This window comes from Streptomyces sp. LARHCF249, assembly GCF_052871255.1.
The window spans coordinates 113,669-155,856 of the sequence record NZ_JBIXJQ010000007.1; the positions used below are offsets into that span (position 1 = coordinate 113,669).

The window sequence follows — 42,188 nt, forward strand, 5'->3', positions numbered from 1 at the left end:
TACGTGACCCGGCTCTCGCGCACCTCCATCGCCGAGAACGTCAGGGCCGACTACGTGCGCACCGCGGTCGCCAAGGGCCTGCCCCGCCGCCGGGTCATCACCCGCCACCTGCTGCGCAACTCGCTGATCCCGGTGGTCACCTTCATCGGCACCGACATCGGCGCGCTGATGGGCGGCGCCATCGTCACGGAGCGGATCTTCAACATCCACGGTGTCGGATACCAGCTCTACCAGGGGATCCTGCGCAACAACGCCCCCACCGTGGTCGGCTTCGTGACCATCCTCGTCATCGTCTTCCTGCTGGCGAACCTGCTCGTCGACCTGCTCTACGCGGTCCTGGACCCGAGGATCCGCTATGCCTGAGCCAGAGCGCCCCGAGCACCCCGACCAACTGGAGCACCCCGAGCGGCTGGAGCTTCCAGAGCGTCCCGAGGCCTACGACCCGCTGCAGCCGGGGAAGCAGGCGATCATCGCGCCGACCGGACAGGGAGGGGCCATGGACCTGGCCCTGGAAGAGGCCGAGAGCCTGGAGAAGCCCCTGGAGCCGACCGGCGGCCCCGGCCCCCGGGAGCGGGCCCGCTCGCTGTGGTCCGACGCCTGGCACCAGCTGCGCCGCAACCCCGTCTTCCTCCTCTCCGCCCTGCTGATCCTCTTCCTCGTGGTCATCGCCATCTGGCCCCAGCTCATCGCGAGCGGCGACCCCCTCAGGTGCGACCTGTCCAAGTCCCAGCAGGGCTCGGCCCCCGGCCACCCCTTCGGCTACGACACCCAGGGCTGCGACGTCTACACCCGTACCGTGTACGGCGCCCGCGCCTCCATCACCGTGGGCGTGTGCGCCACCCTCGGCGCCGCCCTGCTCGGCTCCGCGCTCGGCGGGCTCGCCGGCTTCTTCGGCGGCTGGTGGGACGCGCTGCTCTCACGGGTCGCGGACATCTTCTTCGGCATCCCGGTGATCCTCGGCGGCCTGGTCTTCCTGTCCGTCGTCACCAGCACCACCGTCTGGCCCGTGGTCGGCTTCATCGTGCTGCTCGGCTGGCCGCAGCTCGCCCGCATCGCCCGCGGCTCGGTGATCACCGCCAAACAGAACGACTACGTGCAGGCCGCCCGCGCGCTCGGCGCCGGCAACGGCCGGATGCTGCTGCGGCACGTGGCGCCCAACGCCGTCGCGCCCGTCATCGTCGTCGCCACCATCGCGCTCGGCACCTACATCGCCCTGGAAGCCACCCTGTCCTTCCTCGGCGTCGGCCTGCGCCCGCCCACCGTCTCCTGGGGCATCGACATCTCCAACGCGGCCTCGCAGATCCGCAACGCCCCGCACATGCTGCTCTACCCGGCGGGCGCGCTCAGCCTGACCGTGCTCGCCTTCATCATGCTCGGCGACGCGGTGCGCGACGCCCTCGACCCCAAGCTGCGCTGAGGAGCCCCGCACATGCTGCTCGAAGTCCGCGACCTGCACGTGGAATTCAAGACGCGCGACGGAGTCGCCAAGGCGGTCAACGGCGTCGACTACTCGGTGGACGAGGGCGAGACGCTCGCCGTGCTCGGCGAGTCGGGCTCCGGCAAGTCGGTGACCGCCCAGGCCGTGATGGGCATCCTGGACATGCCGCCGGGCCGGATCGCGGGCGGCGAGATCCTCTTCAAGGGACAGGACCTGCTGAGGATGAAGGAGGAGGACCGGCGGAAGATCCGCGGCGCCGACATGGCGATGATCTTCCAGGACGCCCTCTCCTCCCTCAACCCCGTGCTCAGCGTCGGCGCGCAGCTCGGGGAGATGTACGAGGTCCACCGCGGGATGTCCCGCAAGGACGCCAAGGGCAAGGCCGTCGAGCTGATGGACCGGGTGAAGATCCCGGCCGCCAAGCAGCGCGTGGGCGACTACCCGCACCAGTTCTCCGGCGGCATGCGCCAGCGCATCATGATCGCGATGGCGCTGGCCCTGGAACCCTCGCTGATCATCGCGGACGAGCCGACCACCGCCCTGGACGTCACCGTCCAGGCCCAGGTGATGGACCTGCTGGCCGAGCTCCAGCGCGAGCTCAACATGGGCCTCATCCTGATCACCCACGACCTGGGCGTGGTCGCCGACGTTGCCGACAAGATCGCCGTCATGTACGCGGGCCGGATCGTCGAGGCGGCCCCGGTGCACGAGATCTACAAGGCGCCCGCCCATCCGTACACGCGAGGCTTGCTGGACTCCATCCCGCGCCTGGACCAGAAGGGCCAGGAGCTGTACGCCATCAAGGGCCTGCCCCCGAACCTGCTGGCCATTCCGCCCGGTTGCGCCTTCAACCCGCGCTGCCCGATGGCCCAGGCCGTCTGCCGGGCCGAGGTCCCGCCGCTGGCGCGGGTCGCCGAGGACCGCACCAGCGCCTGCTTCTTCTGGAAGGAGTGCCTCCATGGCTGAGTCCCTTCTGGAAGTGAAGGACCTGGTCAAGCACTACCCGCTGACCCAGGGCATCGTCTTCCGCAAGCAGGTCGGCGCGGTCAAGGCCGTCGACGGGGTCTCCTTCGAGCTGCGCGCGGGCGAAACGCTCGGCATCGTCGGCGAGTCCGGCTGCGGGAAGTCGACCGTGGCCAAGATGCTGGTCAACCTGGAGCGGCCGACGGCCGGCGCGATCTCGTACAAGGGCGAGGACATCACCAAGCTGTCCGGCAGGGCCCTGAAGGCCGTCCGCCGCAACATCCAGATGGTGTTCCAGGACCCGTACACCTCGCTGAACCCCCGTATGACGGTCGGCGACATCATCGGGGAGCCGTACGAAATCCACCCCGAGGTGGCTCCGAAGGGCGACCGGCGCCGCAAGGTCCAGGAACTCCTGGACGTGGTCGGGCTGAACCCGGAGTACATCAACCGCTATCCGCACCAGTTCTCCGGCGGGCAGCGCCAGCGCATCGGCATCGCCCGCGGGCTGGCCCTCCGGCCCGAGATCATCGTCGCCGACGAGCCGGTCTCCGCGCTCGACGTCTCCGTGCAGGCCCAGGTGATCAACCTCCTGGACCGGCTCCAGGCCGAGTTCGACCTGTCGTACGTGTTCATCGCGCACGACCTCTCGATCGTGCGGCACATCTCCGACCGGGTCGGCGTCATGTACCTGGGCCGGATCGTGGAGATCGGCACGGACACCCAGATCTACGAGCACCCGACCCACCCGTACACCCAGGCCCTGCTGTCCGCCGTCCCCGTGCCCGACCCGGAGGCCCGCGCCCGCCGCGAGCGCATCATCCTCTCCGGCGACGTGCCCTCACCGGCCAACCCGCCCTCCGGCTGCCGCTTCCGCACGCGCTGCTGGAAGGCCCAGGACAAGTGCACCGTGGAGGTGCCGCTGCTGGCGGTCCCCGCGGTCTTCCCGTCCGGCCCGGCGGCGCACCCGTCGGCCTGTCACTTCGCGGCGGAGAAGCACGTGGTCCCCTCGCCCCCGGAGGAAGCCGGCCCGTAGTCCCGCCCCTTGAACCTCCCCTCCCTGTCGGCCGACTATTTCCGGCCACCCCGCATATCCCACGCCACGACGGCGGCCTCGGCCCCAACACCATTTACACGCGGGCAACTTGACCGTTTCTGCCCCGAGATCTGGGGCGTGCAGTCTGGACGGCGTGCGGCCGTGCGGGTGCCCACAGCCGGCCGGAGGGGCGTACACCCCTCCGGCCGGCCTCTCGTGTGCCCCTGCACGTGCGCGCCATGCGCCCCTCGTGCTGCCGGAATTCGATCGATGCGCTGGTACGGAAAGTTATGATCCGTAGCGCACGGTGGGTATGAGTCCCGCCGAGCACTAATACGCGTACCGATGTCCGCTCGACGTGGAGGTGAAACGCCGTGGCACTCTCGATCTCGGCCGTGGTGCTGCTGGCGATCGTCGTATTCCTGCTGGTCCGAAGGTCGGGCCTGAAGGCGGGACACGCGGTGGTCTGTGTGCTCCTCGGTTTCTACCTGGCGAGCTCCACCATCGCCCCGACCCTCAGCCAGCTCACTTCGAACGTGGCCAGCATGATCAGTGGCCTCAAGTTCTGAGCCGTGCCTCGTAGGCTAGGCCCATGAACGGTCTTCCCGCCCGTCGGCTGCTCCTCGTGCACGCGCACCCGGACGACGAGTCGATCAACAACGGCGTCACCATGGCCAAGTACGCGGCCGAGGGGGCCCACGTCACCCTGGTGACCTGCACCCTCGGCGAGGAGGGAGAGGTCATCCCGCCCGACCTCGCCCACCTGGCGGCCGACCGCGACGACAGCCTCGGCGCCCACCGGGTCGGCGAGCTCGCCGCCGCCATGGCGGAACTGGGCGTCACCGACCACCGGTTCCTCGGCGGCCCCGGCCGCTACCGGGACTCCGGGATGATGGGCGCCCCGCAGAACCGCCGCCCGGAGGCCTTCTGGGCCGCCGACGTGGACGAGGCCGCCGCCCACCTCGTGGAGGTGATCCGGGAGGTGCGGCCGCAGGTGCTGGTCACCTACGACCCGCACGGCGGCTACGGCCACCCGGACCACATCCAGGCCCACCGGGTCGCCATGCGCGGCGCCGAACTGGCCGCGGAGGGCGCGTACCGGCGCGACCTGGGCGAGCCGCACGCGGTCGGGAAGATCTACTGGAACCGCGTGCCGCGCTCGGTGGTCGAGGAGGGCTTCGCCAAGCTGCGCGCGGTCACCGGTGACGAGGTGCCCTTCCCGGGGCTGGCCTCGCCCGAGGACGTGCCGGGGGTCGTCCCCGACGAGAGGGTCACCGCCGAGATCGAGGCCGCCGAGGAGCTCGTGGCGGCCAAGGCGGCCGCCATGCGGGCCCACGTCACCCAGATCGCCGTGGACGGGCCCTTCTTCGCCCTCTCCAACGACCTGGCGCAGCCGCTGTTCGCCCGGGAGTACTACGAACTCGTCGCGGGCCGGCCGGGCGTACCGGCGGGCGAGCGCGAGCGCGACCTGTTCGCGGGGGTGACGGCGTGACCGGGACGCTGACCCCGGCGCGGATCGCCGGATGCCTGGGCCTGCTGGTGCTGGGCGCGCTGACCGGCCTGGCCGGCTGGCTGGTGGTGGACCTGTGGTTCCCCGGCGGCCTGTTGCTCGCGCTGCTGGCGGCCTTCGGGCTCTTCCTCGGGGGGCGGATCGCGCTCGGCACCGGACTCGGGGTGGGCGGTGCCGCGGTCGGCTGGTTCCTGGCGTACGTGATGCTCGGTGTCCCGCGCCCCGAGGGCGACTTCCTGCTCAGTTCGTCCGGAATCGGCATGTACGTCTACCTTTTGGGTGGAACGGTCTTCGCTGTGATGTGCGCCACGATGCGCGGTCCGCTGGATCGGCCGGTTTCGGCCGCGCGTCCTGCCAAGTGACGTGGTGTCGGACTCCGTAGAGGTGGCCGCTCCCGGTGCCGCGCGGGGGCTCGCGGGCGGCTTCAGGGGGGGTTGGCGGGAGCTATGAGGAACCCCTGATTCCTGGTGGTCAGTTGCGCGAGGGCGGCGGCCAGTATGGTGGACGGGCCGCCGAGCTGCCCGCGCACGGTATGACGGGCGGCGGAGCCAACCGGGAGAACCTGCCTTGAGTCGTGAAACCGACAGTTCGTCCTCCGGGCCCACAGGGCGCGGTGGAGCCGCCTACCCCTCGGGTACACCGCCGTATGGAACCGGCCAGTATCCGTCCACGGCTGTGCCACCTGGGCCTGGCGCGGCGACTGCCCCGGAGGAGAACCCTGTGACCTCGAAGCCGTCCACGCCCGACTCGGACGGGCCCAAGACCGAGACCACCCTGACGACCCGGATCCGGATCAACATCCCGGGTTCGCGGCCGATCCCGCCGGTGGTCGTCCGCAAGGCGATGGGCCCTGCCACCGACGCGGCCGAGGCCGCGTCACCGGCTCCCGCACCGCAGGCGCCCCAGCCGGCGCCGGGGCGGGCGGCCGCGCCGCCGGTCGCACAGCGGCAGCAGCCCGTGCCGACCCGGATCGAGGCCGAGCGGGAGCCCGCCCAGCGGCCCGCGCCCGCAGCCCAGGCCCCGGCCGGGACCGAGGAGCCCGCCAGCAACTGGTTCGCTCCGCGCAAGGCGCCCAGCCCGGCGCCCGCCCCCGCTCCCGCCCCGGCGCCCACGCCGCCGCCCGGGCCCGCCGCGGGACGCGCACCGGCCCCGGCCCCGCACCAGGCCCCGGCCCCGCGTCCCGCCCCGGCTCCCGCGCCCGCGCCCGGTCCGGGGATCACCCCGCCGCCTCCGGCCGGCCCGGGCGCCGGCTACCCGCCGCCCGTGCGCACCCAGGCCGCGCCCGCACCGGACGCGGGCTTCGCGCCGCCGCGCACCCCGCCTCCGCCGGTCGCCGACTACGGCCCGCTCGCGGGCGGCCCCGGGGCGCCCGGCGGCCCCGGCGCCGGGCCGGCCCAGGGCTACCCGGCGTACCCCGGCGGCCGGGACGACACCGGCCCGGTCACCGAGGCGTTCCCCGCCTACGGCAGCCAGGGCGACGGCATCCCGGCCGGCCCCACCGCGGGCCCCGGCTTCGGGAGCGGCCCCGTCGGCGGCCCCGGGGGCGCGGAGGCCCCGCGCTGGCCCGGACCCGAGATGGACCCGTCGCAGGCGCAGGCCCCCACCCCGGTACCGGCGCCCGCGCCCGCCGCCCCGCGCCCCGCGCCCGGGCAGCAGAAGGCCGGCGCCAAGGCCGCGAAGCCCGCCAAGAAGGGCCGCTCCAAGCTGGTCCTGCTCGGCGGCGGCCTCGTGGTGCTGCTCGGCGTGGCCTACGGAGCCGGGCTGCTCCTGAACCACTCCGACGTCCCCAAGGGCACCACCGTCCTCGGAGTCGACATCAGCGGCAGCCGCGACGAGGCCGTGGCCAAGCTCCAGACGGCCTTCGGGACGCGCGCCGCCGCCCCCCTCCAGCTCAGCGTCGGCGGCAAGCAGGTCGAGCTGAAGCCCGAGAAGGCCGGCCTGACCCTGGACAGCCAGACCACCGTCCGCAACGCCGCGGGCAGCGACTACAACCCGGTCACCGTCATCGGCTCCCTCCTCGGCAACGAGCGCAAGGCCGACGCCGTGATGCCGGTCGACGAGGAGAAGCTCCAGGTCGCGCTCCAGGAGCTCGCGGGCACCGCCGGCACGGCCACCGAGGGCACCATCACGTTCGACACCGGCAAGGCCGTGGCCGTCCCCGGTACCCCCGGCACCACCCTCGACGTGGACGCCTCCGCCGCCCAGGTCACCCAGGCCTTCCGCGACATGGTCGCCACCGGCAACGCGGCCGTGGCCGAACTGCCCGTGACCACCAAGGCACCGGTCATCGACCAGGCCGAACTGGACCGCGCCATGAAGGAGTTCGCCGAACCGGCGATGTCCGCCAACGCCACGGTCAAGATCGGCAGCAAGTCCATCGCCTTCGGCGCCAAGTCCCTGCCGAAGATCCTCAGCATGCAGCCCGTCGAAGGCCACCTCGTCGAGAAGTTCGACCTGGACGCCCTCAAGGAGACCTACGGGAACACCTTCGACGGCATCACGATCACCCGCGGCACCGGCGCCAAGACCGCCGTCACCCCGCAGGACGTCGCCGGCGCCCTCGGCAAGGCCCTGCGCGGCAAGACCACGGCCGAACGGACCGTGGTCGTCGACACCAACGCGAGCTGACCCCCACACGGTCCGCAACCCCGGCTCCGCCGCCCCTGGGGCTCCGCCCCAGACACCGCGCCTCAAACGCCGGCGGGGCCGGGTTTGCGGCTGAGCGGCGCTCGAAGGTGCCGCCCGGCGCGCTGCGCAGGCGGCATCAGCCGAAATCCAGCCCCTCCGGCGTTTGAGGAGCGGGGTACGGGGCGGAGCCCCGGGTCTTGAGCCGCGCCGAGCGGAGGGCCCGGGCCGCAGCCCGGCCTAGTTCAGGAGGGCGCGGGCGGCGGCGGCTTCGCCGCGGATGCGGGAGGCCGCCTCGGAGTCGACCGCGTCGACCACGGCGGCGTACGCCTCCAGCTCGGCCGCGCCCGCCTGGAAGGAACCGCGTTCGACCAGCAGCCGCGCCCGCTCGTACCGCAGCGACGCCGGATGCGACGGCAGCAGCAGCGACAGCTCCAGCGCCCACAGCGCCACCCCCGACTGCTCCGGCCGGGACGCGGCCCAGGCCCGGATGTTGTTCAGGATCCGCAGGACGATGTCCAGCGTCCGCGCCGGCTCCCGCGGGCCCTGCGCCAGCTCCGCCGGCCCGGCCCCGAGCGACGCGCCGCCCGCGAACGGGTCGACCACCACGCCCTCCTCCGGGTCCCCGAAGCCCACCACGAAGTGCCCCGGCAGCCCCAGCCCGTACACCGGCGCGCCCGCCCGCCGGGCGACCTCCAGCCAGACGACGGACAACAGGATCGGCAGGCCGCGCCGGCGCCGCAGCACCTCGTGCAGGAGCGAGGACGACAACCGCTCGTAGTCCGCCGGGGTCCCGTGGAAACCGAGCCGGCCGCCCAGCAGCTCCGTCACCGCCGACGCCCAGGCCCGCCCGCCCCGCAGCCCGTAGGGCAGCATCCCGGCCAGCCGGTCCAGCTCGATCTGCGCCCAGTCCACGGCCCGCTCGTCCAGCTCCGGATCCGCCTCCGCCGCCAGCAGCAGGCACATCAGCGCCAGGTCCGGCCGCTCCGACCGCGCCTCCGCCGCGAACTGCTCGCGCCGCTCCGCCGAACTCACGGCGCCGCCCGGTAGTGGTGGTACGTGTGGTGCGTGGCGAAGCCCAGCCCGTCGTACAGGGCCAGCGCCTGCGGGTTGTCCGTCTCCACCTGGAGCCAGGCCGCCGAGGCGCCCTCCGCCAGCGCCCGCCGCGCCAGCGCCGCCATCACCGCGGTCGCCAGCCCCTGCCGCCGGTGCGCGGGATCGACCGTCACCGCGGCGAAACCGGCCCACCGCCCGTCCACCACGCACCGCCCGATGGCCCGGGCACCGGGCAGCGCCGCGAACCACACCGACGGGCCCTCGACCAGCAGCCGCCGGGCCACCTCCGGGTCGCTGACCCTGCCGTAGCGCCCGAGCCACGCCTCGTCCGGGGTGCGGGTCAGACGTACGGCCCCGGCGGCGGGCGCGTCCACGTCCCCGACCGGCGCCAGCGCCCCGGTCCGCACCTCCGCCGACACCTCGGCCGCCCACCCGCGCCGCTCCAGCTCCGCGATCAGCAGCTCCTGGGTGCCGACGGCCCCCGTAGCGGCCTGCACATACGCCGGAAGTCCTCGTTCCGCGTACCAGGAGGTCACTCGAGCGAGTGCATCGTCCAGCGGCATCCCCGGATCGCCGAGCGGCAGCACCGAGTTCGCCCGCCGGGTGAATCCGGCGGCCGCCCGCAGCGTCCACTCGCCCAGCGCCTCGCTCTCCAGCGGCTGCCAGGACCGCGCGGCGACCCTCGAAAGCTCCTCGAAAGAGGCCGCAGGACCCCGCCGGCGAGCCGGTGCGGGAGGCACGATCTTGCCCGCGACCAGCGAGGATTCCGCGATGCGGACGGACTTTCCATTCTTTTGTGTGATCAGCAGCACACCCGCGTCCCAGGATGTGAGAACCCCTACGGTGTCCGTGAACGCGGGGGCCCCGCTCGACCCGCCCTCCACCCGTCGTACAGAGACTCGTTTACCCACGTCAGCAGGGGTGATACGGACCTCCAGCAGTCCACCGGCAGTGATTTCCACAGCTCTGTCCGCCCCTCCTGTTCGGATCGTGCCCGGGAACGGAGATACTAGGTGCGGGCATCGACGACGCCGCGCTCCCGCGCGATATGGAAAGCCCTACCGAGGAGGAACGAGAGCGTGACCTACGTCATCGCGGAGCCTTGTGTCGACGTCAAGGACAAGGCATGCATCGAAGAGTGCCCCGTCGACTGCATCTACGAGGGCCAGCGGTCCTTGTACATCCACCCGGACGAGTGCGTCGACTGTGGTGCCTGTGAGCCGGTCTGCCCGGTCGAGGCCATCTTCTACGAGGACGACACTCCGGAGGAGTGGAAGGACTACTACAAGGCGAACGTCGAGTTCTTCGACGAGCTCGGTTCGCCCGGTGGTGCTTCCAAGCTCGGCCTGATCGAGCGCGACCACCCCTTCATCGCGGCGCTGCCCGCCGACATCAACCCTTCTCACTGAGGGTTCACGGCACACGCGCCACTCGGTCCCGTACGGCCTGCCCGCCGCACGGGACCGAGGTGTTTCCCGACCTTCGCGTCCAGCACCCAGAGAGAGCAGAGACCACCGTGGCCGCAGTATCCGACCGTCTTCCCGCCTTCCCCTGGGACAAGCTGGAGCCGTACAAGAAGACGGCGGCGGCCCACGCGGACGGCATCGTCGACCTGTCGGTCGGCACGCCCGTGGACCCGGTGCCCGAGCTGATCCAGCGCGCCCTGGTCGGCGCCGCGGACTCCCCGGGCTACCCCACGGTGTGGGGCACGGCCGCCCTGCGCGACGCGATCACCGGCTGGCTGCGCGGCCGCCTCGGCGCGAGCGCCGCCGAGCACCGCAACGTCCTGCCGGTCGTCGGCTCCAAGGAGCTGGTGGCCTGGCTGCCGACCCAGCTGGGCCTGGGCGCCGGGGACAAGGTGGCCTACCCCCGGCTCGCCTACCCCACGTACGAGGTCGGCGCGCGGCTGTGCGGCGCCGAGGCCGTCGTCTACGACGAGCCGACGGAGCTCGACCCGGCCGGCGTGAAGCTGCTGTGGCTCAACTCCCCGTCCAACCCCACCGGCAAGGTCCTCTCCAAGGAGGAGCTGATCCGGATCGTGGCCTGGGCGCGCGAGCACGGGATCCTGGTCTTCAGCGACGAGTGCTACCTGGAGCTGGGCTGGGAGGCCGAGCCCGTCTCCGTCCTCCACGACGACGTCTGCGGGGGCTCGTACGAGGGCCTCGTCGCCGTCCACTCGCTCTCCAAGCGGTCCAACCTGGCCGGCTACCGGGCCGCCTTCATCGCCGGTGACGCGGACGTGCTCGGCGAGCTGCTGGAGATCCGCAAGCACGGCGGCATGATGACCCCGGCCCCGGTGCAGGCGGCCGCGGTCGCGGCGCTCGGCGACGACCGCCACGTCGAGGAGCAGCGCGCCCGCTACGCGGCCCGCCGCGCCGCGCTGCGCACGGCCCTGGAGGAGCACGGCTTCCGGGTCGAGCACAGCGAGGCGAGCCTCTACCTGTGGGTGACCCGGGACGAGCCCTGCTGGGACACCGTGGCCTACCTCGCCGACCTGGGCATCCTGGTCGCGCCGGGCGACTTCTACGGGGAGGCGGGCGCGCGGTTCGTGCGGGTGGCCTTCACCGCCACCGACGAGCGGGTCGAGGCCGCGGTCAAGCGCCTGGGCTGATCCGGCGCGCCGACCGCCGCCGGACAGCCCGAAGGGGCCGGGAGTTCGTGCTCCCGGCCCCTTCGGCGTTCCTGCGGCGGGTCAGCCCAGCAGGCCACCGGGCAGGCCGCCCGGGAGACCGCCCGGCAGACCGCCGGGGAGGCCGCCCGGCAGGCCGCCAGGCAGCTCACCGGCCGGCGCGGCAGCCGCCGGCAGCTGCTGCGTGGTCGGCAGGCCGCCGAGCAGGCTGCCCGCCGTGTTGGTCACGTCGGCGGCGGGGGCGGGTGCCGGAAGGGCCTCGACGGCGGTGCTCGCCGTGTCCGTGGCCGCCGCCGTCGTCGCGGCCGCGGTGTCCGGGGCGTCCGCGGCGCTGGCCGTGCCGGCCGCACCGACCACGGGGGCTGCCCCGGCTGCGAGGAGCAGCGCGGTACGGGCGATCCGACGGGTCAGGGGGAGGGACATGTTGCTCCTAAGCGGTAGCGGCTAGGTACGCCGTGTACAACCGCTCGAGGGGCGGGTGGAGTTGCGGAGCCGGTGGGTAAAAGATCGGTAACGCATCGTTTAATCGGCTTCCGCGACAAGCTCATTGGATGCGCGCTCACCAGGCCTTCTGTCCCTCCGGGGCCCCCGCAGCGGCCGCCTCGGCCACCCCCGCAGGAGTGACGTCTCGTACGCGCGGCCGGGTCTCGGCGGACTCCGTTCCGCCCGGCTCAGCGGGCGATGAAGATCCGGACCTCGTCGCCGAGCGAGTTGTGCGGATCGCCGTCGCCGGACTTGCCGGGGCCGCCCTTGTCCTGCCACACGCCCCGGGCCTGCCCGCCGATCCAGCCGCCGCCCCGGTACGAGACCCGGGCGATGCCGAGCTCGTGCGACCGGGCCACCGCCCAGTGCGCCATCGCCCGGCCGCGGCGCTCCTCCGCCGGGCCGCCGTTCGGCTTCAGCCGCAGGTTGATCTCCTGCTCCGGGATCCCGCCCGCACCCGTCCGGCCGGCCGCCGCGCCGCCCGAACCCCCGCCTGCCGTGGCGCCGCCTGCCGTGGCGCCGCCCGTGCCGCCCGCGCTGCCGGCCAGCGCCTCCTTGCCGAAGGCGCGCAACAGCTCCGCCTTCACCTTCTCCGGATCACCCTTCAGCGGGGCCGGGCCCGAGCAGAACAGCACTCCGCCGTCGCCGAAGGCCGCCGTGAGGACCGTCGCGTCCGTCTCGTGCTTCGCGTACGCCTGCGGGTAGCCGCTGCGCTGCACCTTCTGCGCCGCCACCGTCAGCGGCATCCGCGAGTACCCCGGAACCTCGACGAGGCGGTCGTAGAAGATACCGGCCGAGTACACCGGGTCCGTGATCTGCGCCGGGGTGCCCCAGCCCATCGAGGGCCGCTGCTGGAACAGGCCCAGCGAGTCCCGGTCGCCGTGGTCGAGGTTGCGCAGCGCCGACTCCTGCATGGCCGTCGCCAGCGCGATGGTCACTGCACGGTCCGGCAGCCCCTTGGAGATGCCGACGGCGGCTATCGTCGCCGCGTTCGCCGCCTGCTCCGGGGTCATCTCGTACTTCTGCCCGCCGCCGGCGGTCGCGGTGGCCGTGCAGTACGGGGCGCCGGCGCCGCCGTTGGAGTACCGCTGGACGGCGAAATAGCCGATGACCGCGAACAGGACGAGCAGGCCGACGGCCGCGCGGAGCGGCCTGCGGCGACGGGGGCGAGGACCACGGGATTCGGACACGCGGCCCACCGTACTTGAGGCATATGACGAGTCCACCGGCCGGACGCCGAGGCTGCCTCCCGGGTGGGGGCGTTAGGGTCGTTTCATGCCCGAATCCGAGCTGGACCTCACCCTGGACGCAGCCGAGCTGACCGCCCGGCTCGTCGACATCCCCTCCGTGAGCGGCGACGAGAAGGTACTCGCCGACCTCGTGGAACGTGCGCTGCGGGCCCTGCCGCACCTCACCGTGGACCGCTTCGGCAACAACGTCGTCGCCCGCACGCACCTCGGCCGCGCCGAACGCGTCGTGCTCGCCGGCCACCTCGACACCGTGCCGATCGCCGACAACGTCCCCTCGCGCCTCGACGAGAACGGCGTCCTGTGGGGCTGCGGCACGACGGACATGAAGTCCGGTGTCGCCGTGCAGCTGCGCATCGCGGCCACCGTCCCCGAGCCGAACAGGGACCTCACCTTCGTCTTCTACGACCAGGAGGAGGTCGCCGCCCACCTCAACGGCCTGGGCAAGGTCGCCGAGGCGCACCCCGACTGGCTGACCGGCGACTTCGCGGTGCTGCTCGAGCCCTCCGACGCCGAGGTCGAGGGCGGCTGCCAGGGCACCCTGCGGGTGCTGCTGCGCACCTCGGGCGAGCGCGCCCACTCCGCGCGCAGCTGGATGGGGTCCAACGCGATCCACTCGGCGGCGCCGATCCTGGCGCGGCTGGCCGCGTACGAGCCGCGCAAGCCGGTGATCGACGGCCTGGAGTACCACGAGGGCCTCAACGCGGTCCGCATCGAGGGCGGCGTCGCCAACAACGTCATCCCCGACGCCTGCACGGTGACGGTCAACTTCCGCTACGCCCCGGACCGCACCGAGGCCGACGCGATCGCCCACGTCCGGGAGGTCTTCGCGGACTGCGACATCGCCGAGTTCGTGATCGACGACTCTTCGGGCGGCGCCCTCCCCGGCCTCTCGCACCCCGCTGCGGCGGCCTTCATGGAGGCGGTCGGCGGCCGCGCGATGCCCAAGTTCGGCTGGACGGACGTCTCCCGCTTCAGCGCGCTCGGCGTCCCGGCGGTCAACTACGGCCCGGGCGACGCCCTGCTGGCCCACAAGGTCGACGAACGCGTCGAGACGAAGGCGATCCTCCACTGCGAGGAACGACTCCGCGCCTGGCTGACCTCGTGAATTCCGCTTGCCGTCACCTTTGTGCGCCTACCCTGATCCAACGATCAGCAGGAGGGAGCACAGCATGGGCAACCCTGAAGGGTCCGCTCGTCGCCGGCCCGAGGAGCAGCAGCTCGGGCCGGTGCTGAGGAGGCGGAGCCAGGTGCAGGCGGGCAGTACGACGGACCAGCGGCTGCTGGATTCCGCCGGGCCTTCCGAGTGGGTGCACACCGATCCCTGGCGGGTCCTGCGCATCCAGTCCGAGTTCATCGAGGGCTTCGGCACGCTCGCCGAGCTGCCGCCCGCGATCAGCGTGTTCGGATCGGCCCGCACCCTGGCGGGGACGCCGGAGTACGAGGCGGGCGAGCGGATCGGCGGCGCGCTGGTCGACGCCGGGTTCGCGGTGATCACCGGTGGCGGCCCGGGAGCGATGGAGGCGGCCAACAAGGGCGCCCGCGAGGCCAACGGCATCTCGGTCGGCCTGGGCATCGAGCTCCCCTTCGAGCAGGGGCTCAACCAGCACGTCGACCTCGGGCTGAACTTCCGGTACTTCTTCGTCCGCAAGACGATGTTCGTGAAGTACAGCCAGGGCTTCGTGGTGCTGCCGGGCGGCCTCGGCACGCTGGACGAGCTGTTCGAGGCGCTGACCCTGGTCCAGACCCAGAAGATCACCCGCTTCCCGATCGTGCTGTTCGGCACGGAGTACTGGAGCGGCCTGGTCGACTGGCTGCGCAACACGGTGATCGCCCAGGGCAAGGCCTCGGAGAAGGACCTCTACCTCTTCCACATCACGGACGACGTGGACGAGGCGATCTCGCTCGTGACGAAGGAAGTCGGGAAGTAGGTCGGGAAGTAGGACGGAGCCGCTGCGGCCCGGGCCTCCGGGCCCGGGCCGCAGGGGTCTCAGGCCGCAGGGTTCTCAGGCCAGGCCGCGGCGGGCGACCGCCGGGGGGCGGTGGCCCTGGATCGAGCGGACCATGTCGAGGATCTGCTTGGTTTCCGCGACCTCGTGGACCCGGTAGACCTGGGCGCCCAGCCAGGCCGAGACGGCCGTCGTGGCCAGGGTGCCCAACAGGCGCTCCTTGACCGGCTTGTCGAGGGTCTCGCCGACGAAGTCCTTGTTGGACAGGGAGACCAGGACCGGCCATCCCGTCGCCGTCATCTCGTCCAGCCGGCGCGTGGCCTCCAGCGAGTGCCGGGTGTTCTTCCCGAAGTCGTGGCCCGGGTCGATCATGATCGCGTCCCGGCGGACGCCGAGGGCGACGGCGCGTTCGGCGAGGCCGACGGTGACCTCCAGGATGTCGGCCATCACGTCCTCGTACGAGGTCCGGTGCGGCCGGGTGCGCGGCTCGACCCCGCCCGCGTGGGTGCAGACCAGCCCGGCGCCGTGGCGCGCCGCGACCTCGGCCAGCTTGGGGTCCACCCCGCCCCAGGCGTCGTTCAGCACGTCCGCCCCGGCCTCGCACACGGCCTCGCCGACCTCGTGCCGCCAGGTGTCCACGCTGATCACCACGTCCGGGTGGCGGCGCCGGACCTCGGCCACGAAGCCCACCGTGCGCCGCGCCTCCTCGGCCGCGTCCACGTGCTCTCCGGGCCCGGCCTTGACCCCGCCGATGTCGATGATCGCGGCGCCCTCGGCAACGGCCTGCTCGACCCGGTCGAGCGCCGGCTCGTCGCGGAAGGTCGCGCCCTGGTCGTAGAAGGAGTCCGGAGTCCGGTTCACGATGGCCATGATCACCGGCTCGTGGGTGTCGAACTCGCGCCTGCCCAGTCGCAGCATCCTGCTCTTTCCTCCTTCGGCGGCCCATGCGCCTCGCCTGCGACCTTAACCTGGTGGCCGGAGTCTCTCAGGGGAGTTGATCGTGTTCTTCTTCTTGATGATCGCGCTGGTCGTGGTCGTGGCAGCGGTCACCCTGGCGGTGATCGGCGGCGGTTCGGAGGCCGTCCTGCCGGAAGCGGAGCCGGACCGGGTGGCCGACGGGCTGCCGGAGACCCGGCCCGTCGTACGGGCGGACATCGACGCCCTGCGGCTGCCGGTCGCGCCGCGCGGCTACCGGATGGCCGAGGTGGACGACGTACTGGAGCGTCTGGCGGCGGAGCTGGCCGAGCGGGACGCGCGGATCGCGCAGCTGACGGCGGCGGCCAACCCGGCCGCCCCGCTCGCCCCGGCCGCGGAGGACCGGGTCGACCTCACCAAGGACGAACGGTGAGCGGCGCCGGGCTCGCGGCCGGACCGGACGGCGTGCTGCGCTGTCCCTGGGGGCTGTCCACCGAGGACTACGTCGTCTACCACGACACCGAGTGGGGCAAGCCGGTCCACGGGGACGACGCGCTGTACGAGCGGCTGTGCCTGGAGGCCTTCCAGTCCGGGCTGTCCTGGATCACCATCCTGCGCCGGCGCGCGGGGTTCCGTAAGGCCTTCGCGGACTTCGAGATCGCGTCGGTCGCGGAGTTCGGGCCGGCCGACGCCGAGCGGCTGCTGGCGGACGAGGGGATCATCCGCAACCGGGCCAAGATCGAGGCCACCCTGGCCAACGCGAAGGTGCTGGCCGGGTGGCGGCCAGGGGAGCTGGACGGGCTGATCTGGTCCCACGCCCCGAAGAGGCCGGGCCGGGCCCCGAGGAGCACCGCCGACGTGCCGGCGGTCACCGCGGAGTCCACGGCCCTGGCCAAGGCCCTGAAGAAGGCGGGCATCCGCTTCGTCGGGCCGACCACGGCCTACGCCCTGATGCAGGCGTGCGGCCTGGTCAACGACCACCTCGCGGGCTGCGTCTCCCGCGAGGCGTAGGCCGGTCGGCGCGGTCGGCGGGCCGGGTCAGCGGCCCAGGTACTCCGGCGGCTGCTTCGCGAGGAAGGCCTGGACGGCGATGGAGTGGTCCTCGGAGGCCCCGGCGCGGGTCTGGAGGACGTCCTCGCGCTCCAGCGCGTCGGCGAGCGAGTGGGAGGCCCCGTACGCCAGGGACTCCTTCAGCGCCGCGTAGGCGACCGTCGGGCCGGACGCGAGTCGGCGGGCCACGGCCTCGGCCTCGGCGTGCAGCGAGTCCGCGGGGACCAGGCGGTTGGCGATGCCGAGCTCGAACGCCTCCTGGGCCTTGACCGTGCGCGGGAAGAGCAGCAGGTCACCGGCGCGGGAGGCGCCGATCAGGCGCGGCAGGGTCCACGAGACCCCGGAATCGGCGGTCAGCGCCACCCCGGCGAACGAGGTGTTGAAGGACGCGGTGTCGGCGACGACCCGGAAGTCCGCCGCGAGCGCGAAGCCGAAGCCCGCCCCGGCCGCGACGCCGTTCACCCCGGCCACCACCGGCTTCGGCATCTGCGTGAGCGCCTTGACGATCGGGTTGTAGTGCTCCGCGACGGTGCTCATCGTGAGGGAGGATCCGCCCTCGCGGTCCGCGGCCAGGTTCCCGATGTGCTCCTTGAGGTCCTGGCCCACGCAGAAGGCCCGGTTGCCGGCCGCGGTCAGCAGCACGGCCCGTACCGCGGTGTCGGCGGCCGCCGCGAGGGCCGCGTCGCGCAGGGCGACCTTGGCCTCCGTGTTCATGGCGTTCATCGCGTCCGGGCGGTTGATCGTGATGGTCGCGAGTCCGTCGGTCACTTCGTAGAGCACGCTGTCGGCCATGGCAGGGAGTCCCCCTTCGTCGCGGGATGGCTACCGGCCGGTACCGGCCGGTGCAAGGGCCAGCATGGCGGACCGGACGGCACGAGCACATGTGATGTGCGTCAAAGTAAGCCGACGCCGTTCACCGGGAGCGGGGGCGAAGTATCGCAGGCGGATCCCCGAAATGAGTGGTTTTGGCCGAGCGCGTTGCCCAAGCGTTCCCGGCCGATGTTGGTCATCGGGTCCTGACATGCGGGATAATGGCCGGGAAGCAATGTGTTCGATGCCGGGTACTAGGCGCCTGAATGGGGCCGTCGGCTGACGATGAGCTGGTTTCAGGAAGGGGAACGAGCATGGCGGCCATGAAGCCGCGGACGGGCGACGGCCCGCTCGAGGTCACCAAGGAGGGGCGGGGCATCGTCATGCGCGTACCGCTCGAGGGCGGCGGTCGGCTCGTCGTCGAGCTGACCCCGGACGAGGCGGACGCCCTGGGTGACGCCCTGAAGAAGGTCGTCGGCTGACCTTTCGGCACCATCTGCATTCTGCATTCTCTGCGCTGCCCCGATCACTCGCGATGAGCGGTCGGGGCAGCGTTGTGTCCAGGACCCCGACCTTGATCGCCGGAGCCGTGACGTGACGTTCTCCCCGCCCGCCCCGCCCGCCTTCGCGCAGTGCACTCCCCGTCAGAAGGCGGCCCGGATCCTCACGGACGCGCTGGCGCCGGCGAACCTGGTCGTGGCCCTGCTCCTGCTGGTCGGCTGGCACGCCACCGGGTCCTGGTCGGGCCTCGGCTGGGGGCTGCTCGGCGCCCTGTTCTGCGGGCTGGTCCCGGTCGGGATCATCATGCTCGGCGTGCGGCGCGGGGCGCTGACCGACCAGCACATACGGGTACGGCGCCAGCGGATGGTCCCGATGGCGCTGAGCGGGGTCTCCGTCGCCGCCGGGATCACGCTCCTGTACGTGCTCGGCGCCCCGGCGGACGTCTTCGCGCTCGTCGTCGCGATGCTCGTCGGCCTGGCCTCGTCCCTGCTGGTGACCGCCGGCTGGCAGATATCCGTCCACATGTCGGTGGCCGGCGGTACGGTGATGATCCTGCTGCTCGTCTTCGGAGCGCCGGTGCTCCCCGCGGCCCTGCTCGCCGCCGCCCTCGGCTGGTCGCGGCTGGTCCTGAAGGCGCACACACCGGCGCAGGTCATCGCCGGCACGGCACTGGGCGGCGCGGCGGCCCTGACGTTCGCGCTGCTGCGCTGACGGACACACGGACGTGGGACGTACGGGTCGTACGGGCCTGAGCCCGCGGGCTCAGCGGCGCACGGCGCACAGCAGGCCGTCGCCCACCGGGAGCAGCGCGGCCTCCAGGGCGGGGCTCTCCCGGACGCTGCGCAGCAGTTCGCGGACGCGGAGCACCTCCACCGGCTGGGCCGAGGAGTCGACCGTACGGCCGTCGGAGAAGACTCCCTCGAAGCACACCAGCCCGCCGGGGCGCAGCAGGCGCAACGATTCAGCGAGGTACTCGAGGGACTCGGCCGGGTCGCCGTCGCAGAAGACGAGGTCGTACCCGCCGTCGGCGAGCCGGGGGAGTACGTCGAGCGCCCGGCCCGGGATGAAGCGCGCGCGGTTGCCCGCGAAGCCGGCGGCGCGGAAGGCCTGGCGGGCGAAGGCCTGCCGGTCGGCTTCGGGATCCACCGTGGTCAGCACCCCGTCGGGGCGCATTCCGTGGAGCAGGTGGATGCCGGAGACGCCGGTTCCGGTGCCGATCTCGGCGACCGCCTTGGCGTCCGCGGTGGCGGCCAGCAGGCGCAGCGCGGCCCCGGTACCGGGGGAGACCGAGCGCAGGCCCGCTTCCCTGGACCGGTCGCGGGCCCATCGCAGAGCGTCGTCCTCGGCGACAAACGCGTCGGCGAACGCCCAGCTCGTCTGCCGGTTGCCGGTAATGACCCTCTCCTGTCCCCATAGTTGGCGCAACGGTGACTGTATCCGTTGACGTCGGGAACCCGCAGATGGGACTGGGCGTTGAGTGGGGTGTGGGCGGGATAAGAAGGGACGCTGCCGGGCAGATCGCCGGTCCGGGACCGCTCCGGGGCCCACGAGCCATGCAAAGTTACTGCAAAAACGCTTATCCGGAGCTGACGGAGGGGGTGGCTATGGTAGGGACTCCGCTGGACACCACCAGAGCCGACAGGGGAGGTGCGGCTGCGCCTGTGGATCGTGGAGGCGTGTTGAGACGTCTCTTCTGGTCGGCGGGTGAGCCGAAATCCGTGACCGACACCGCTGACCGCTTCCACACCGCAGCCACCGCAACCACCGCGACCTTCGCCGCCGATGCGGGCTCCCAGGCGTGGACCCCTCCTTCATGGGAGGAGATCGTCAGCACGCACAGTGCGCGGGTCTACCGTCTTGCCTACCGTCTGACGGGTAACCAGCACGATGCCGAGGACCTGACCCAAGAGGTCTTCGTCCGCGTCTTCCGCTCGCTGTCGACGTACACGCCCGGCACCTTCGAGGGCTGGCTGCACCGCATCACGACCAACCTGTTCCTGGACATGGTCCGCCGCAAGCAGCGCATCCGCTTCGACGCGCTCGCCGACGACGCCGCCGAGCGGCTGCCCAGCCGCGAGCCGTCCCCGCAGCAGGTCCTGCACGACACCCACTTCGACGCGGACGTCCAGCAGGCGCTGGACACCCTCGCGCCCGAGTTCCGCGCGGCCGTGGTGCTGTGTGACATCGAGGGCCTGTCGTACGAGGAGATCGCCGCCACGCTCGGAGTGAAGCTCGGAACCGTCCGCAGCCGCATCCACCGCGGCCGCTCGCACCTGCGCAAGGCGCTCAAGCACCGGTCCCCCGCGGCCCGTGCCGAGCAGCGAGCGCTGGCCGGGGCGGCCGTGGGCGCGCCGGGCGCCGGGGGAGAGGGCGGAGCCGAGTGAGCGGAGTCAGTCCGTCCCCCGCCGAACAGCACCTGGGCGACCGGCTTGCCGCCCTGGTGGACGGCGAGCTGAACCACGACGCGCGCGAGCGGGTCCTGGCCCACCTCGCCACCTGCGCCAAGTGCAAGGCGGAGGCCGATGCCCAGCGCCGCCTGAAGACCATGTTCGTGGAGAGCGCGCCGCCGCCGCTGTCCGCCGGGCTGCTGGCGCGGCTGCAGGGGCTGCCGGGCGGCGGCTTCGACGGTCCGTCCGGCCCCGGGGGTCCGCCCGCCGGGGATCCGCTCGCCTCGTTCGCGTACGCCCTGCCCACGGCCCCCCGGCCGCAGCAGGAGGGCTTCCGGATCCACGAGGTGGGCCGCCCGCGCCGCCGGTTCGCGTTCGCCGCCGCCGGAGCGGTGTCCCTCGCCGCGCTCGCGCTGGGCGGCGCGATGCCGCTGGAGAGCGCGGACCCGAACCTGCGGGGGGACTCCCCCGCGCCCGCCTCCCGGACCGGGCCCGCCGTGCCGTTGGCCGACGCCTCGGTGACCGGCGCGTTCGTCCGCGACCGGATGCCCACCCCGGCCGCCGTACCGTCGCTCTTGCCGACCGCCGCCACGCCGCTCCCGCCGCTCCACCCCTCCCCGCCGAGTTCGGCACGCCCGGTCTCCCTGCTGCGCTGACCCGGGACCTGGTTGAATCTGCGGCACATGCGCACAAGTACGCGGGGAGCGCCGATGGCCGACAGTCAGCAGACCGATCCGGCTCCACAGTGGTGGAGCCGGCCCGAGGGCACGGCGGCGGACGCCGGCCGCGACGGTGTGCCCGCCCCGCGGCCCGAAGGCGGCAGCGAAGCGGAACCCCAGGCGGCGCCGGTCCACGAGGTCCGGTACGACCCGTGGGGCCGACAGCCGCTGCAGGTCGTGGACCGGGGCCGGCAGGGGCGCGGGTTCCGGCTGTGGCAGGTGGCGGCCCTCGCCGCGGGAACGGCCCTGCTCGCCGGCGGGACCGGCGGATACCTCGGCGTCCTCGCGGAGCGCCAGAGCAGCACCCGCCTGGAGCTGCCGCAGGCCGCGGCCGCCGACAAGGGCCGCGCCCCGGACAGCGTCGCGGGCATCGCCGCCACCGCGCTCCCCGGGGTGGTCACCCTGCACGTGCGGGGCACCTCCGGCAGCGGTACGGGTACCGGCTTCGTACTCGACCAGCAGGGCCACATCCTGACCAACAACCACGTGGTCGCCGACGCCAAGGAGATAGCGGTCACCTTCAGCACCGGCGAGAGCGTCACCGCCGAGCTGGTGGGGCGCGACTCCGGCTACGACCTGGCCGTGGTCAAGGTCAGCGGGGTACGGGGACTGCAGCCGCTGAGCCTGGGCAACTCCGAGAACGTACGGGTCGGCGACCCGGTGGTGGCCATCGGCGCGCCCTTCGACCTGTCCAACACCGTCACCGCGGGCATCATCAGCGCCACCGGCCGGCCCGTCACCGCCGGCGGAGACAAGGGCGACGGCAGCGACATCAGCTACGTCGACGCCCTCCAGACGGACGCCCCGATCAACCCCGGGAACTCCGGCGGCCCCCTCCTGGACGCCAAGGCCCACGTGGTCGGCATCAACAGCGCGATCCGCGGCGCCGACAAGGACGATCCCGCCCGCCAGGGCGGCTCCATCGGACTCGGCTTCGCCATCCCGATCAACCAGGGCAAGCGCGTCGCCGAGGAGCTCATCCGCACCGGCCGCGCCACGCACCCGGTCATCGGCGTCACCCTCGACATGGAGTACGCGGGCGACGGGGCCCGGGTCGGCGACAAGGGCGAGGACGGAAAGCCGGCCGTGGTCGCCGACGGACCGGCCGCCCGCGCCGGGATCAAGGCCGGCGACGTGATCACCAAGGTGGACGGCCAGCGCGTGCGCGGCGGCGACGAGCTGATCATCAAGATCAGGGCGCACCGGCCGGGCGACCCGCTGACCCTCACGGTGCTCCGCGACGGCCGGGAGCGCACGCTGCAGCTGGTCCTCGGGTCGGCGAACGGCTCATGAGCGGCAGGTGACGTGCGGGAGAAACCGGTATTGAGCCGGTATGCAGGTATGGGCCCGGCGGGAACGCCGGGTACCGTGTCTCCAGGCCCGAAGTGATGGAGAGCCGAGGAGCGGCAAGGTGTTCAACGACATAGGCGCACTCGAACTCGTCACGATCGTGGTGCTCGCCATTCTCGTCTTCGGCCCGGACAAGCTGCCCAAGGTCATCCAGGACGTCACCGGCGTCATCCGGAAGATCCGCGCGTTCTCGGACAGCGCCAAGCAGGACATCCGGTCCGAACTCGGCCCGGAATTCAAGGACTTCGAGTTCGAGGACCTGAACCCGAAGACCTTCATCCGCAAGCAGCTGACCGAGAACGAGGACCTCAAGGAGATCCGAAGCAGCTTCGACCTCCGCAAAGAGCTGAACGACGTCACCGACGCCGTGAACAGCAAGGAGACCGAATCCGCGGCGGCTCCGGCCGGCTCGTCCGCCACGCCCGCCGGCGCCGGTCCGGACCTGCTGAAGAAGCCCGCCGCCCCCGCCGCGGAGCAGCGCGCCCGCTTCGACGCCGACGCCACCTAGGCCGTCTCTTTCGGCCCGACCGGAAGACACCCTGGGCGCAGCCTGCCCGGCGATCCGCGGTGGGATGGCTATCCTCCATCTGTCCGGACCCAGGACGCCCGAGGGGGGCTGGCCGTTCCGGGCCCCACGGAACGAGAGGCCGCTCAGATGGAGACGACGAGCAGTAGCAGGGTAGGGGCGCAAGCCCCCGCCGCACCCGCTCAGGAACCGCAGACCGCCGGGCAGCCGCCCGAGGCCGCCGCGCCCGTGCCGGCGGCCCGCCGGACGGTCGAGGGCTTTCTGGCGGCCGACTTCCCCTGGTACGGGCTGGACGAGGCCTTCACGGGCCCCCGCTGGCTCATGCAGGTGGGCACGGCCGCCGACGGCACCGTCGAGCACGGATCCACCGGTCACGGCGACGAGCCGTCCGCCCGCGGCGAGATCGCCACCGGCGAGAAGGAGCGCTTCGCGGTGGTCGTCACCGTCGCCAGCAACCCGGTGCGGCGCAGCGGCGACGGCACCGGCACCCTGGAGGCCACGTCGGTGTCCTCCGCGGCCTGGCTGGCCGGCTCCGGGCTGCTGGCCTACAGCTGGCCCGGGCAGATGGACCACTCCCTGCGCAGCGACTGGCTCGACCAGCAGACCGAGGCCGCCTGGGAGCTCGCGGACGATCTCGGCGGCGAGGACTGGTCGACGCTGTCGCTGCCGGTGGACGGGGAGCCGACGCCGTTCCACTACCGCGAGTCGGAGTTCGGGTGGGTGCTCGCGGGCTCCACCGGGAGCGGGGTCCACCTGGGCGCCTACGGGCGCGGGATGAGTGCGTACGGGCTCGGGTTCTCGGCCATCGCCGACCTCGGCGCGTACGAGTAGCGGCAACGCGGAAGGGCACCGCCGGTCGGCGGTGCCCTTCGCGCTGCGCGGCCCGTGCGGGCCGGCCGTCAGAACTTGTTGCGCGGGGTGATGCCCAGGGACATGCCCGACAGGCCGCGGGCGCGGCCGCCCAGCTTGCCCGCAATGGCGCGCAGTGCCGCGCCGGCCGGGGAATCCGGGTCCGACAGGACGACGGGCTTGCCCTCGTCGCCGCCCTCGCGCAGGCGCACGTCGATCGGGATGGAGCCGAGCACCGGAACGGTCGCGCCGACCGTCTTGGTGAGGCCGTCGGCGACCTTCTGGCCACCGCCCGAGCCGAACACGTCCACCATCTCGTCGCAGTGCGGGCACGGCAGGCCCGACATGTTCTCGACGACACCGACGATCTTCTGGTGGGTCTGAACGGCGATCGAACCGGCCCGCTCCGCCACCTCGGCAGCGGCCTGCTGCGGGGTGGTGACGACCAGGATCTCCGCGTTCGGCACCAGCTGGGCCACCGAAATCGCGATGTCGCCGGTGCCCGGCGGCAGGTCCAGCAGCAGTACGTCCAGGTCGCCCCAGTACACGTCCGCGAGGAACTGCTGGAGGGCCCGGTGCAGCATGGGGCCGCGCCACACCACCGGCGCGTTGCCCGGGGTGAACATGCCGATGGAGATGACCTTCACGCCGTGCGCGGACGGCGGCATGATCATGTTCTCGACCTGGGTGGGGCGGCCGTCCACGCCGAGCATGCGCGGCACGCTGTGGCCGTAGATGTCCGCGTCGACCACGCCGACCTTCAGGCCGTCCGCGGCCATCGCCGCGGCCAGGTTGACGGTGACCGAGGACTTGCCGACGCCGCCCTTGCCGGACGCGACCGCGTACACGCGGGTCAGCGAGCCGGGCTTGGCGAAGGGCACCTCGCGCTCGGCGGTCCCGCCACGCAGCGTGGCAGCCAGATCCTTGCGCTGCTCGTCGCTCATCACGTCCAGGGAGACGGCGACCGAGGTGACGCCGGCGACCCGCTCGACGGCCTCGGTGACGTTCTTGGTGATGGTCTCGCGCATGGGGCAGCCCGACACCGTCAGGTAGACGGTGACGGCGACCGCGCCGCCGTCGCCGATCTCCACCGATTTCACCATGCCGAGCTCGGTGATCGGCCGGTGGATCTCGGGGTCGTTCACCGTCGCCAGAGCGTCCAGGATCGCGTCCTGCTCAGGCACGGCGGCGGAGCTTGTGTCGGTAGCCATGCCCCGATGGTACGGCTCGGTAGCACGCCTCAGGAAAGCCTGTCAGCGGTCGCCTTCGTCACGTTCGGCAGGGAATAGCCGCCGCTCGTCCATCTCCTTGATCAGGTCCTGGAACTCGGACCTGATCCAGTCGCGCGTCGCGACCTCGCCCAGGCCCATCCGCAGCGCCGCGATCTCGCGCGTCAGGTACTCGGTGTCGGCGATGGACCGCTCGTTCTGCTTGCGGTCCTGCTCCAGGTTGACCCGGTCCCGGTCGTCCTGCCGGTTCTGCGCGAGCAGGATCAGCGGGGCCGCGTACGAGGCCTGGAGGGACAGCATCAGCGTCAGGAAGATGAAGGGGTACTGGTCGAAGCGCAGGTGCTCCGGCGCGAAGATGTTCCACAGCACCCAGGCGATGATGACGATCGTCATCCAGACGATGAACCGGCCCGTGCCGAGGAACCGCGCCACCCGCTCCGACAGCCGCCCGAAGGCCTCCGGGTCGTACTCGGGCAGCAGCCGCCGCCGCGAGGGCCGCGGCTGGTCCAGACGGACCCTCGAGCGGGTGAGCGCGCTCGAGCCGGTCGACGGGCCCGCCTTCACCCGCTCGCCCCGCTCGAAGGCGGAGCGCTCCACCCGCTCGCTCGCCTCCACCGTCAGCCCGTGCTCGCGCGCCTGCGCACGCGACCGCTCGCGCCGCTCGCGGATCTGCTCCCGGCGCCGCTCCCGCGACTGGTCGCGCTCGCCGCGCCCCCGCTCACTGGCCACGCACGGCCTCCTCCGAGTGGAAGTCGGTCTCGCGCCAGTCGTCCGGCAGCAGGTGGTCCAGTACGTCGTCCACCGTCACCGCGCCCAGCAGCGAACCGCTCTCGTCGACGACCGGCACGGCCACCATGTTGTACGCGGCCAGGTAGCTGGTCACCACCGGCAGCGAGGCGTCCGGCCGCAGCGGCGGCAGGTCGGTGTCCACGATCGAGCTGACCAGGGTGAACGGCGGGTCGCGCAGAAGCCGTTGGAAGTGCACCGTGCCCAGGTACTTGCCCGTCGGCGTCTCGTCCGGCGGCCGGCACACGTACACCTGGGCCGCCAGCGCCGGCGACAGGTCCGCCTGCCGTACGCGGGCCAGCGCGTCCGCGACGGTCGCGTCCGGCCGCAGCACGATCGGCTCGGTGGTCATCAGACCGCCCGCCGTCCGCTCCTCGTAGGACATCAGGCGCCGTACGTCGGCCGCGTCGTCCGGCCGCATCAGCGTCAGCAGCCGCTCCTTGTCGTCCTCCGGGAGCTCGGAGAGCAGGTCGGCCGCGTCGTCCGGGTCCATCGCCTCCAGGACGTCGGCGGCGCGCTCCTCCTTCAGCTTGCCGAGGATCTCCACCTGCTCGTCCTCGGGCAGCTCCTCCATGACGTCCGCGAGCCGGTCGTCGTCGAGGGCGCTGGCCACCTCGGCGCGCCGCTTCGGCGACAGGTGGTGCAGGACGTTCGCCACGTCGGCCGGGCGCATCTGCTCGAAGGTGGCGACCAGGTTCTCGGCGCCCTGGCCCTCCTCCTCCAGCGAGAAGCCGGTCACCGCCGACCACTCCACCGTCAGGGTCTCGCCGCGGCGGCGCAGCGCGCCGCCCTTGCCCTTCCGTACGAAGATCTTGTCGATCTCCCAGTCCCGGCGGGCCGGCAGCTGCTGGATGGCCACGTCCAGGACGGTGACCTCCTCGCCGGTCGCGGTCAGCCGCACCCGCCGGTCCAGCAGCTCGCCGAGGATCAGCCGCTCGGTGGGGCGCTGCTCGAAGCGCCGCATGTTGACCACGCCGGTGGTGATGACCTGCCCGGACTCCACGCCCGTGACCCGGGTCATCGGCAGGAAGATCCGGCGCCGGCTGACCACCTCGACCACCAGGCCCAGCAGCCGCGGCGGGCGGCCGCCGACGCGCAGCATCGCGACGAGGTCGCGGACGCGGCCCACCTGGTCGCCGTTGGGGTCGAAGACGGGCACACCCGACAGATGCGAGACGAAGATCCGCGGGGCGCCTGCAGCCATCCGAGCGCCTCCTAGAGCGTCAATCAACAGTCCTGCCGCCCCTCAGGCTAGCCCTTGCCCCGCGCAACCGTCCTGGTGGGGCGGTCCGCACGGGGCCCCCGGGGGGTTGGCGGCGGGTCCACCACGGGCGGGTACGCTGCCTGCTGCTCGCAGACGACCGACGAGAGGCACTCGCACGTGACCGCCTACTTCCCTGCCGCGCGGCTGCGCCGGGCCGCCTTCATCGGTGCGTTGTGCGCGGGCCTCGCCGTCACCGGTACGGGCTGCGGGGAGGATCCCGACGAGGGCACGAACGGGATCGGCAAGCTCTCCGCCGACAAGATCGAGGCGAAGGCGAAGGCGGCGGCCGCCGAGGCCGACTCGGTGCACCTGTCCGGCACGCTGGTGAGCGGCGGCAAGTCCTTCACCCTCGACATGCGGCTGAAGTCGGACGGCGGCTCCGGCGAGGTGAAGTCCCAGGACAACACCTTCCAGCTGCTGCGGGTGGGGGAGCAGCTCTACCTGAAGGCGAGCGCGGCGTTCTGGGGCCAGTCCGACTCGGCCGGGAAGCTCGGCGACAAGTACGTGAAGGTCCCCGAGGCGGACCCCTCCTACAAGCAGTTCCGCGGCTTCACCGACATGGACGTGCTGCTGGACGGGCTGCTGGGCCTCGAGGGCAAGCTCGCCAAGGGCTCCTACACCAAGGTCGGGCACACCCGCGCGGTCCAGGTCACCGCCGACCAGGGCAAGGGCGGCAAGCTCTCGGTCTCCCTGGAGGGGACCCCGTACCCGCTGCTGATGGAGCGGGCGGGCGGCGCCGGCCGGGTGGAACTCGCGGAGTGGGGAAAGGCCTTCCCGCTCGACCCGCCCGCGCAGGACCAGACCGTCGACTACGGGTCCCAGCTGCCCACGACGAAGGAAGCCGAGACCAAGGGCTCCGGCCAGGGCTCGAACCCCGCCAAGCCGTAGGCGCGGCTACCGGGCGGCCTTCTTCCGCTTCAGCAGCAGCTTCGGCAGGTGCGCCGGGATCGGCTCGCGGGTGATCGCGGGCGAGGCCAGCGGGGCCGCTGCCAGCGAGCCGGCCGGCAGCTCCGCGCGGACCGACTCCGGCTCCAGGCGCAGCAGGCGGCACTCCCGCGCCCACCGCTCGGTCATCTCCTCCGAGTCGGGCGCGTTCAGCCGCTTGCCCTTGAGCTCGGCGACCGCCGCCGCCCACTCCTCGCCGCGCGGCGCGAGCTCCCGTACCGTCGCCGTCCAGGCCACCAGCCGGCCGCCCTTGTCCTTGCTCCGCACGGTCACCTCGGCGCTCGCGCCGTCGGCGAGCCCCGGGAACGGCTGCTCGCCGGGCCCGTCGCCCAGGACGTGGGCCGCCCCGTCCACCCAGGCGTGCCACAGGGCGCGGTCCGCCCCGGCCCCGCGGACCCAGATCAGGCCGGACTTCTTGGTGGCCTCCTCGACGAGGGCCAGGTCGAGCGCGCTGAGAGTCATGCGCACCAGAGTAGGGGAGGCCCGTTCCGGCCTCAGAGCCAGCCGTGGCGGCGCAGCGTCCGGTGGATGGTGAAGCAGATGCCGACGATCGAGGCCATCACCATCGGATAGCCGTACTTCCACTGGAGCTCGGGCATGTGGTCGAAATTCATGCCGTAGACCCCGCAGATCATCGTCGGCACGGCGATGATCGCCGCCCAGGAGGTGATCTTGCGCATGTCCTCGTTCTGGGCGACCGTCGCCTGCGCGAGGTTGGCCTGGAGGATCGAGTTCAGCAGCTCGTCGAAGCCCACCACCTGCTCGTGCACCCGCGCCAGGTGGTCGGCGACGTCCCGGAAGTACTTCTGGATGTCCGGGTCCACCAGCCGCATCGGCCGCTCGCTGAGCAGCTCCATCGGACGCAGCAGCGGCGAGACCGCCCGCTTGAACTCCATGACCTCTCGCTTGAGCTGGTAGATGCGGCCCGCGTCGCCGCCGCGCGCGGCGCCCTTCGCGGGCGCGGCGAAGACCTCGCTCTCCACTTCGTCGATGTCGTCCTGGACGGCCGCCGCGACGGCGACGTACCCGTCGACGACGTGGTCGGCGAGGGAGTGGAGCACGGCCGAGGGGCCCTTGGCCAGCAGATCGGTGTCGTCCTGGAGGCGGTGGCGCAGCCCCTTGAGGGAGCCCTGCCCGCCGTGCCGGACGGTGATGACGAAGTCGGGGCCGGTGAAGCACATCACCTCGCCGGTCTCCACCACCTCGCTGGTGGCGGTCAGTTCGGCGTGCTCGACGTAGTGGATCGTCTTGAAGACGGTGAACAGGGTGTCGTCGTAACGCTCCAGCTTCGGCCGCTGGTGCGCGTGCACGGCGTCCTCCACCGCCAGCGGGTGCAGGCCGAACGTGGCCGCGATCCCCGCGAACTCCTCCTCCGTCGGCTCGTGCAGGCCGATCCAGACGAAGCCGCCGTCCTCGCGGACCCGGCGGATGGCCTCACGGGGCGTCAGGCAGGCGGGCCCCAGCACGCGCCGGCCGTCGCGGTACACGGCGCAGTCGACCACCGCGCTGCTCGCCGAAGGGTCGCGGGTGGTGTCGTACCCGGGCTGGGCGGGGGTGGACTTGCGCAGCGACGGACGGACGGCCGCACGCAGGTAGGGCAGCATCGACATGGCAGGCTCCTTCGCGCGCACGGCTGCGAACCGCACGGGTGGGAGACCCTCCACGGCCGCGGGCGGGCAGGCCCGGACAGGGGGAGGGAACAGGACGGGAGGACAAAGTTCTGCCGTCGCTCTTCTACTGATCGGGAGATCAAAGGGGGCGGGAGGCGCCCGTCACAGAAGCGGAAGAGCGATTGGTACTGCACGATCGACTTCGATCCATCGCAGCCCCACCTCCTCCGGCCGGTCCCCCGTGGGGGACGTCCTGTCGCGGGGGCCCGCCGCTTCACACAACATGCCATCAGCGGTTCTTCAGCGCGACCCCGACCAGCTGTCAACAGTATCAGCCGACGGATGGTCAAGAGACGTCCTTTACCCGGCTGATACGAGTTCTATGCTCGCTCCATGGCAGAAATTCTGGCCCTCGTGGAGGCTCGGCTGCGCACCGCGTTCGGCGTACCCGACGCACGCGCCGCCGTCACCTTCCTGGGCACCGACCGCATCGAGGTACTCCGTTTCGCCGAGGGCGACCTCGTGCGGTACGCGACCCTCGGGATGTCCGCGCACCCGATGACCGATCCGACCGCCGTGGTCGCCGACCCCGTCCGCGGTCCGCGCGCCGAGCTGGTGCTGACCGTAAGGGGCGGACTGGCGCCCACCGACAAACTGCTCAAGCCGCTCGCGGTACTGGCCGCCTCCCCGCAGGTGGAGGGGCTGATCGTGGCCCCCGGCGCCTCGCTGGAAGTGGGCGAACCCCTCTGGGAGGGCGCGCCGTTCAGCTCCGTCCTGGTGGGGGAGCCGGGGGGTCTGGTGGAGGACCTCGAGCTGGACGAGCCCATGGAACCGGTGCGCTTCCTCCCCCTCCTTCCCATGACGGCGAACGAGGCCGCGTGGAAACGCGTGCACGGGGCAGCCGCTCTCCAGGAACGCTGGCTCGCGCGCGGCACGGATCTGCGGGATCCTCTGCGTACCGCAGTCGCACTGGACTGAGCCCGGACGGGTGATCGCGTCTTGACGGCGCGCCGGGCGGGGAGGAGCGTGGCTTCTTATGAGGGGCGAACCAAGTTGCCCGAAGTGCGGTGGCCGGGTCAGAGCGCCCGGTCTCTTCTCCGACTCCTGGCAGTGCGGGGTGCACGGTGCTGTCTACCCTCTGCAACCGGTGATCCCGCCCAGCGTCGAAGGCCTGAGCGTGGTCGCGCACCGGACGCAGGTGCCGGTGTGGATGCCGTGGCCGCTGCCGGTGGGGTGGCTGTTCACCGGGGTCGCCTCCGCCGGCGACGACCGCAGCGGGGGCCGGGCGACGGCCGTGGCCTGCTCGGGTCCCGGCCCGCTGGGCGGCATGGGTGAGCTCCTGCTGGTCGCCGAGGAGCTGGGAGTGGGCCTCGGCGCGCGGTTCGCGGGCATCGACGGCCCGGATCCCGGCCCGCACATCGACGTATCGGCGCCGCCGCACGCCAAGGTGGTCGCGGCGGGCCGCCCCACACCGCTGTGGCACCTGAACGGAGCCCCCGACGACCGGGCCGTCTTCGCGGGCGAGGCGCGGGGCCTGTGGCTCTGGGCGATCGTCTGGCCGGAGCAGTCCGGCCTCCTGATGTACGACGAGCTCGTCCTCACCGACCTCCGCGACGCGGGAGCCGAGATCGAGCTCCTGCCGTGCGGGGCGCTGAGCCCGCGCATCCTGGGACCCGGCTAGGCAGTCAAGATCCGAAAGAGACGGCCCGGAGCCGCGGGCCCGCTGCTCAGGGGGGCCTCCGGCACGGTTATCCTGGAGTGCCCCCCTTCCGTACCACCACCCCTGGAGCCCGGCTGTGCGCATCGACCTGCACACCCACTCCACGGCTTCCGACGGTACGGACACCCCCGCCGAGCTGGTGCGCAATGCCGCCGGGGCGGGGCTGGACGTGGTCGCGCTGACCGACCACGACACCGTGCGGGGATACGCCGAGGCCATCGCCGCGCTGCCGGCCGGGCTGACGCTGGTGACCGGGGCCGAGCTGTCCTGCCGGCTCGACGGGGTCGGGCTGCACATGCTCGCGTACCTCTTCGACCCGGAGGAGCCGGAGCTGGCCCGCGAGCGGGAACTCGTGCGGGACGACCGCACCCCCCGCGCCCAAGCCATGATCGGCAAGCTCCAGGCGCTCGGCGTGGACGTCACCTGGGAGCAGGTGGCCCGGATCGCCGGTGACGGCTCGGTGGGGCGGCCGCACATCGCGACCGCGCTGGTCGAGCTGGGCGTCGTCCCCACCGTCTCGGACGCCTTCACGCCCGACTGGCTCGCCGACGGCGGCCGCGCGTACGCGCAGAAGCACGAACTCGACCCCTTCGACGCCATCCGCCTGGTCAAGGCGGCCGGCGGCGTCACGGTCTTCGCCCACCCCGCCGCCGTCAAGCGCGGCGAGTGCGTGCCCGAGGCCGCGATAGCCGAGCTGGCGGCCGCGGGCCTGGACGGCATCGAGGTGGACCACATGGACCACGACACCGACACCCGCGCGCGGCTGCGCGGCCTGGCGGCGGACCTCGGACTGCTGACCACCGGCTCCAGCGACTACCACGGCAGCCGCAAGACCTGCCGGCTCGGGGAGTACACGACCGACCCCGAGATCTACGGCGAGATCACGCGCCGCGCGACCGGGGCCTTCCCGGTGCCCGGCGCCGGCGGACGCGAGGGCTAGCGAGCCCCGGGCTCCGCTCCACCCGTCCCACCCTTTTCTCTGCGCGTTCTTTTCGCGACACCCCTCTCCTGCAAGGCATCACTGTGTTCGATTTCGCCGTCTTCGGATCCCTTTTTCTCACGCTTTTTGTGATTATGGACCCCCCGGGGATCACGCCGATCTTCCTCGCCCTGACCTCCGGGCGCCCCGCCAAGGTGCAGCGCAAGATGGCGTGGCAGGCCGTCTGCGTGGCCTTCGGCGTCATCGCCGTCTTCGGGATCTGCGGCCAGCAGATCCTGGACTACCTGCACGTCTCCGTCCCGGCGCTGATGATCGCCGGTGGTCTGCTGCTCCTGCTCATCGCGCTCGACCTGCTCACCGGCAAGACCGACGAGCCCAAGCAGACCAAGGACGTCAATGTCGCCCTCGTCCCGCTGGGCATGCCGCTGCTGGCCGGTCCCGGTGCGATCGTGTCCGTGATCCTGGCCGTGCAGAAGGCCGACGGGATCGGCGGCCAGGTCTCGGTCTGGTGCGCGATCATCGCCATGCACGTCGTGCTGTGGCTGACCATGCGCTACTCGCTGGTGATCATCCGGGTCATCCGGGACGGCGGCGTGGTCCTGGTGACGCGGCTCGCCGGCATGATGCTCTCCGCGATCGCCGTCCAGCAGATCATCAACGGCGTGCTCCAGATCGTGCGCGGCGCCTGACGCGCCCGGCGCCCCCGTCCGCCGCGGACGTGCGAACGCCCCCGCACCGGTCCGGTGTGGGGGCGTCGACGTCCGTGCGGTGTGTCAGGGCGTCAGCAGGACGCCGTCTCAGCCGGTCGGATCAGAATGCGCTGGCCGACTGCCGCGGCCTGCTGCACGATCCGGTTGACGGAGGCCGCGTCCACGACGGTGCTGTCCACGGCGCTTCCGTCGACATCGTCCAGGCGCAGAATCTCGAAGCGCATGGGGCTTCTCCCTTCGTCAGTGTTCTCCTTGCGTAGTCATAACGAAGTGTAGACGGCAAACATTCCCTACGCTAAGGAAATTTTTTCACTCGCTAACTACTGGCGCGGCGGGAGTCCCAGAACGCAGCCAGCGCACCCGCCGTGACCTGCGGGTTCTCCGCGTTCGGGGAGTGCTCGGCGCCGTGGACCACCACCCGCGAAGCGGCCAGGCGGTCCGCCATGTCGTCCATCAGCGGCACCGGCCAGGCGTAGTCCACCGCTCCGGACAGCACCAGCTTGGGGAGCGGGACGGCCGCCAGCTCCGCGACCCGGTCCGGCTCGCCGATCAGTACCCGGCCGGTCGCGATCAGCTGCTCGGGGACGGTGGCCAGCCACCGCTCGCGCAGGAACCGCGCCAGCTCCGGCGCGTCCGGAACGGCGTCCGCGGGATCCTGGGCGCGCATCGCCTCCCACACCGCCGGCATGTCCTCGCGCAGCATCTCCAGGGCCCCGACCAGCAGCTTCGTACGAGCCTGCTGCTCCTCGGAGATCGCGGCGGGCCCACTGCTCATCAGCGTGAGCGAGGCGAAGGGGGAGGCGTCGCGGAGCACGGCGGCGCGCGAGACCAGCCCGCCGAGGGAGTGCCCGACCAAGTGGACCGGGCCCGCGTCCAGCGCGGCGGCCTGCGCGAGGACGTCCCGCGCCAGTTCGTCCAGGGCGTACGCGGACTCCTCGCGCGGGCCCGGGCTCTCGTACTGGCCGCGCCCGTCGACGGCGACGACGCGGTAACCGGCGTCGGCCAGCGGCTCCAGGAGGGCGATGAAGTCCTCCTTGCTGCCCGTGAACCCGGGGACCAGCAGGGCGGTCCCGCGCACGGGCGCACCCGCCTCGTGGACGGCGAACGCGCCACGGGCGGTGTCGAGGAGGTACGCGCGGGCGCGCGGGGGCAGGGTGAGGCGCGGCGGCTTGCTCATACGGCTCACGTTACTGGCCGGTCGGCACCTCGGTTCCGGGGGACGGCCGATACGCCGATGGCCCGGCCCCCCTGACGGGGAGCCGGGCCATCGCAACGGTGCTTACGCCTCCGGAGCGGCCGCGGCCTTGCGGGTGCGGGTGCGCTTCGGCTTGGCCGGGGCCTCCTCGGCCACCGCGGCGGCCGGAGCCTGCGGAGCGGCCTCGGCGACCTTGCGGGTCCGGGTGCGGGTGGCGCGGGCCTTGACCGGCTCCACGGGCGGGGCCATCTGGAAGTCCGGCTCCGGGGCCGCCTCGGCGACCTTGCGGGTCCGGGTGCGGGCGGTGCGGGCCTTGACCGGCTCCACGGGCGGGGCCATCTGGAAGTCCGGCTCCGGAGCGGCCTCGGCGACCTTGCGGGTCCGGGTGCGCTTCGGCTTGACCGGCGCTTCCTCGGCCGGGGCCTCGACCACGGCCGCCTCGGCGACCGCGGCGACGGCCTTGCGGGTGCGGGTGCGCTTCGGCTGGGCCGGAGCCTCCTCGGCCACCGCGGCCGCAGCGGCCTCGACGACCGGAGCCGCCACGGCGGCCGGAGCGCCCTCGACGACCGACACGGCCTCGACGGCCTGGGCCGGCACCGCGCCCACACGGGTGCGGCGGCGGCGCGGACGGCGCGGCTCGTCGGCGGCCGGAGCCTGCGCAGCCTCGGCCGCGGGAGCGACGGCAGCGGCCTCGGAGTCCAGCTCCGTGCCACCACGGGTACGGCGGCGCTGACGCGGCGTACGGGTACGCGCGGGGCGCTCCTCCGTCACCACGGCGGCGGCAGCCGGGCCGCGGCCGCCACGGCCACCGCGGCCGCCGGTCTCGCCCAGGTCCTCGAGGTCCTCGGCCTTCAGGCCGGCCCGCGTGCGCTCGGCGCGCGGCAGGACGCCCTTGGTGCCGGCCGGGATGTTCATCTCCTCGAACAGGTGCGGCGACGTGGAGTACGTCTCGACCGGGTCGTGGAAGTCCAGCTCCAGCGCCTTGTTGATCAGCTGCCAGCGCGGGATGTCGTCCCAGTCGACCAGCGTGACGGCGATGCCCTTGTTGCCGGCGCGGCCGGTACGGCCCACGCGGTGCAGGAAGGTCTTCTCGTCCTCGGGCGTCTGGTAGTTGATGACGTGGGTCACACCCTCGACATCGATACCGCGCGCGGCGACGTCGGTGCACACCAGCACGTCGACCTTGCCGTTGCGGAACGCGCGCAGCGCCTGCTCGCGCGCACCCTGGCCCAGGTCGCCGTGGACGGCGCCGGAGGCGAAGCCGCGCTTCTCCAGCTGCTCGGCGATGTCAGCCGCCGTGCGCTTGGTACGGCAGAAGATCATGGCCAGGCCACGGCCCTCGGCCTGCAGGATGCGGGAGACGAGCTCCGGCTTGTCCATGTTGTGCGCACGGAAGACGTGCTGCTTGATGTTGGCGACCGTCGCGCCCTCGCCGTCCTCGGAGACGGCGCGGATGTGCGTCGGCTGCGACATGTACCGGCGGGCCAGACCGATGACCGCGCCCGGCATGGTCGCCGAGAACAGCATGGTCTGACGCTTGGGCGGCAGGTAGTTCATGATCTTCTCGACGTCGGGCAGGAAGCCCAGGTCGAGCATCTCGTCGGCCTCGTCGAGGACCAGCGCGCGGATGTGCGACAGGTCCAGCTTCTTCTGGCCGGCCAGGTCGAGCAGGCGGCCCGGGGTGCCGACGATGATGTCGACGCCCTTCTTGAGCGCCTCGACCTGGGGCTCGTACGCGCGGCCGCCGTATATGGCGAGGACGCGGACGTTGCGGACCTTGCCCGCGGTCAGGAGGTCGTTCGTGACCTGGGTGCACAGCTCGCGGGTCGGAACCACCACGAGGGCCTGCGGGGCGTCGGTCAGCTGCTCGGGCTTGGCCCGGCCCGCCTCGACGTCCGCGGGGACGGTGACCCGCTCCAGCAGCGGAAGGCCGAAACCGAGCGTCTTGCCGGTTCCGGTCTTGGCCTGGCCGATGACGTCCGTGCCGGAAAGGGCGACGGGGAGGGTCATCTCCTGGATCGGGAAGGGGGACACGATGCCGACGGCCTCAAGGGCTTCGGCGGTCTCGGGGAGAATCCCGAGGTCTCGGAACGTAGTCAGGGTGCTGCCTCTTCTGTGAGACGCGGCCCGAGGCGGCGAAGGGGGTCGTACCGTGCCTGGCTATGCCGTACTGCTACGTACGAAGCTGCGCGGGACCACTGCCGTCGCTCAAGCGCTCGTGCCGCTGAGGGGGCCCCTCGTGCGGGGAGGCACGCATCGCGTGCACACCACACCATTGAGGGCGGTCGGTTTGGAGCCGATCGGGCCACCGACCGGGCATCCTCATTCGGATGGCCCGCCGAGTATCCGGCAGGCGCATTACCACTGTACCCCGGAATCGCGCAGCTGTGTCGGGCGAATTCATCACCGCGGCGCGTTTAGGCAGACCGGCAGTGACCAGGAGTGGTGACGTGAGGCGCCATTCGGCGGGCTATTGTGCGGAGCATGTCGACCGTAGAAAACGCCACGCCCTCCGACGACGGCACGCCCGCCGAAGCCGCGGGCATCGCCGCCCAGGACTGGGCGGCCGCTTCCGCCTCGCCGCAGTACCGGGCCGCCGTCGTGGACCTGCTCGGCGCGCTCGCGTACGGAGAGCTCGCGGCCTTCGAGCGCCTCGCGGAGGACGCGAAGCTCGCGCCCACCCTCGACGACAAGGCCGAGCTCGCCGCCATGGCCTCCGCCGAGTTCCACCACTTCGAGCGGCTGCGCGACCGGCTCGCGGCGATCGACGCCGAGCCCACCGCCGCCATGGAGCCCTTCGCCAAGGGCGTGGACGACTTCCACCGCCAGACCGCGCCGTCGGACTGGCTGGAGGGCCTGGTCAAGGCCTACGTCGGCGACTCGATCGCCAGCGACTTCTACCGCGAGGTCGCCAGCCACCTGGACACCGACACCCGCGCCCTCGTGCTCGGCGTGCTCGACGACACCGGCCACGGCAACTTCGCCGTCGAGAAGGTCCGCGCCGCCATCGAGGCGGACCCGCGCTGCGGCGGCCGCCTCGCGCTGTGGGCCCGCCGGCTGATGGGTGAGGCCCTCTCGCAGGCCCAGCGCGTGGTCGCCGAGCGCGACGCGCTCTCCACCATGCTCGTCGGCGGAGTCGACGGGATGGCCGCCGGCTTCGACCTCGCGGCCGTCGGCGAGATGTTCACCCGGATCACCAAGGCGCACACCAAGCGGATGGCGGCCCTCGGCCTCGCCGCGTAACACCTGACGCCTGACGTACGAAGGCCCCGGCACGGAATCATCCGCGCCGGGGCCTTCGTACGTCAGGGGTCGGCTCGTGCGTCAGGGGTCAGCCCCGGGTCGGGACCGAAAACGGAGTCCTGTGCGAGGGCCTGCGGGGCCCGGAGGCCGGCCGGAGCAGCAGGGACAGCACCACCGCCGACACCAGCACGGCCCCGACGAAGGTCGCGGTCAGGGTGTTGTGCCCCGGGCCGAGTGCGAAGTGCGTCAGATAGGCCCCGAACAGCGCCCCGAGCACCCCGCTGACCAGCACCACGCGCAGGGAGGGCAGCCGGCGGGCGAGCACGCGCGCGGCTGTCGCGGACAGGGCCAGGCCCAGCAGGGCAGAGCCGAGCACTTCCATCAGCAGCATGAAGTCCCTCCCACACATCAGGGCAAACGCCGTCACTGCCGTCCTACCCGAAGCGGAAGACACGGAAACGGCCCGGTGGATTCAACCACCGGGCCGTTTCAGACAGTTCTCGGCACGTCAGGTGCCACGCGTCAGAGCGCTCCGAAGCCGACCTTGCGCGTGCTCGGCTCGCCCAGGTCGACGTACGACAGGCGGTCGGACGGCACCAGGACCTTGCGGCCCTTGGTGTCGGTGAGGCTGAGCAGCGGCGCCGTGCCGGACAGCGCGGCAGCGACGATGCTCTCCAGCTCCTCGGCGCTCAGGTCGCTCTCCAGCACGATCTCCCGGGGTGCGTGCTGCACGCCGATCTTGACCTCCACGGCTTTGTCCCTCCGACGGTCCGGTTCGCGCGATCAGCCGCGCCGTACGCGGTCCACATTAGCCCGGAGAGGGGACGGGAACCGCGCGCAGCGGACACGCTCGCAGCGAACAGCGCACGCGGCCGTCCGGCGGCTCAGCCCTCGGAGCCCTGCTCGCCGCCCTGCTCGCTGCCGTGCAGCGGGAAGCCCGCGATACCGCGCCAGGCCAGCGACGTCAGCAGCCCCACCGCCGTGTCCCGGGCGACCGGGCTCTCGCTGGACAGCCAGTAGCGGGCCACCACCTGGGAGACCCCGCCCAGCCCCACGGCCAGCAGCATCGACTCGTCCTTGGACAGGCCGGTGTCCTCGGCGATCACGTCGGAGATGGCCTCGGCGCACTGGAGCGAGACCCGGTCGACGCGCTCGCGCACGGCCGGCTCGTTCGTCAGGTCGGACTCGAAGACCAGCCGGAAGGCGCCGCCCTCGTCCTCCACGTACGCGAAGTAGGCGTCCATCGTCGCGGCCACGCGCAGCTTGTTGTCGGTCGTCGACGCGAGCGCCGTGCGCACGGCGAGCAGCAGGGCCTCGCAGTGCTGGTCCAGCAGCGCCAGGTAGAGGTCGAGCTTGCCGGGGAAGTGCTGGTACAGCACCGGCTTGCTCACGCCGGCCCGCTCGGCGATGTCGTCCATGGCCGCGGCGTGGTAACCCTGCGCGACGAAGACCTCCTGCGCAGCGCCCAGCAGCTGGTTGCGCCGGGCCCGGCGCGGCAGTCGCGTGCCCCGCGGACGCGCTGCCTCGGTCTGCTCGATGGCTGTCACGCCGCCTCCCACTTTCTCTAAGAACACAGTGCGCTCTGCGCCGCGCCGCCATCGTACTTTTCGGTAACCGAATCTGGTGGGTTCAAGCCGAGTTTTCTCGCGGTACGGACCGGTCGGACGTGCTGGTCAGCGGTAGTCGTCGTCGTCCATCGGCACCACCCTGGCCTGCTCCACGGCGTCGCCGTCATTGGCCTCGCCGCGATCCACCCCGGTGACGCGGTCGTCGTCCTGCGACGGCTCCACCTCCGTCAGCTGCTCCGCCAGGTCCGCCTCGGGCGCCTCGGGGTCGATCACTTCCGGAATCGGCTCCCGGAAGGTGTCCGGCTCCGCAGGGTCGACAGTCATACCGCTCCCCTCGCTTCCTTGTGTTCACTACGAGCCTAGGAGGCTTGCGGATACCCCGCTATACGGATCGCCATGCGGCTGTGACCGCGAACACAAGAAGACCGGCGTGATCGTCTCGTAACATTGCCGCATGTCTTCGACCGAGCTGCCGGGTGTACGGTCCACCGCCGAGCCGTCCGCCCTGGCGGGAGCGGTCCGGGTGGCCGAGGGAGAGCAGCTGCGCACCGTCGCGCTGCCCGGGCTGGAACTGGCCGTCCGCGTGCGCCCGCCCGTCCGTACGGACCTGCCGCCCGCCCTGTTCGTCCACGGACTCGGCGGTTCCTCGCAGAACTGGTCGGAGCTCATGGGGCGGCTGGCGGACACCGTCGACGGCGAGGCCCTCGACCTGCCCGGCTTCGGCTGGTCCCCGCCGCCCGCCGACAAGGACTACTCCGTCACGGCGTTCGCCCGCGCGGTCATCCGGTACCTCGACGCCGCCGGGCGCGGGCCGGTCCACCTCTTCGGGAACTCCCTCGGCGGCGCCGTCTCCACCCGCGTCGCCGCCGTCCGGCCCGACCTCGTGCACACCCTCACGCTGGTCTCGCCCGCGCTGCCCGAACTGCGCGTGCAGAAGTCGGCCGTGCCGACCGCGCTGCTCGCCGTACCGGGGATGGCCGCGCTGCTGGGCCGGGTCGCGCAGGGCCTGACCGCCGAACAGCGCACCCGGGGGGTGACGGAGCTCTGCTACGGGGACCCCTCGCGGGTGACGCCGGAAGGGTTCCGCAACGCGGTCGAGGAGATGGAGCGGCGGATGGCCCTGCCGTACTTCTGGGAGTCGCTGACCCGCTCCTCGCGCGGCATCGTCGACGCCTACACCCTCGGCGGCCAGCACGGACTGTGGCGGCAGGCACAGCGGGTACTCGCACCGACGCTGCTGGTCTACGGTGGCAGGGACCAGCTCGTCTCGTACCGTATGGCGCACAGGGCGGCCGCTGCCTTCCGGGGCTCGCGGCTGCTGTGCCTGCCCGAGGCCGGGCACGTGGCGATGATGGAGTACCCCGAGGTGGTCGCCGCCGCCTTCCGGGACCTGCTCCGGGACACCGAAGACGGCAGAGGCTGAGGACCGTGGGACGACATAGTCGCAAGGCGCCCGCGCCTGCTCCGGCGCCCGCTCCGGCCGCTGCCCCTCAGCCGTACGAGCAGCCGCACGAAGAGTCGTACGGGCCCTCGTACGAGCAGTCGTACCGGCAGCCCTACGCGCGGCCGCCGGTGTACGAGGAACGCACCCGGCAGTGGCCCGAAACCACCGTCACCCACCAGGGCTACGTGTCCGAGGAGGGGCCCGTCCCCGGCGGCCACCCCCAGCAGCACGAGCCCGGCGGCGCCTGGGGAGCCGGATCCGGCTCCGTGTACGGGGACTGGCGCGGGGTCCCGCGCGCCCGGACCGCGACCGCCCTGCTGGACGGCGAGACCCCGGCCTACGGCACCCCCGCGGTCGGCTTCCCGCAGGTCACCCCGGCTCCGCCGGTCGCCGAGCCCGTCCCGGGCCCGGTCCCCGGCCTCGACCTCGACCCCGTCACCTCCACCGGTTCGCACCGCCGCGTGCCCGGCCCGCGCAAGCCGGCCGACGCCCCCGTGGACCCGGAGCGGCCCGGCTCCAGCCGCGGCACGAAGGTCCGCACCTACGCCGGCATGGCCGCCGCCGCCGTCACCACCGTCCTCGCCGTCGTCGTCGCGGTGCAGGTGGCCTCGGACGGCGAGACCGTCCAGCACGGCACGCTCACGGCCACCGACGACGGCCGGGCCGACGGGGCCGCCTCCCGTTCCGACGAGCGCCCGGCGCCGGAGGCGCCCGCGCAGGCACCCGCGCCCGCGCCCGCGCCGGAGCTCACGTACGAGCAGAAGATGGCCCAGCGGCTGCCGATCGACGAGAAGTTCACCGGCTCCGGCGCCTTCGACACCGTGCCGGGCGTGGCCAAGGCCCCCGGCAAGGGCAGGCTCGTGCGCTACCGGGTCGACGTGGAGCAGGGCCTGGGCCTGGACCCGCAGCTGTTCGCCGAGGCCGTGCACCGCACGCTCAACGACGACCGCAGCTGGGCCCACCGCGGTGCGATGACCTTCGAGCGGGTGCCGGGCGGCGAGGCCGACTTCGTGATCACCCTCGCCAGCCCCGGGACCACCGGCAAGTGGTGCGCCAAGTCCGGACTGGACACCACCATCGACAACGTCTCCTGCGACTCCGCGGCGACCGACCGGGTGATGCTCAACGCCTACCGCTGGGCGCAGGGCTCCGCCACCTTCGGGCCGGACCAGATGCTGGCCTACCGTCAGATGCTCATCAACCACGAGGTCGGCCACCGGCTCGGGAACGGCCACGTGAGCTGCCGCACGCCGGGCGCGCCCGCCCCGATCATGCAGCAGCAGACCAAGTCGCTCGACATCGACGGCATCCAGTGCAAGCCCAACCCCTGGGTGTTCCCCGGCAGTTGACCGCCGGCTTACGCGTAGCGCGCTCGAACGCGAACCGTACGGGAAAGTTACGACTCTTCACCCCTTCCGGTGGCGGGGCGGGCCACCCGCCGGCCCCCCCTCCGCCGCAACCCGTGATGTGTTACGCCGCGGGGCGGCGGCC

Annotated in this window: 48 protein-coding genes (1 of these 48 cut by a window edge); 29 read left to right on the forward strand and 19 right to left on the reverse strand. The window is 72.5% G+C overall.

The window, feature by feature from the left end:
* From ACIPUC_RS21445 to ACIPUC_RS21480, 8 genes are all read left to right on the forward strand, one after another.
* Positions 1-363: the end of an ABC transporter permease gene (locus ACIPUC_RS21445; RefSeq protein ID WP_446591334.1), read on the forward strand. 561 nt of this gene lie to the left of the window's left edge; 363 of the gene's 924 nt are visible here — the last part of the coding sequence; the start codon falls outside the window, past its left edge; the stop codon is at positions 361-363.
* A gap of 133 nt (positions 364-496) precedes the next feature.
* Complete coding sequence (locus tag ACIPUC_RS21450) at positions 497-1,417, forward strand: ABC transporter permease (protein WP_446591870.1); 921 nt, start codon at positions 497-499, stop codon at positions 1,415-1,417.
* Between the two features lie 12 nt (positions 1,418-1,429).
* Positions 1,430-2,404 carry an ABC transporter ATP-binding protein gene (locus tag ACIPUC_RS21455; protein WP_446591336.1) on the forward strand — a complete coding sequence of 325 codons (975 nt, stop codon included), beginning with the start codon at positions 1,430-1,432 and terminating at the stop codon, positions 2,402-2,404.
* A complete protein-coding gene (locus tag ACIPUC_RS21460; RefSeq protein ID WP_446591338.1) occupies positions 2,397-3,437 on the forward strand; it encodes an ABC transporter ATP-binding protein in 1,041 nt (346 codons plus the stop codon). Before ACIPUC_RS21455 ends, ACIPUC_RS21460 begins: the two co-directional genes overlap by 8 nt.
* A 374-nt stretch (positions 3,438-3,811) precedes the next feature.
* On the forward strand, positions 3,812-4,006 hold the full coding sequence (locus ACIPUC_RS21465) for a hypothetical protein (protein WP_053677094.1): 195 nt from the start codon (positions 3,812-3,814) through the stop codon (positions 4,004-4,006).
* 23 nt (positions 4,007-4,029) lie between these two features.
* The gene (mshB, locus tag ACIPUC_RS21470) at positions 4,030-4,929 is read left to right on the forward strand and encodes an N-acetyl-1-D-myo-inositol-2-amino-2-deoxy-alpha-D-glucopyranoside deacetylase (RefSeq protein WP_446591340.1); all 900 of its coding nucleotides are present in this window, start codon (positions 4,030-4,032) and stop codon (positions 4,927-4,929) included.
* The gene (locus ACIPUC_RS21475; RefSeq protein WP_446591342.1) at positions 4,926-5,309 is read left to right on the forward strand and encodes a DUF6113 family protein; all 384 of its coding nucleotides are present in this window, start codon (positions 4,926-4,928) and stop codon (positions 5,307-5,309) included. The genes mshB and ACIPUC_RS21475 overlap by 4 nt, the downstream gene beginning before the upstream one ends.
* A gap of 358 nt (positions 5,310-5,667) precedes the next feature.
* Positions 5,668-7,575 carry a peptidoglycan binding domain-containing protein gene (locus ACIPUC_RS21480; protein ID WP_446591344.1) on the forward strand — a complete coding sequence of 636 codons (1,908 nt, stop codon included), beginning with the start codon at positions 5,668-5,670 and terminating at the stop codon, positions 7,573-7,575.
* A gap of 237 nt (positions 7,576-7,812) precedes the next feature.
* Here the strand turns inward: ACIPUC_RS21480 and ACIPUC_RS21485 are convergent, their stop codons facing one another.
* The gene (locus tag ACIPUC_RS21485; protein ID WP_446591871.1) at positions 7,813-8,538 is read right to left on the reverse strand and encodes a transglutaminase family protein; all 726 of its coding nucleotides are present in this window, start codon (positions 8,536-8,538) and stop codon (positions 7,813-7,815) included.
* Between the two features lie 65 nt (positions 8,539-8,603).
* Positions 8,604-9,590 (reverse strand): GNAT family N-acetyltransferase, encoded by a 987-nt coding sequence (locus ACIPUC_RS21490; protein ID WP_446591346.1) that lies wholly within the window; start codon positions 9,588-9,590, stop codon positions 8,604-8,606.
* Positions 9,591-9,707: 117 nt separating this feature from the next.
* On the opposite strand from ACIPUC_RS21490, the gene fdxA reads away from it, so the two are divergent.
* Together fdxA and dapC are read left to right on the forward strand one after the other, a co-directional pair.
* On the forward strand, positions 9,708-10,037 hold the full coding sequence (gene fdxA, locus ACIPUC_RS21495) for a ferredoxin (RefSeq protein WP_030868357.1): 330 nt from the start codon (positions 9,708-9,710) through the stop codon (positions 10,035-10,037).
* Positions 10,038-10,144: 107 nt separating this feature from the next.
* Positions 10,145-11,239 carry a succinyldiaminopimelate transaminase gene (gene dapC, locus ACIPUC_RS21500; RefSeq protein WP_446591347.1) on the forward strand — a complete coding sequence of 365 codons (1,095 nt, stop codon included), beginning with the start codon at positions 10,145-10,147 and terminating at the stop codon, positions 11,237-11,239.
* An 81-nt stretch (positions 11,240-11,320) separates the two neighbouring features.
* Here dapC and ACIPUC_RS21505 read toward each other — a convergent pair whose 3' ends face one another.
* Positions 11,321-11,680 carry an ATP-binding protein gene (locus tag ACIPUC_RS21505; RefSeq protein WP_446591348.1) on the reverse strand — a complete coding sequence of 120 codons (360 nt, stop codon included), beginning with the start codon at positions 11,678-11,680 and terminating at the stop codon, positions 11,321-11,323.
* 248 nt (positions 11,681-11,928) lie between these two features.
* On the reverse strand, positions 11,929-12,930 hold the full coding sequence (locus ACIPUC_RS21510; protein ID WP_446591349.1) for a hypothetical protein: 1,002 nt from the start codon (positions 12,928-12,930) through the stop codon (positions 11,929-11,931).
* A gap of 85 nt (positions 12,931-13,015) precedes the next feature.
* Here ACIPUC_RS21510 and dapE point away from each other — a divergent pair, with 85 nt between their 5' ends.
* Both dapE and ACIPUC_RS21520 read left to right on the forward strand, forming a co-directional pair.
* Entirely contained in the window at positions 13,016-14,095 is a 1,080-nt protein-coding gene (gene dapE, locus ACIPUC_RS21515) for a succinyl-diaminopimelate desuccinylase (RefSeq protein WP_446591351.1), read from the forward strand.
* A 64-nt stretch (positions 14,096-14,159) separates the two neighbouring features.
* Positions 14,160-14,918 (forward strand): LOG family protein, encoded by a 759-nt coding sequence (locus ACIPUC_RS21520; RefSeq protein WP_446591353.1) that lies wholly within the window; start codon positions 14,160-14,162, stop codon positions 14,916-14,918.
* A 75-nt stretch (positions 14,919-14,993) separates the two neighbouring features.
* Here the strand turns inward: ACIPUC_RS21520 and folP are convergent, their stop codons facing one another.
* Positions 14,994-15,854: a dihydropteroate synthase gene (folP, locus tag ACIPUC_RS21525; protein ID WP_446591354.1), complete on the reverse strand. Its 861-nt coding sequence runs from the start codon at positions 15,852-15,854 to the stop codon at positions 14,994-14,996.
* A gap of 76 nt (positions 15,855-15,930) precedes the next feature.
* Here folP and ACIPUC_RS21530 point away from each other — a divergent pair, with 76 nt between their 5' ends.
* Together ACIPUC_RS21530 and ACIPUC_RS21535 are read left to right on the forward strand one after the other, a co-directional pair.
* On the forward strand, positions 15,931-16,284 hold the full coding sequence (locus ACIPUC_RS21530) for a DivIVA domain-containing protein (protein ID WP_446591355.1): 354 nt from the start codon (positions 15,931-15,933) through the stop codon (positions 16,282-16,284).
* Positions 16,281-16,862 (forward strand): DNA-3-methyladenine glycosylase I, encoded by a 582-nt coding sequence (locus ACIPUC_RS21535; protein WP_446591357.1) that lies wholly within the window; start codon positions 16,281-16,283, stop codon positions 16,860-16,862. Before ACIPUC_RS21530 ends, ACIPUC_RS21535 begins: the two co-directional genes overlap by 4 nt.
* Before the next feature lie 27 nt (positions 16,863-16,889).
* Here ACIPUC_RS21535 and chcB read toward each other — a convergent pair whose 3' ends face one another.
* Complete coding sequence (gene chcB, locus ACIPUC_RS21540; RefSeq protein WP_446591359.1) at positions 16,890-17,693, reverse strand: 2-cyclohexenylcarbonyl CoA isomerase; 804 nt, start codon at positions 17,691-17,693, stop codon at positions 16,890-16,892.
* A 332-nt stretch (positions 17,694-18,025) separates the two neighbouring features.
* On the opposite strand from chcB, the gene ACIPUC_RS21545 reads away from it, so the two are divergent.
* On the forward strand, positions 18,026-18,193 hold the full coding sequence (locus ACIPUC_RS21545) for a DUF3117 domain-containing protein (RefSeq protein ID WP_003966491.1): 168 nt from the start codon (positions 18,026-18,028) through the stop codon (positions 18,191-18,193).
* Between the two features lie 112 nt (positions 18,194-18,305).
* Positions 18,306-18,923: a hypothetical protein gene (locus ACIPUC_RS21550; protein ID WP_446591361.1), complete on the forward strand. Its 618-nt coding sequence runs from the start codon at positions 18,306-18,308 to the stop codon at positions 18,921-18,923.
* A gap of 51 nt (positions 18,924-18,974) precedes the next feature.
* Here ACIPUC_RS21550 and ACIPUC_RS21555 read toward each other — a convergent pair whose 3' ends face one another.
* Positions 18,975-19,637, reverse strand: coding sequence for an O-methyltransferase (locus ACIPUC_RS21555; protein WP_362587969.1), 663 nt, complete (start codon positions 19,635-19,637; stop codon positions 18,975-18,977).
* Positions 19,638-19,816: 179 nt separating this feature from the next.
* Here ACIPUC_RS21555 and sigE point away from each other — a divergent pair, with 179 nt between their 5' ends.
* The 5 genes from sigE (at position 19,817) to ACIPUC_RS21580 (ending at position 24,025) form a co-directional block, all read left to right on the forward strand.
* The gene (gene sigE / locus ACIPUC_RS21560) at positions 19,817-20,596 is read left to right on the forward strand and encodes an RNA polymerase sigma factor SigE (RefSeq protein WP_362587966.1); all 780 of its coding nucleotides are present in this window, start codon (positions 19,817-19,819) and stop codon (positions 20,594-20,596) included.
* Positions 20,593-21,255, forward strand: coding sequence for an anti-sigma factor family protein (locus ACIPUC_RS21565; RefSeq protein WP_446591364.1), 663 nt, complete (start codon positions 20,593-20,595; stop codon positions 21,253-21,255). Before sigE ends, ACIPUC_RS21565 begins: the two co-directional genes overlap by 4 nt.
* Positions 21,256-21,309: 54 nt before the next feature.
* Positions 21,310-22,611 carry a S1C family serine protease gene (locus tag ACIPUC_RS21570; protein ID WP_446591366.1) on the forward strand — a complete coding sequence of 434 codons (1,302 nt, stop codon included), beginning with the start codon at positions 21,310-21,312 and terminating at the stop codon, positions 22,609-22,611.
* A 118-nt stretch (positions 22,612-22,729) separates the two neighbouring features.
* The gene (locus ACIPUC_RS21575) at positions 22,730-23,176 is read left to right on the forward strand and encodes a sec-independent translocase (protein WP_446591368.1); all 447 of its coding nucleotides are present in this window, start codon (positions 22,730-22,732) and stop codon (positions 23,174-23,176) included.
* A gap of 147 nt (positions 23,177-23,323) precedes the next feature.
* Positions 23,324-24,025 (forward strand): hypothetical protein, encoded by a 702-nt coding sequence (locus tag ACIPUC_RS21580; RefSeq protein WP_446591370.1) that lies wholly within the window; start codon positions 23,324-23,326, stop codon positions 24,023-24,025.
* A gap of 68 nt (positions 24,026-24,093) precedes the next feature.
* Here the strand turns inward: ACIPUC_RS21580 and ACIPUC_RS21585 are convergent, their stop codons facing one another.
* From ACIPUC_RS21585 to ACIPUC_RS21595, 3 genes are all read right to left on the reverse strand, one after another.
* The gene (locus tag ACIPUC_RS21585) at positions 24,094-25,254 is read right to left on the reverse strand and encodes an Mrp/NBP35 family ATP-binding protein (protein ID WP_446591372.1); all 1,161 of its coding nucleotides are present in this window, start codon (positions 25,252-25,254) and stop codon (positions 24,094-24,096) included.
* A 42-nt stretch (positions 25,255-25,296) separates the two neighbouring features.
* Positions 25,297-25,869, reverse strand: coding sequence for a DUF1003 domain-containing protein (locus ACIPUC_RS21590; protein WP_446591873.1), 573 nt, complete (start codon positions 25,867-25,869; stop codon positions 25,297-25,299).
* Between the two features lie 121 nt (positions 25,870-25,990).
* Entirely contained in the window at positions 25,991-27,262 is a 1,272-nt protein-coding gene (locus ACIPUC_RS21595) for a magnesium transporter MgtE N-terminal domain-containing protein (RefSeq protein WP_446591374.1), read from the reverse strand.
* Positions 27,263-27,439: 177 nt separating this feature from the next.
* Between ACIPUC_RS21595 and ACIPUC_RS21600 the strand changes: the two genes are divergently transcribed.
* Positions 27,440-28,210 (forward strand): hypothetical protein, encoded by a 771-nt coding sequence (locus ACIPUC_RS21600; protein ID WP_446591375.1) that lies wholly within the window; start codon positions 27,440-27,442, stop codon positions 28,208-28,210.
* A 6-nt stretch (positions 28,211-28,216) separates the two neighbouring features.
* Here ACIPUC_RS21600 and ACIPUC_RS21605 read toward each other — a convergent pair whose 3' ends face one another.
* Positions 28,217-28,729 carry a hypothetical protein gene (locus ACIPUC_RS21605; protein WP_446591377.1) on the reverse strand — a complete coding sequence of 171 codons (513 nt, stop codon included), beginning with the start codon at positions 28,727-28,729 and terminating at the stop codon, positions 28,217-28,219.
* A gap of 32 nt (positions 28,730-28,761) precedes the next feature.
* Positions 28,762-29,877 carry a magnesium and cobalt transport protein CorA gene (locus tag ACIPUC_RS21610; protein WP_446591379.1) on the reverse strand — a complete coding sequence of 372 codons (1,116 nt, stop codon included), beginning with the start codon at positions 29,875-29,877 and terminating at the stop codon, positions 28,762-28,764.
* Positions 29,878-30,270: 393 nt separating this feature from the next.
* On the opposite strand from ACIPUC_RS21610, the gene ACIPUC_RS21615 reads away from it, so the two are divergent.
* The 4 genes from ACIPUC_RS21615 to ACIPUC_RS21630 all read left to right on the forward strand — a co-directional run bounded on the left by ACIPUC_RS21615 (position 30,271) and on the right by ACIPUC_RS21630 (position 33,226).
* Positions 30,271-30,855, forward strand: coding sequence for a suppressor of fused domain protein (locus tag ACIPUC_RS21615; protein ID WP_446591381.1), 585 nt, complete (start codon positions 30,271-30,273; stop codon positions 30,853-30,855).
* 58 nt (positions 30,856-30,913) lie between these two features.
* Positions 30,914-31,558, forward strand: coding sequence for a DUF6758 family protein (locus ACIPUC_RS21620; RefSeq protein WP_446591383.1), 645 nt, complete (start codon positions 30,914-30,916; stop codon positions 31,556-31,558).
* Positions 31,559-31,673: 115 nt separating this feature from the next.
* Positions 31,674-32,537 (forward strand): PHP domain-containing protein, encoded by an 864-nt coding sequence (locus ACIPUC_RS21625; protein ID WP_446591385.1) that lies wholly within the window; start codon positions 31,674-31,676, stop codon positions 32,535-32,537.
* Between the two features lie 83 nt (positions 32,538-32,620).
* Positions 32,621-33,226 (forward strand): MarC family protein, encoded by a 606-nt coding sequence (locus ACIPUC_RS21630; RefSeq protein ID WP_446591387.1) that lies wholly within the window; start codon positions 32,621-32,623, stop codon positions 33,224-33,226.
* A gap of 92 nt (positions 33,227-33,318) precedes the next feature.
* On the opposite strand, the gene ACIPUC_RS21635 is transcribed toward ACIPUC_RS21630, so the two are convergent.
* The 3 genes from ACIPUC_RS21635 to ACIPUC_RS21645 form a co-directional block, all read right to left on the reverse strand.
* Positions 33,319-33,471: a hypothetical protein gene (locus ACIPUC_RS21635; RefSeq protein ID WP_215149874.1), complete on the reverse strand. Its 153-nt coding sequence runs from the start codon at positions 33,469-33,471 to the stop codon at positions 33,319-33,321.
* A gap of 92 nt (positions 33,472-33,563) precedes the next feature.
* Positions 33,564-34,424, reverse strand: coding sequence for an alpha/beta fold hydrolase (locus ACIPUC_RS21640; RefSeq protein WP_446591389.1), 861 nt, complete (start codon positions 34,422-34,424; stop codon positions 33,564-33,566).
* Positions 34,425-34,526: 102 nt separating this feature from the next.
* Positions 34,527-36,452: a DEAD/DEAH box helicase gene (locus ACIPUC_RS21645; protein WP_446591391.1), complete on the reverse strand. Its 1,926-nt coding sequence runs from the start codon at positions 36,450-36,452 to the stop codon at positions 34,527-34,529.
* Positions 36,453-36,926: 474 nt separating this feature from the next.
* Between ACIPUC_RS21645 and ACIPUC_RS21650 the strand changes: the two genes are divergently transcribed.
* Positions 36,927-37,685, forward strand: coding sequence for a ferritin-like fold-containing protein (locus tag ACIPUC_RS21650; RefSeq protein ID WP_446591393.1), 759 nt, complete (start codon positions 36,927-36,929; stop codon positions 37,683-37,685).
* Positions 37,686-37,773: 88 nt separating this feature from the next.
* Here ACIPUC_RS21650 and ACIPUC_RS21655 read toward each other — a convergent pair whose 3' ends face one another.
* The 4 genes from ACIPUC_RS21655 to ACIPUC_RS21670 all read right to left on the reverse strand — a co-directional run bounded on the left by ACIPUC_RS21655 (position 37,774) and on the right by ACIPUC_RS21670 (position 39,577).
* Positions 37,774-38,076, reverse strand: coding sequence for a hypothetical protein (locus ACIPUC_RS21655; protein WP_446591395.1), 303 nt, complete (start codon positions 38,074-38,076; stop codon positions 37,774-37,776).
* Positions 38,077-38,207: 131 nt separating this feature from the next.
* Positions 38,208-38,435 carry a DUF3107 domain-containing protein gene (locus ACIPUC_RS21660; protein WP_069921827.1) on the reverse strand — a complete coding sequence of 76 codons (228 nt, stop codon included), beginning with the start codon at positions 38,433-38,435 and terminating at the stop codon, positions 38,208-38,210.
* 134 nt (positions 38,436-38,569) lie between these two features.
* Entirely contained in the window at positions 38,570-39,232 is a 663-nt protein-coding gene (locus ACIPUC_RS21665) for a TetR/AcrR family transcriptional regulator (protein ID WP_446591397.1), read from the reverse strand.
* Positions 39,233-39,358: 126 nt separating this feature from the next.
* Positions 39,359-39,577 (reverse strand): hypothetical protein, encoded by a 219-nt coding sequence (locus ACIPUC_RS21670; RefSeq protein ID WP_446591399.1) that lies wholly within the window; start codon positions 39,575-39,577, stop codon positions 39,359-39,361.
* 130 nt (positions 39,578-39,707) lie between these two features.
* Between ACIPUC_RS21670 and ACIPUC_RS21675 the strand changes: the two genes are divergently transcribed.
* The gene (locus ACIPUC_RS21675; RefSeq protein WP_446591401.1) at positions 39,708-40,676 is read left to right on the forward strand and encodes an alpha/beta fold hydrolase; all 969 of its coding nucleotides are present in this window, start codon (positions 39,708-39,710) and stop codon (positions 40,674-40,676) included.
* Between the two features lie 5 nt (positions 40,677-40,681).
* The gene (locus ACIPUC_RS21680) at positions 40,682-42,046 is read left to right on the forward strand and encodes a DUF3152 domain-containing protein (RefSeq protein ID WP_446591403.1); all 1,365 of its coding nucleotides are present in this window, start codon (positions 40,682-40,684) and stop codon (positions 42,044-42,046) included.
* Positions 42,047-42,188: the final 142 nt, after the last annotated feature.

Coding starts and splice junctions, on each gene's coding strand:
- ACIPUC_RS21450 (WP_446591870.1), top strand. CDS start 497: ATGGACCTGGCCCTGGAAGAGGCCGAGAGCCTGGAGAAGCCCCTGGAG.
- ACIPUC_RS21455 (WP_446591336.1), top strand. CDS start 1,430: ATGCTGCTCGAAGTCCGCGACCTGCACGTGGAATTCAAGACGCGCGAC.
- ACIPUC_RS21460 (WP_446591338.1), top strand. CDS start 2,397: ATGGCTGAGTCCCTTCTGGAAGTGAAGGACCTGGTCAAGCACTACCCG.
- mshB (WP_446591340.1), top strand. CDS start 4,030: ATGAACGGTCTTCCCGCCCGTCGGCTGCTCCTCGTGCACGCGCACCCG.
- ACIPUC_RS21485 (WP_446591871.1), bottom strand. CDS start 8,538: ATGTGCCTGCTGCTGGCGGCGGAGGCGGATCCGGAGCTGGACGAGCGG.
- ACIPUC_RS21505 (WP_446591348.1), bottom strand. CDS start 11,680: ATGTCCCTCCCCCTGACCCGTCGGATCGCCCGTACCGCGCTGCTCCTC.
- dapE (WP_446591351.1), top strand. CDS start 13,016: ATGCCCGAATCCGAGCTGGACCTCACCCTGGACGCAGCCGAGCTGACC.
- ACIPUC_RS21520 (WP_446591353.1), top strand. CDS start 14,160: ATGGGCAACCCTGAAGGGTCCGCTCGTCGCCGGCCCGAGGAGCAGCAG.
- folP (WP_446591354.1), bottom strand. CDS start 15,854: ATGCTGCGACTGGGCAGGCGCGAGTTCGACACCCACGAGCCGGTGATC.
- chcB (WP_446591359.1), bottom strand. CDS start 17,693: ATGGCCGACAGCGTGCTCTACGAAGTGACCGACGGACTCGCGACCATC.
- ACIPUC_RS21545 (WP_003966491.1), top strand. CDS start 18,026: ATGGCGGCCATGAAGCCGCGGACGGGCGACGGCCCGCTCGAGGTCACC.
- sigE (WP_362587966.1), top strand. CDS start 19,817: ATGGTAGGGACTCCGCTGGACACCACCAGAGCCGACAGGGGAGGTGCG.
- ACIPUC_RS21570 (WP_446591366.1), top strand. CDS start 21,310: ATGGCCGACAGTCAGCAGACCGATCCGGCTCCACAGTGGTGGAGCCGG.
- ACIPUC_RS21580 (WP_446591370.1), top strand. CDS start 23,324: ATGGAGACGACGAGCAGTAGCAGGGTAGGGGCGCAAGCCCCCGCCGCA.
- ACIPUC_RS21585 (WP_446591372.1), bottom strand. CDS start 25,254: ATGGCTACCGACACAAGCTCCGCCGCCGTGCCTGAGCAGGACGCGATC.
- ACIPUC_RS21595 (WP_446591374.1), bottom strand. CDS start 27,262: ATGGCTGCAGGCGCCCCGCGGATCTTCGTCTCGCATCTGTCGGGTGTG.
- ACIPUC_RS21605 (WP_446591377.1), bottom strand. CDS start 28,729: ATGACTCTCAGCGCGCTCGACCTGGCCCTCGTCGAGGAGGCCACCAAG.
- ACIPUC_RS21610 (WP_446591379.1), bottom strand. CDS start 29,877: ATGTCGATGCTGCCCTACCTGCGTGCGGCCGTCCGTCCGTCGCTGCGC.
- ACIPUC_RS21615 (WP_446591381.1), top strand. CDS start 30,271: ATGGCAGAAATTCTGGCCCTCGTGGAGGCTCGGCTGCGCACCGCGTTC.
- ACIPUC_RS21620 (WP_446591383.1), top strand. CDS start 30,914: ATGAGGGGCGAACCAAGTTGCCCGAAGTGCGGTGGCCGGGTCAGAGCG.
- ACIPUC_RS21635 (WP_215149874.1), bottom strand. CDS start 33,471: ATGCGCTTCGAGATTCTGCGCCTGGACGATGTCGACGGAAGCGCCGTG.
- ACIPUC_RS21640 (WP_446591389.1), bottom strand. CDS start 34,424: ATGAGCAAGCCGCCGCGCCTCACCCTGCCCCCGCGCGCCCGCGCGTAC.
- ACIPUC_RS21645 (WP_446591391.1), bottom strand. CDS start 36,452: ATGACCCTCCCCGTCGCCCTTTCCGGCACGGACGTCATCGGCCAGGCC.
- ACIPUC_RS21650 (WP_446591393.1), top strand. CDS start 36,927: ATGTCGACCGTAGAAAACGCCACGCCCTCCGACGACGGCACGCCCGCC.
- ACIPUC_RS21655 (WP_446591395.1), bottom strand. CDS start 38,076: ATGCTGCTGATGGAAGTGCTCGGCTCTGCCCTGCTGGGCCTGGCCCTG.
- ACIPUC_RS21670 (WP_446591399.1), bottom strand. CDS start 39,577: ATGACTGTCGACCCTGCGGAGCCGGACACCTTCCGGGAGCCGATTCCG.
- ACIPUC_RS21675 (WP_446591401.1), top strand. CDS start 39,708: ATGTCTTCGACCGAGCTGCCGGGTGTACGGTCCACCGCCGAGCCGTCC.